Genomic DNA, 57,671 nt, shown 5'->3' on the forward strand with positions numbered 1-57,671 from the left:
AATCCGATGCCAGAGATCTGGCATCGGATTTTCTAGGAAGCCCGGCGTGGACTCAAATGCTTAAGTGAACAGCATTAGGCCATGTGCCGGGTTTGTTGTTTATGGGGTTCATACAAAACCCTGTGGGAGCGAGCTTGCTCGCGATGAGGCCAGTACATTCGAGATTGATGCTGAATGTGATGCCGCTTTCGTCGGATCGCCGCCCGGAGCAAGCTCGCTCCCACAGTTGATCTTCGGCGTGCTGAATATCTCATTCAGGGTATCCTGACGCACCCCTAACGCGGACACGCTTTTCCATGCTGGTGATTTCCAACAATGTGCATCTGCCGGATGCCGAGATCGAATTGACCGCCATTCGCGCGCAAGGTGCGGGTGGGCAGAACGTCAACAAGGTCTCCAGCGCGGTGCACCTGCGCTTCGACATTCCGGCGTCATCCTTGCCGGAGTTCTACAAGGAGCGCTTGCTGGCGCTGCGTGACAGTCGGATCACCAGTGACGGCGTGATCATCATCAAGGCTCAGCAATACCGTACGCAGGAAGCCAATCGCGCCGATGCGCTGGCGCGTCTGACCGAGTTGATCCTCAGCGCCACCAAGGTTGAAAAGAAGCGTCGTCCGACCAAGCCGACTCTGGGGTCGAAGAAGCGTCGGCTGGAGTCAAAAACCAAGCGCGGCTCGATCAAGGCCGGGCGCGGTAAAGTCGACTTCTAGCGGGCTTCGCGTTCTGCGCGGTATTTTTCGTTCAGGTGCAGTGGCGACTGGCGGTACAGGTAGAAACTGAGCATCAAACCGCTCAAGGCAGCGAGGGCGGCGAACAGGAAGATCGAGACAAAGCCGAATCCGGCTGCGATAGCGCCTGCCAACGGGCCGGTGATTCCCAGCGACAAATCGATAAACAACGAGTAAGCCCCGACCGCCGCGCCACGGCTGGACGCCGGCACCAGATTCACCGCTTCCACGCCCAGCGCCGGGAATACCAGCGAGAAACCGAACCCGCTCAACGCCGCGCCCGCCAGTGCCCAATGGGCGTCCGGGGCCAGCCACAACAGCAACAAGCCGAGGGTTTCGACCGACAGGCAGGCCATCGCCACGCGAAAGCCGCCGAGGCGATTGATCAGGTTGCCAAACAGCAGGCGCGCGCCAATGAAACAGCTGCCGAACAGGCTCAGGCAAAGCACGGCGTTGTCCCAGTGTCGGGTGGCGTAATACAGGGTGATGAAGGTGGCGATGGTGCCAAATCCGATCGAGCCCAGCGCCAGACCGCAGCCGTGGGGCAGCACCCGTCCCAGGACATGCATGAACGGCAGACGCTCACCGACAACAATTGGCGCCGCAGTTTTTGGCCAGGCCAGCAGCAGCCCCAACACCGCCAGCAACAGAATGCTCACGCCCATGCTCCACAGCCCAAAGTAATGCACCAGCAGCACGCCGAGCGGTGCGCCGACGGCCAGCGCGCCGTAACTGGCGATGCCGTTCCAGGAAATGACCTTGGCAGTATTCGCTGCACCGACCCGGCCGATGCCCCAGCCAATCGAACCTGAGCCCACCAGGCTCTCGGCGCTGCCCAGCACCAGTCGACCGATCAACAGGCTGATCAGGCTCAAGGTCGGCAGGCTTTGCGTCCAGGCTGACAGCAGCATGAACACCCCGCTCAAACCGCAGCCGGCCAGGCCATACATCACTGCGCGTTTGCTGCCCTGGTTGTCGATGATCCGGCCCGCGTACGGGCGGCTGAGCAGGGTGGCGAGGTATTGCACGCTGATCACCAGGCCTGCGATGACTGCGCCAAAACCCAGGTCGCTGTGCACATAGCCGGGCAACACGGCCAAGGGGATGCCGATGTTCAGATAGCCGATGAAGGTAAACAGGACGATGGAAACGACTTGCAGCGTGACCGCCAAGGGGCGCTGAGGATCTGGCATGGGAAAGGTCCACGGGACAGCAGGATAGATAGGCTGCTTATGATACCGGTGGTTGGATGCGCAGAGGCGGAGAAGTTGAAGCGAGGTGTCGGCCGTTGTGTTGCCTGACAGGCATCAGGATTTGGCGGGTGCGACCAATTGCGTGGTGACCAGTGCGGCGAGGGCGTTTTCCTGGCTGCCGAAGCGGGCCAGTAGCAGGGCTTGTTTCTCGGGTGTCAGGCGGTTCCAGACATCGATCATCTTTTCAGCGGTGCCGATCAGTACGCTGGCCTGGCTTTCGGTGAAGGTGTCGGTCATGTGCGGGTCCTTGGGTTCAGGCTGTGTGGAAAGCGCATGTGTTAGCGCTTTCCACACGGTCTGGGTAGTGCTTTTTCAGTCTTCGCTGTCGGCCTTGCGGCTGCCAGTGGCTTCTTTCGGCTCGGGCTGTTGGGCGCCGGCTTGTTGCGGGGTTGTCTGCGCAGTTTCGTGCAGGCTTGGGAAGGGGAGATTAGGAATCTCGTGCATGGTGATTGCTCCTCGCAAAGTCTGTTTTTAAATCGCTGTGTAGATCCGCGCTTTTAAAAAGCCTCGGCAGGATACAGCAGGGGAGATGACAAAAAGACTTTTATCTCCCTTTGTTGCGACGGATGGCCGAAGGAGGCGGTGCGAATTAACAGCAAAAGATCGCAGCCTCCGGCAGCTCCTACATTGGATCGACGTACATCCTGTAGGAGCTGCCGAAGGCTGCGATCTTTTTAAGGACGGCAGACGTCAGCGATGGCTTGCGCCAGCAAATCCAGGCGTGTGGCATCAATCCCGGCGACGTTGGCACGCCCTGAGTTGACCATGTACACGCTGTGCTTGTCCCGCAGGTTTTTCACCTGAGTTGGCGTCAAACCGGTGTAGGAAAACATCCCGCGTTGCACGCCGATATGGGCGAAGCGTTCGCCCAAACCGTGTGGCTCCAGCGCCTCCACCAAACCTGAACGCAGCTGCGCAATGCGCAAGCGCATGGCTTCCACTTCGTCGGCCCACAGCTGTTTCAGCTCCGGGTCGCCGAGGATGGTCGCCACCACGGCGGCGCCGTGATCCGGTGGTGTCGACCACAAGTTGCGGGCGATGTTAGCCAATTGGCTGCGGATATCCACCAGCTTCTCGGCATCCTTCGCGCAGACGATCAGCGCACCGGTGCGGTCGCGGTACAGGCCAAAGTTTTTCGAGCAGGAACTGGTGATCAGCAGCTCGGGCAGTTCAGCGGCAAACAACCGCACGGCCCAGGCATCCTGCTCCAGACCATCGCCAAAACCCTGATAAGCGAAGTCGATCAGCGGTAGCAGTTCGCGGCTGCGAACCACCTCCAGCACGCGGCGCCAGTCATCGTGAGACAAGTCGAAACCGGTCGGGTTGTGGCAGCAGGCGTGCAGCAGCACCACATCGCCCTTGGGAATCAGGTTCAGGGTCGCCAGCATCGCTTCGACGTCGAGGCGATTGTCGCTGCCCACGTACGGGTAGTGGCTGACCTTGAGGCCGGCGGTGGCGTAGATGGTTTCGTGAATCGGCCACGTCGGGTTGCTCAGCCAGATGCCACGCCCCGGCAGGCATTGCGCAATGAAGTCGGCACTCAAGCGCAAGGCGCCGGTGCCGCCCGGGGTCTGGGTCGCGCCGACACGCTGCTCGGTGATCAGCGCGGAATCAGCGCCGAGCACCAGCTCGTTGATCACTTTGCCGAACGCCGCGTCACCGTGACCACCGATGTAGGTCTTGGTGGTCTGGCGATCGACCAGGCGCAGTTCGGCGAGTTTCACCGACTGCGGAATCGGGGTCAGGCCCTGGGCGTCCTTGTAGACGCCCACGCCAAGGTCGAACTTGCACGGATTGTTGTCCTGCGCATAGGCCTCCATCAGGCCGAGAATCGGGTCGCCGGGTACTCGGCCGATGGCGTCGAAATGCATTATTTACGGCCCTCGGCGTCTTTCGCTACTTCATCAGTGCGCGCGGCCATGATGAAGTCGTTGCGGTGCAGGCCTTTGATCGAGTGGCTCCACCAGGTCACGGTGACTTTGCCCCACTCGGTGAGCAGGCCAGGGTGGTGACCTTCGGCCTCGGAGATTTCACCCACGGCGTTGGTAAAGGCCAGGGCGAATTTGAAATTCTTGAACAGGAAGACTTTTTCCAGCTGCATCACGCTGTCGCGAACTTCGATGTTCCAGTCAGGGATCTGCTTGATCAGTACCGGCAGTTCTTCGTCGCTGACTTGTGGGGCATCGGCACGGCAGGCTTCGCAATGGGCTTGGTTCAGAGTGTTCATGGTTTATTCCTATTCAATTCTTGTTAGACGTTGTTACTTTTTACGAGCATTTGCAAGGTTGCCGCGACTGCGGCGCACTCAGGCCGCCTTGGGTTTTGGTGGAAATTTCGGTGCGTGCAGACCCAGCTGCATACCTTTGTGGACCATGCCCATGATGTCTTCGTGAGCCAGATCGAACAGGCGCTTGAGGTCGGGCAGGACAAAGTACAGCGGTTGCAGGATGTCGATGCGATACGGCGTGCGCATCGCTTCCAGCGGATCAAAGGCTTGATGCTCTGGCTCGTCGGACAGGCTGTACACGGTTTCTTTCGGCGAGGAGAGGATGCCGCCGCCGTAGATGCGTTGGCCTTCCGGGGTGTTCACCAGGCCGAACTCGATGGTCATCCAGTACAGACGCGCCAGATAGACGCGTTCTTCCTTGGAAGCCTGTAGGCCGAGTTTGCCGTAAGTGTGGGTGAATTCCGCAAACCAGGGGTTGGTCAGCAGCGGGCAGTGGCCAAAAATCTCGTGAAAAATGTCTGGCTCTTGCAGGTAATCCAGTTCTTCGCGGGTACGAATAAAGGTCGCGACCGGAAACTGCTTGTTGGCCAGCAATTGAAAGAAGGTCTGGAATGGAATCAGCGCCGGTACCCGGGCGACTTGCCAGCCCGTGGTCTCGCCGAGAACCTTGTTGATTTCGTCGAGTTGCGGAATGCGGTCATGGGGCAGACCGAGCTTTTCGATGCCGTCCATGTATTCCTGACATGCACGACCCTCGAGCACTTTCAGCTGGCGAGTGATCAGCGTGTTCCACACCGCGTGTTCTTCAGCGGTGTAGTGGATAAAACCTTGCGCATCGGGCTCGCGGGCCACGTATTGCGTCTGCTTCATGCTGCTCTCCTGCAAAGGGATACGTTCTTGTTATGTCTTGCTTATGGACCTAGAGATACGCCGAAGTGTGCGACCTTGCAGCAGGGTTTGAGCGTTGCGCGTAGGAAAATTCTCGGTTTTTCGTAAAGTATTCGTTACGGATTGACGGCTGTGGCGCAGGTATTGAGATTTCCCGGTTTGAAAAGGCCCAAAGCTGTCACATAATCTTGACGACTAACTTTGCGTCTCGGCAGAAAAATCCTCGCCACGCGCTCCATTCACCACCGTTCGGGCCTTTATATGCGTATCAAAGTCCATTGCCAGAACCGCATCGGCATCCTGCGCGACATTCTCAACCTGTTGGTGGAGTACGGGATCAACGTCGCTCGCGGTGAGGTCGGCGGCGAGCATGGCAATGCGATCTACCTGCATTGCCCGAACCTGATCAACCTTCAGTTCCAGGCGCTGCGTCCGAAGTTCGAGGCGATTGCCGGTGTATTCGGCGTCAAGCGCGTAGGGCTGATGCCCAGCGAGCGTCGGCACATGGAGTTGAATGCCTTGCTCGGCGCGCTGGAGTTTCCGGTGCTGTCGATCGACATGGGCGGCTCGATCGTTGCGGCCAACCGTGCGGCTGCGCAGTTGCTCGGTGTTCGGGTGGACGAGGTGCCGGGTATTCCTTTGTCGCGTTATGCCGAGGATTTCGATCTGCCGGAGCTGGTGCGTGCCAACAAGTCGCGGATCAACGGCTTGCGGGTCAAGGTCAAGGGCGACGTGTTCCTGGCCGATATCGCGCCGTTGCAATCGGAGCATGACGACAGTGAGGCGATGGCCGGCGCCGTGTTGACGCTGCATCGCGCCGACCGGGTCGGTGAGCGCATCTATAACGTGCGCAAGCAGGAGTTGCGCGGCTTCGACAGCATATTCCAGAGTTCCCGGGTCATGGCGGCGGTGGTTCGCGAGGCGCGACGCATGGCGCCACTGGATGCGCCGCTGCTGATCGAAGGCGAGACCGGCACCGGTAAAGAACTGTTGGCGCGCGCCTGCCATCTGGCCAGCCCACGCGGGCAGTCGCCGTTGATGGCGCTCAATTGCGCCGGGCTGCCGGAGTCGATGGCCGAGACCGAGCTGTTCGGTTACGGCCCAGGTGCATTCGAGGGGGCACGGGCCGAAGGCAAGCTCGGGCTGCTGGAACTGACGGCGGGCGGTACGTTGTTTCTCGATGGTGTCGGGGAAATGAGTCCGCGCTTGCAGGTGAAACTGCTGCGGTTCTTGCAGGACGGTTGCTTCCGCCGGGTCGGCAGCGATGAAGAGGTTTATCTGGATGTGCGAGTGATCTGCGCAACGCAGGTCGATTTGTCCGAGCTGTGTGCGAGTGGGGAGTTCCGTCAGGATCTTTACCATCGCTTGAACGTGCTTTCGCTGCACATTCCACCATTGCGTGAATGCCTCGACGGGCTGACGCCGCTGGTGGAGCACTTTCTTGATCAGGCCAGCCGGCAGATTGGTTGTCCGTTGCCGAAACTGGCGCCAGCGGCGATGGATCGGCTCAGTCATTACCACTGGCCGGGCAACGTCCGGCAGTTGGAGAACGTGTTGTTTCAGGCGGTGTCGTTGTGTGACGGCGGCACGGTCAAGGCTGAACATATTCGCCTGCCGGATTACGGTGTGCGCCAACCCTTGGGGGATTTCTCGCTGGAAGGCGGGCTGGATGAGATTGTCGGGCGTTTCGAAAAGGCTGTGCTGGAGCGGCTGTATTCCGAATACCCGAGCAGTCGCCTGCTGGGCAAGCGCCTTGGCGTATCCCACACCACCATCGCCAACAAGCTGCGTGAATATGAAGTCGGCAAGACCGAGTCATAGCGGGTACCCGCTGTGTTTATGCTGGTGTCATCGTCGGATCGCCGCCCGGAGCCGGCTCGCTCCCACATGAGTCTTCAGTGGCCGCATAATTTGTGAGCATTCCATAACCCTGTGGGAGCGAGCTTGCTCGCGATGGCGGTAGTGGCCGCTGCCCAAGGTCAAGCGTTGCCGCCAAACGGCATAACCGCGCCGGTTTTTCGTCTTTGACACAATTGCCCATTTTCCTCTGATTCCTCTCAAGTCCTTTGTTTAGAGGGCTGCGAAGCCCTGTGTGGGAGTTGGTCTGCAAATTGCTTGAGGCTCAGCAGTACAGCGGTGGGCGGCAAACGTCCGACATGCAGAGGAAAGACTGTGGACAAGTACCTTTATGTGGCAATGACCGGCGCCAGCCAGAACGCACTGGCGCAAAAGGCTCATGCCAACAACCTGGCGAACATCTCCACCAACGGTTTTCAAAAGGACCTGGAGCAGGCGCGGTCGATGCCGGTGTTTGGTGACAGCTTTCCGGCGCGAGCGTTTGCCTTGACCGAACGTCCGGCCACCGACTTCTCTCCTGGCGCGATGATTGAAACCGGTCGCGACCTCGATGTGGCCGTCACTGGCAACGGTTGGATTGCCGTGCAGAATCCCAATGGCGGCGAAAGCTATGTGCGCACTGGCAGCCTGAATGTCGACGCCCTGGGCGTGTTGCGCGCCGGCAACGGCATGCCAGTCATGGGTAACGCGGGTCCGATTGCGGTGCCACCAGAACAGAAAATCGAAGTGGGTCAGGACGGCACGATCAGTATTCGAGCGATGGGCGAAGGTCCGCGCGTCATGGCCGAGGTCGACCGCATCAAGCTGGTCAACCCGGACATCAAGAACATGACCAAGGGGCTGGACGGCACGATCCAGACCGCGGATGGCAAGCCGGCACCGGCCGACGCCAACGTGCAACTGGTGTCGGGTTTCCTTCAGTCGAGCAACGTCAACGCCGTTGAAGAGATGACCTCGGTGTTGGCCTTGTCCAAGCAATTCGAGCTGCACATCAAGATGATGAACACCGCCAAAGACGACGACCAGGCCATGGCTCGGGTCTTGCAGATCAGCTAATTATCAGAACGTCGCGCCGTAAAACAGGCGCACGAGGAGAATCGAATGCTTCCGGCTTTATGGGTTGCCAAAACAGGTCTGTCCGCCCAGGACACCAACCTGACGACTATTTCCAACAACCTGGCGAACGTGTCGACCACGGGTTTCAAGCGTGACCGTGCCGAGTTCCAGGACTTGTTGTACCAGATCAAGCGTCAACCAGGCGCCCAGTCGACTCAGGACAGCGCACTGCCGTCGGGTCTGCAATTGGGTACCGGTGTGCGTATTGTCGGCACTCAGAAAAACTTCACCGCCGGTAGCCTGCAAACCACCGACCAACCGCTGGACATGGCGGTCGATGGTCGCGGTTTCTTCCAGATTCTGCAGCCCGATGGCACTACCGCCTACACCCGTGACGGTACGTTTCACCTGAACGCCAACGGCCAGATCGTCAATGCCAGCGGCTTCGCCCTGGAACCGGCCATCGTCATTCCGAACAATGCGCAGACCTTCACGGTCGGTCGTGACGGTACGGTGTCGGTGACCATTCCGGGCAACGCCGCCGCGCAGGTGATCGGCAATCTGCAAACCGCCGACTTCATCAACCCGGCGGGCCTGCAGTCCATGGGTAACAACCTGTTCCAGGAAACCGCTGCCAGTGGTGCGCCGCAAGTCGGCACCCCGGGCCTGAACGGTCTCGGCACCACGCTGCAGAACACCCTGGAAACCTCCAACGTCAGCACCGTTGAAGAGATGGTCAACATGATCACCACTCAGCGCGCCTACGAGATGAACTCCAAGGTGATCTCCACCGCCGACCAGATGCTCTCGTTCGTCGCGCAAAATCTGTAATCAAGTCTGTGGGGCGGCATGAGGTCGCCTGCAACACCGTGAGGTAGGGTCATGAATCGCTTTGTATCTGTTCTCGCACTGAGTGGGTTCGCCGTGCTCGCGGGCTGCGTCGGCCCGACGCCGAAGCCCAATGACCCGTACTACGCGCCCGTGTTGCCTCGTACTCCATTGCCGGCGGCGGCGAACAATGGCTCGATCTATCAGGCCGGTTTCGAGCAGAACCTGTACAGCGACCGCAAGGCTTTCCGGGTCGGTGACATCATCACCATCACCCTGAACGAGAAGACCCAGGCCAGTAAAAACGCCAACTCCCAGGTGGACAAGACCAGCAAGACCGGACTCGGTCTCACCTCGTTGTTCGGTGGTACCCCGGCCACCAACAGTCCTCTGAGTCTGAGTGCCAATTACAGCGGTGACCGCGCAACCAAGGGTGACAGCAAGGCCGGGCAGGGCAACAGCCTGACCGGCTCGATCACCGTCACCGTTGCCGACGTGTTGCCCAACGGCATCATTGCCGTGCGTGGCGAGAAGTGGATGACCCTCAATACCGGCGATGAACTGGTGCGTATTGCCGGTCTGGTCCGGGCGGATGATATCGCTACCGATAACACGGTGCCGTCGACTCGTATCGCTGATGCGCGCATCACCTATTCGGGTACCGGTTCGTTTGCCGATGCGAGTCAGCCAGGCTGGTTCGACCGTTTCTTCTTAAGCCCGTTGTTCCCTTTCTAGGTGATGAAACGACTCATGTTTAATTTCAAGCACCTGATGGCGGCCATGTTGTTGCTGTCCACCTCCTTCGGCGTTCAGGCCGAGCGGTTGAAGGACATCGCCAGTATTTCGGGCGTGCGTTCCAACCAATTGATCGGCTACGGCCTGGTCGTCGGGCTTAACGGCACGGGTGACCAGACCACGCAAACCCCGTTCACCCTGCAGACCTTCAACAACATGCTCTCGCAGTTTGGCATCAAGGTGCCGGCGGGTTCGGGCAACGTGCAGTTGAAGAACGTCGCGGCGGTGTCGATCAGTGCCGACTTGCCGGCGTTCGCCAAGCCGGGTCAGCAGGTCGACATCACCGTGTCCTCGATCGGTAACTCCAAGAGTCTGCGCGGCGGCACCTTGCTGCTGACGCCGCTCAAAGGTATCGACGGCAACGTTTATGCGGTCGCTCAGGGCAACCTGGTGGTTGGCGGTTTTGATGCTGAGGGTCGTGACGGTTCGAAGATCACCGTCAACGTTCCGTCGGCTGGTCGCATTCCGGGCGGTGCTTCGGTCGAGCGTTCGGTGCCGAGCGGTTTCAACCAGGGCAACAGCCTGACCCTGAACCTCAACCGCTCCGACTTCACCACCGCCAAGCGCGTCGTCGACAAGATCAACAACATGCTCGGCCCTGGCGTGGCGCAGGCCATCGACGGCGGCTCGATCCGCGTCACCGCGCCGCTCGATCCGAGCCAGCGTGTCGACTACCTGTCGATGCTCGAAAACCTCGAAGTCGATCCGGGGCAGGCGGTGGCCAAGGTCATCATCAACTCGCGGACCGGCACCATCGTGATCGGTCAGAACGTCAAGGTTTCACCGGCCGCCGTCACTCACGGCAGCCTGACCGTGACCATCACCGAAGACCCGATTGTCAGTCAGCCAGGGCCTTTGTCCAATGGTCAGACGGCAGTCGTGCCACGTTCCCGGGTCAATGCTCAGCAAGAAGCCAAACCGATGTTCAAGTTCGGTCCTGGCACCACGCTGGACGAGATTGTCCGTGCGGTGAATCAGGTCGGCGCGGCGCCAGGTGACTTGATGGCGATCCTCGAAGCGTTGAAGCAGGCTGGCGCACTGCAAGCCGATCTGATCGTGATTTGATATGGCGAACATGGATCTTCACAAGAGCGGGTTGGTCAGCAGCGGCGATTCGGGTTCGTACTCGGACCTGAACCGGCTTAACCAGCTCAAGGTCGGTGACAAGAACAGTGATGCGAACATGCGCAAAGTGGCGCAGGAGTTCGAATCGCTGTTCCTCAGCGAGATGTTCAAGTCCATGCGCTCGGCCACCGAAACGCTGGGCAAGGACAATCCGCTGAACACGCCGGCAGCCAAGCAGTACCAGGAAATGTACGACCAGCAGCTGGCGGTTTCCATGTCCCGTCAGGGTCATGGTATCGGTCTGGCCGACGTGCTGATGCGTCAGATGTCGAAGAACAAACCGCTGGCTCCGGGCGAGGCGGCGGCGATGTCCGCCGCCAAGCAGGAAGCGGCGAAAGCGGCAGTGTCGACGCCAGTGGCTGCCGGCACGGTGGGCACCAATGGGTCGTTGTCGCGACTGAATGGCGAGCGTCCGTTGTGGGCGTCGCGGTCGGTCAAGGCGCCGCTGTCAACGGCTGATCACAGTCATGACGTGGCGCTGCTCAACCAGCGGCGTCTGGCACTGCCGCCGAAACTCACGGACCGCTTGCTTGCCGGTCTGGTGCCGTCGGCGTCGACGACCGTTGCGACCACTGCGACGGCGCTCGACAAAGTCCAATTGCCTCAGGACACCAGGACCGCTTCCGGCCCCCTGTACAACGGCGATTGGCTGGCCTCGCAAACGGATTCGGCATCGAGCGGGGGCATGCAGATTTATGGCCGTGCCATGGCTCAAATACCACTGGCGCCGGCGAAGAAAGCCTTCAGCTCTGCCGACGAATTCGTCAACACCATGATGCCGCTGGCCAAAGAAGCCGCCGACCGCATTGGCGTCGATCCGCGTTATCTGGTGGCCCAGGCGGCCCTGGAAACCGGCTACGGCAAATCGGTCATGCGCGCCCAGGATGGCAGCAGCAGTCACAACCTGTTCGGCATCAAGGCCGGCAGCAGTTGGCAGGGCGATTCGGCGCGGGCAATCACCAGCGAATTCAGGAATGGCGCGATGGTCAAGGAGACGGCCGAGTTCCGCTCCTATGACTCTTACAAGGACAGCTTCCATGACCTGGTGACGTTGTTGCAAAGCAACAATCGCTATCAAGATGTTGTGAAGTCGGCCGATAACCCAGAACAGTTTGTACGCGAGTTGCAAAAGGCCGGGTATGCAACCGACCCGAACTACGCCAGCAAGATTTCGCAGATTGCCAAACAGATGAAGAGTTACCAGAACTACGCTGCGGCGGGCTCTTCCACGACGCCTTTATAGGCATAAGGTATAAGGTCTGAACCATGAGTTTGCTCAATATCGGGATGTCGGGGTTGAATGCGGCCTCATCGTCGTTGGCGGTGACCGGCAACAACATTGCCAACGTTGACACGGCCGGCTACTCGCGTCAGCAAACCGTACAGACCAGCAACTCCTCGATTCAGTACGGCAACAACATATTCATCGGCACGGGCACGACCCTGGCGGACGTACGCCGGGTGTATAGCGCCTACCTGGACACCCAGTTGCAGACCACCACCTCGCTTAACGGTCAGGCATCGTCCTACCTGGGGAAGGTCACGCCGACTGACACGCTGCTGTCCGACAGTGGCACCGGCCTCAGTAGCTCGCTGCAGAAGTTCTTTACGTCCCTGCAAGCGGTCGCGACCACGCCTTCCGATGATGCGTCCCGCCAGTCGGTGATCACCAATGCCAAGGCCCTGAGCGATCGCTTCAACTCGATTTCCAAGCAGTTGAGCGACCAGAACACCGGCATCAACTCCAACCTGTCGGACATGGCGTCTCAGGTGAATAAGCTGGCGAGCTCGATCGCCCAGTACAATCAGCAAATTTCTCAAGTGTCGAGCAACAACGCCAGCAACAGCAGTGGGCCGAGCGACCTGCTCGACAAGCGCAACGAGGCGGTTCGTCAGCTGTCCGATCTGGTGGGTGCTCAGGTTGTCGAGCGCGGCACCAACTACGACGTCTACATCGGCAGCGGCCAGCCGCTGGTGATGGGCAGTACCACCAACACCCTGGAAACCGTACCGAGCAAGACTGACCCGAGTCAGTCGGCGCTCCAGCTGAACCGTGGCTCGAGCGTCATCGATATTACGTCGGTGGTGACGACCGGGCAGATCGGTGGCTTGCTGAGTTATCGCAGCGACGTGCTCAACCCGGCAACGAATGAGCTGGGACGCGTGGCGCTGGCCACCGCCGATCAGATGAACCAGCAGCAGGCCCAGGGCATCGACCGGAACGGCGCCTTCGGTTCGGCGATCTTCAGCAATATCAACAGTGCCACGCTGATCTCTCAGCGCAGCATTGCCCAGGCAGGTAACAGCGCCGGTTCCGGTAACCTCAACGTCACCATCAGCGACACGGGCAAGCTGACCACCAACGATTACCAGGTGACTTTCAGCAGCGCCACGAACTACAGCGTCACGCGCTCCGATGGCACCGCCATGGGTGCCTTCAGCACCACCACGACACCGGCACCGGTGATCGACGGCTTCAGCATGGCACTCAATGGCGGCGGCGCGATGAGCGCCGGCGACACCTTCAAGGTGACGCCGACCCGCAGCGGTGCCAGTGACATCCAGACGGTGATCACTGACCCGAAGACGCTTGCCGCGGCAGCACCTCTGAGCGGTGTTGCCAGCGCCAACAACAAAGGCACCTACACCCAGCCAACGTTGACCAGCACCCTGGACATCTACAACCCGGCGGCCAATGCCGACCTGCAAACCGGGCTCCAGTATTCGACACCGGTCAAAGTGGTGTTCGATCCTGCGGCTGCCGGGACCCAGGGTTATAAGCTTTACGATGCCAAGGGCGTCAGCATGGGGGCGGGCACGATCGTTCCTGGCCAAAGCAATACCCTGAACCTGCAAGTGAATATGGTCGATGGCACGGGTGCCCCGATCCTGGATGGCGCGGGCGTACAGAAGACGTTCTCGATTCAAACCACCGTCAGTGGCTCGCCTGCTTCGGGTGAAAGCTTCAGTATTTCGTTGACCGGTGCCAACTCTTCGGACAACCGCAACGGGACAGCGCTGGTCGGCTTGCAGACCAAGCAGACGGTGGAAACCGGCTCGGTGAGCAAAGGCGTCAGCATTTCGGATGCCTACGGCAAACTGGTTTCCAACGTCGGTGCCCAGGCGGCTCAGGCCAAGTCTGACAGCAGTGCCGCCACGGTGATTCTGACTGGCGCCAAGAGTGCTCGCGATGCCCTGTCGGGTGTCAACCTCGATGAAGAATCCGCCAATTTGGTGAAATACCAGCAGTACTACACAGCCTCATCGCAGATCATCAAGGCTGCGCAGGAAACCTTCAGCACGCTGATCAACAGTCTTTAAGGAGTCGTAATTCATGCGCATTTCTACCGCCCAGTATTACGAAACGACCGCTGCCAACTATCAGCGTAACTACAGCAACGCACTGCAGACCAGCGCCGAAGCGAGCAGTCTGACCAAGGTCAACACCGCAGCCGATGATCCGATTGGTGCTGCGCGCTTGATTCAGCTCGGGCAACAGAGTTCGATGCTGGATCAGTACGCTGGCAACATCAGCAACCTCAAGGGCTCGTACAGCCAGGCCGAAACCGCCTTGAGCGCCATTGGTACCGCCTTGCAGAGGGCCAAGGAGCTGACGTTGAGTGCCAGCAACGGCACGCAAACCGATGCCGATCGTGGGGCCGCGGCCCAGGAATTGGGGCAGATCCAGGACCAGGTGCTGGGCCTCATGAACAGTCAGGATGCCAACGGCAACTACCTGTTCGGCGGCTCCAAAACCAGCACGCCTCCGTACACGGCAAACTCCGATGGCAGCTACAGCTACAACGGTGATCAGTCCGAAGTGAACCTGGCCATCGGCGACTCCATGTCGGTTGCCAGCAACATCACCGGTTGGGATGCCTTTCAGAAGGCGGCCAATACCACTCGCTCACTGACCACCATGACTGCACCCGCGGTGGATGACGGTCGCGTGACGCTGTCCAATGGTCAGATCAGCAATAGCGCAACGTTCGACTCCAAGTTCGCCGCAGGTCAGCCTTACACCGTGAATTTTGTCAGCAGCACGCAGCTGCAGATCACCGATGCGTCGGGTACCGATGTCACCGCCGAGGCCAGCCAGAACGGTGTGATCAGCAATAAAGACGCGTCTAACCAGACGGTCAGTTTCCGCGGCGTGGACCTGACGCTGAACATCAATCTGAAGTCTGGCGATACCGTTCCGGACACAGTGATTGCCGGCCACAGCTTCCAGTTGACGGTCCAGCCGGACACCATCAACACGTCGCGTAGCCCGGGCAACCCGTCCACGGCAGTGATCTCCGGCGCGACCCAGACCAACGCGACTGCCTATGACAGCACCTTCCCGACGGGCGGGGCGATCCTCAAGTTCACCAGTGCCACCGCTTACGATCTGTATGCATCGCCGATCACGGCTAACAGCAAGCCGGTGTCCTCGGGCACCATGGCGGGCTCTACGGCGACAGCGGCAGGGGTCACTTTCACGCTCGGCGGTACTCCGGCAGCGGGCGATCAGTTTGTTGTCCAGCCCAATGACCACCAGACCCAGAACGTTCTGGACACCCTGAGCCAGTTGCGTACGGCGTTGACTACCCCGGCAGATAACAACGCTGTGGCCTTGCAAAAAATGCAGGCCGCCGTCGCGTCGGGCATTGGCAACCTGGACACTGCGCAGGCGCAGGTGGGGTCGGCAGTCACTGCCGTGGGTGTGCGCGGTCAGGCGCTGGATGATCAGACGGCAACCAACCAGAGCCTGGGCCTTGCCAATACGGCCAGCCAGTCGGCCATTCGCGACTCTGACCCGGCGGCGGTCATGACCCGTCTGACATTGCAGCAAACCATGTTGCAGGCCGCGCAACTGGCGTTCAGCAAAATCAGTCAGCTGGGTCTGTTCAACAAGATTTAAGGGGGCCTGGCGCGACAGCGCCCGGCCGTAAATCGCCGAATACCAATCGCCTTTTTTCAGCGGTTTCAGGGGCTCACCCGACCGGGTGAGCGTCCGCCGCTTGAGAGCCCCGCCGTGAATCCAGTCCCGTTAGTCAGCCTCGTCATTCCCGCCTTCAATCCACGCTTCTTCGCCCAAGCCCTGCGCAGTGCCCTGATCCAGCAATACGCCAACCTCGAAATCATTGTGTGCGACGACAGTCGCGGCGATGAGATCCAGCAGGTTGTCGAGTCGCTGACGGGCGATGCAGCAGAGCGCGTGCGGTATGTACGAAACCCACAGACACTGGGGTTTGTCGGCAATCTGCTGACGTGTCTGGATGAGGCAAAGGGCGAGTACATCAAGTTCCTCTGCGATGACGATCAGCTATCTCCTGCGTGTATCGAGCGCCAGGCGCAGGTCCTGAGCGAGCAGGCGGATATCAATCTGGTGCTGGCCCAGCGGGTGTTCTGGGATGCTGACGATCACCCCTTGCCGTCGCGCCTGGAGAACAGCACGCTGTCGCCGGTGTGCGGGATATTCAAGGGCGATGACCTGCTGGCGATTTTCGAGAGCTTCCCGGTCAACTTCATCGGTGGTTTCAGCAGTGCGCTGTTCCGCCGCAAGGATGTGCAGGAGCTGATGCCTGCCTTGACGCAGCCTGGCCATTGCTTTGTCGCGTCGCTCGATCTGGCCTTGTATATCTGCCTGATGCGTCGGGGCAACATGGCGCAGCTCAACTACGTGTTGAGTGTCGAGCGCTTGCATCCAGAGCGTTTGATTCGTCAGCAGCCGATGAAAGACGCGGCAGAGCTGGAAAAACACTGGCTGGTGCAGATGCTCAAGGTTCGAGGTGGCGAGGGCGCACCTGCCGCAGGTTGGGTTCGTTACCTGCCGTTGAGCCGGGCCGAGGAGTCGCCGCGAGTCTGGGATGAGTTGCCCCTGAGTCGAACGCTGGGCACTCGCCAGGCCAACCAGGAATATCGGATTGGCATCGCCAGTGAGAGTTTTCCCCAGCTTTACGCGCAATGGCTGGCGTGTCGCACGCTCAGCGAGACTCAGCGACGTCTGTTGCCGGAAACCCTGGCCGGTTGGCCGCGACAGCCGAAAATCGTCCCGATCATCATTGATGACCAGTCCAGTCGTGCCAGTCTGGATCTCACCCTTAAAAGCCTTGCCGGGCAGCTCTATGCGCCAGAACTGATCCTGGTGTTGTCCAGTGCGTGTACCGAAGCGCAGCTCGATGAGCGGGTGTTCAACTTGCCGTTGCAGGATGATCTGTATGAGCAGCTCAACGCCTTGCTCGCGCAACTCGATGGGGTTGACTGGTTCTACGTGCTGCGTGCCGGCGATCGTCTGGTGGAGCCGACGCTGTTGTTGCTGGCCGAGCGCATCAGTGCGTCACCGAGTGCGTTGTGTGTGTATGGCGATGAAGGCGGGTTGCGCGACGGTGAGTCGGCAGACCCGGTCTTCAAGCCGGATTTCAACCTGGACCTGATGCGCAGTTATCCCTACGTCGGGCGATCCCTGGCGTTTCAGCGTGAGCGCTTTTTGGCGCTGGGCGGCTTCAATTCCTCCTTCGGCGAGCTGGCGCCTCACGATATGCTGTGGCGCATGGTCGAGGATGACGGCATCAAGGTCGTCGAACATATTGCCGAAGTGATGCTGGAGTCGACGCTTGGCCTCTCGCAGTGGCTGGCACTGCCCGAAGTCATTGAGCTCAACCCGCAGGTGCTGGAGGCGCATCTTCAGCGTTTGGGCGTTGCCCATGAGATTCGTCAGGGCAGTTTTACCTTGCTCAATCGTGTCGATTACCGGCACGCGGAGCGGCCATTGGTGTCGATCATCATTGTCTGCAAAGACCAGTTGGCCGTGCTGCAGCGGTGTGCCGAAAGCCTGTTGGAGAAAACCGCTTATAGCGAGTACGAGTTGCTGTTGGTCGACAACGGCAGTGAGTCTGCGCAGACGCTTGAGTGGCTGAGCGCCATGGCGCAGTTGGGCAGTGACCGGTTACGGGTACTGACGTATCCGCAGCAGGGTAATGTCGCGGCGACGCGCAACTTCGCGGCGCAACAGGCCCGTGGTGAATACCTGCTGATGCTCGACCCGTATGTGGTGGTCACCCGTGCGGACTGGCTGGATGAGCTGCTCAACCATGCGCAGCGTCCAGAAGTCGGTGTTGTGGGAGCCAAGCTGTTCAATCCCGACGGTTGCGTGCTGCATGCCGGGCTGATTCTCGGGCTGCAAGGGCCGGCCGGTTCGCCGTTTTTTGCTGACTCGCTGAACGCCGCCGGTTACATGCATCGTTTGCAGGTGGTTCAGGATTTGAGCGCTGTGGGTGCCGATTGCCTGATGGTGCGCAAGGCAGTGTTCGAGCGTGTCGGTGGGCTTCAGGCAGAGGATTTTGCCTTGACCCTCAACGATGTGGACCTGTGTTTGCGGGTCCGTCAAAACGGCTACCTGGTGGTGTGGACGCCGTACGCCCAGTTGGCCCTCGGGACACAGCCTGCGGCGGTACCGGGCAAGGCCGAGCTGGCGCAGCGCACGCAGGAGCAGGAAACGTTCTACCGGCGCTGGCTGCCCATCATCGCCCGCGACCCGGCATACAACCCGAACCTGATGCTGAATACGCTGGGCGGTTCCAGTTACAGTCTGGAGCCAGGCTTGCGCACCGGCTGGAGCCCGTTTTCCGTTCGCCAGTTACCGAAGGTCATGGCGTTGCCGGTCAATTCCTCGGCGGTAGGTCACTATCGGGCGATCCAGCCGCTGGTCGAGTTGGAGAAGGCCGGCCGGGCGACCGGGCGAGTCTATTACGACCTGCCGTCGATCATCGAGATCGAGCGTGAGTCGCCGGACGTGATCATTTTGCAGGGGCGCTACAGTGAAGGGCCGATCAACGAGATCGCCGCCTTCAAGCCCTATACCAACGCCCGACTGATTTACGAACTGGATGACTATGTCATCAAGGCGCCGAAGAAGAACGCGCACATTCGCAATATGCCGGACAACGTCGAGATGGAGCGTCTGGTCCGTCGCGGCATCGGCCTGTGCGATCGGGTGGTGGTTTCGACTCAACCACTGGCCGATGCGTTGTCGTCGATGCATCACGACATTCGGGTCGTGCCGAACATGCTCGCGACTCATCTTTGGGATGGCCTGCGCAGTCAGCGCCGCACCTCGAAAAAACCACGGGTTGGCTGGGGCGGCGGTACCAGTCACTCGGGCGACCTGGCGATCATTGCCGACGTCGTTCGCGAACTGGCCAACGAGGTGGATTGGGTGTTCTTCGGCATGTGTCCCGAAGAGTTGCGCCCTTACATGCACGAGTTCCATGGCGTGATTGACCTCAGTGTCTACCCGGCAAAACTGGCCAGTCTGAACCTGGACCTGGCGCTGGCACCGTTGGAGTTTCATATCTTCAACGACTGCAAGAGCAACCTGCGTCTGCTGGAGTACGGCGCCTGCGGCTACCCGGTGGTGTGTACCGATACCGAGGCGTATCGGGGTTATCTGCCGTGCACTCGGGTTGTCAGCAACAGCACCGATGAGTGGTTGCAAGCCATCCGCATGCACCTGGCCGACCCGGATGCCAGCTACCGCATGGGCGATGAGCTGCGCGAAGCGGTGCTGCGCGACTACATGCTGCGCGGGGATAACGTGCGGTACTGGGAAAATGGCTGGTTGGCCGACTGACGTCCGCTTACCTTCGTAGGAGCTGCCGAAGGCTGCGATCTTTTGATTGTGTTATTGAAAAGATCGCAGCCTTCGGCAGCTCCTACGCCCGTTCCCGTGTCAGCGCCAGCTGGCGCGTTTCCTGCAAGTCCCCCTGAAAATCGCCATAAATCGAGCATGTGCGGTGCAGCCGGAAGGTGATGGGTGCAGCCTCATACGATTTATCCAGACGGTCGCAAAGCCTTGTAGGGCTTGGGCTGGCCCTGTGACGAACAAGAGGGGACAAGATGAAGGCAGTTATTCTGGCGGGTGGCCTGGGCACGCGGATCAGCGAAGAGTCGCACCTCAAGCCCAAGCCGATGATCGAGATCGGCGGCAAGCCAATTCTCTGGCACATCATGAAGCAGTATTCCGCACACGGAATTCACGACTTCGTGATCTGCCTGGGCTACAAGGGCTACGCGATCAAGGACTTCTTCGCCAACTACTTCCTGCATACCTCTGACGTCACGTTCGACATGTCCAACAACCGCATGGACGTTCACCAGAACTACAGCGAGCCTTGGCGTGTCACGTTGATCGACACCGGCGAAGAGACCATGACCGGCGGCCGTTTGCGTCGCGCCAGCCGCTACCTGGAAGACCAGGAAGCGTTCTGCTTTACCTATGGCGATGGCGTTTCGGACCTGAATATTGGCGCACTGGTGGATTTCCACTTGAGCAGCGGCAAGCTGGCCACCGTCACGGCGGTGCAGCCGCCCGGACGTTACGGCGCACTGGAACGCGACGGTCATCTGGTGCGTGGCTTTACCGAAAAGCCACGCGGTGATGGTGGCTGGATCAACGGTGGCTTCTTTGTCCTGTCACCCAAAGTGCTGTCGCTGATCAAAGCCGACGAGACGGTCTGGGAGTCCGAGCCGTTGATGACCCTGGCGGCCGAGGGGCAACTGAACGCCTTCCAGCACGATGGTTTCTGGCACCCGATGGACACCCTGCGTGACAAGAACCATCTGGAGCACCTGTGGCAGAGCGGGGAGGCCCCATGGAAGCAGTGGGACTGAGTTCGCAATTCTGGCGCGGCAAGCGGGTACTGGTCACCGGTCACACCGGTTTCAAAGGCAGTTGGTTGACACTGTGGTTGCAAAGCCTGGGCGCTGAGGTCAGCGGATTCGCGCTGGACCCGTCCACCGAACCGAGTTTGTTCGATCTGGCGCGCGTTGCTGAAGGCATCAACGATCAGCGCGGTGACTTGCGTGACTTGGGGGCGTTGCTGGAACTGATCGCCGAGGTTCAGCCAGAAATCGTCCTGCATCTGGCGGCGCAACCGCTGGTGCGCGAAGGCTACCGTGACCCGCTCGGGACTTACTCGAGCAACGTCATGGGCACGCTCAATCTGCTGGAAGCCATTCGCCAGGTTGGCGGGGTGCGCGCCTGCGTGCTGGTGACCACCGACAAGGTCTACGCCAATCAGGAATGGCTGTGGCCCTATCGCGAGAACGAAGCCCTTGGCGGCCATGATCCTTACAGCAGCAGCAAAGCGTGCTGCGAGTTGTTGGCGCAGTCGTACGCGGCCTCGTTTTTCCCTGCCGAGCGGCATGCCGAGCATGGTCTGGCATTGGCCACGGCGCGGGCCGGGAATGTGCTCGGTGGCGGTGATTTCGCCCCGGAACGGCTGATTCCCGATGTGCTCAGGGCGTGGTCGGCGAATGAACCGGTGACCCTGCGTTATCCACAAGCCGTACGCCCTTGGCAGCACGCGCTGGAGCCCCTGGCCGGTTACCTGCAACTGGCGGCGGGCCTGTATGAGCACGGCCCGCAGTTCGCCGGCGCGTGGAACTTCGGACCGAGTGAAGGCGACATGTGCAGCGTCGGGGAAGTGGTTGAACTGCTCTCCAAACGCTGGCCGCACGCGCGAGGTTTGCGCGTCGAACCGAGTGAGTTGCATGAGGCCGGCCTGTTGCGCCTGGACAGCAGTCGCGCCCGTCAGTTGTTGGCATGGCAACCGCGCTGGTCGTTGCAAGACTGTTTGACGCACACCCTGGATTGGCACCTGGCCTGGGAAAATGGCGACGACATGCGTGCCATCACCTTGAACCAACTGAACCTGTATCGGGGGCTGCGGTGAGCGAATTCTGCATCAGTGCATTGCCACTCCAGGGCCTGTTCAGTGTTCAGCACAAACGCCATGAAGATCAGCGCGGGCACTTCGCCCGACTGTTCTGCGAGGGCAGCCTGAACGCCTTTGGCGAGCCGTTCCATATCCGTCAGATCAACCAGTCCTGCACCCGTGAGCGCGGCAGCGTGCGCGGTTTGCATTATCAGAATGCCCAGGCACCGGAAGCCAAACTGATCACCTGCCTGCGCGGTGAAGTCTGGGACATCGCGGTCGATCTGCGACCGGACTCGGCGACCTTTTTGCAGTGGCACGCCGAGCACCTGTGCGCCGGTAACGGTCGCAGCCTGTTGATTCCCGCAGGCTTCGCCCACGGCTTTCAGACCCTGAGCGACGATGCCGAGCTGCTTTATTTGCACAGCGCCGATTACGCCCCGGATCACGAAGGCGGCCTGTCGGTGCTCGATCCGCGCCTGGCGATTGCCTGGCCCGAGCCTGTCAAAAATCTGTCGACCCGGGATGCCGCCCATCCCTGGCTTGATGACCATTTCCCTGGAGTGCGTCTATGAACTGCCGAGGTTGCGGCACCCCGTTGGTGTTGCCGTTGATCGATCTGGGCACCTCGCCGCCGTCCAACGCGTACCTGCGGGCCGAGCAGTTGGAGCAGGCCGAGCAATGGGTCCCGTTGAAAGTCGCGGTCTGCCAGGAATGCTGGCTGGTGCAGACCGAGGACTACACCAGCGCTGACAGCCTGTTCGATGCTGACTATGCGTACTTCAGTTCCTTTTCCAGCACCTGGCTGGCCCATGCCGAGCGGTATGTGGCCGAGATGGTCGAGCGTTTCGGGCTGACCGCCGACAGTCGTGTGGTGGAAATTGCCGCCAACGATGGCTACTTGCTGCAGTACGTGGCGCAGCGCGGTATCCGTTGCCTCGGCGTCGAGCCGACCCGCAGTACCGCTCAGGCCGCGCGGGAAAAAGGCCTGGACATACGCGAGCTGTTCTTCGGTCGCGACACGGCCTCGCAATTGCTGAGCGAGGGCTGGGGCGCAGACCTGATGGCCGCCAACAATGTGCTGGCGCATGTGCCGGACATCAATGATTTCCTCAGCGGTTTCGCGACGCTGCTCAAGCCCGCGGGCGTGGCGACGTTCGAGTTTCCGCAGCTACTGACGCTGATGGCCGGACAGCAGTTCGACACCCTTTACCACGAACACTATTCCTATCTGTCGCTGACCGCCGTACAGCGTTTGTGCGAGCGCAATGGCCTGGAAGTTTTCGATGTCAGCGAGCTGCCGACCCATGGCGGCTCACTGCGGGTGTTCGTGCAGCGTGCCGAGGGTGTGCGTCGTGAAGTGACGCCTGCGGTGCAACAACAGTTGCAGGTCGAGCAGGCGGCCGGTGTGAAAACCCCTGCCTACTACGCGACCCTGGCCCCGGCCGCGGAGCAGATCAAACACGGACTGTTGCGTTTCCTCTTGCAGGCCAAGGCCGAAGGCAAACGCGTGGTCGGTTATGGCGCCGCCGCCAAAGGCAACACCTTGCTCAACTATGCCGGCGTCAAGCCAGACCTGCTGGCCTGGGTGGCGGATGCCAACCCGCACAAGCAAGGCAAGTTCTTGCCGGGCAGTCGTATTCCGGTGGTCGCTCCCGAGCGGATTGAAATCGAGAAACCGGACTACGTTCTGGTGCTGCCATGGAACCTGCTGGACGAGATCACCCAGCAATACGCGGTTGTCCGCAGTTGGGGCGCGCGTTTTGTCGTCGCCATTCCGGAGTTGAGCTTCAGATGAGCCGAATTCACTACACCAAGCCCAGTGTGGGCGAGCTGGAAGCCAAGTACGTGCTGGATGCTGTGCAGCATGGCTGGGGCGAGCGTTGCTACGAATACATCACACGTTTCGAGAAATCCTTCGCGCAGCACATGGGCGTGCCCTATGCCATCGCGACCTCCAGCTGTACCGGCGCCTTGCACATGGGCATGGCCGCACTGGGGATCGGCCCGGGCGATGAAGTGATTCTGGCCAACACCAACTGGATCGCCTCGGCGGCCCCCATTGATTACCTGGGCGCGACGCCGGTTTTTGTCGACGTGTTGCCCGACAGCTGGTGTCTGGACCCGGAGCAGGTCCGGCGAGCCATTACGCCACGGACCAAAGCCATCGTGGCGGTGCATTTGTATGGCAACCTGTGCGATCTGGACACGTTGCTGGAGATCGGCCGCGAGCACGGGATTGCGGTCATCGAAGACGCCGCCGAAGCCATCGGCTCGCAATGGCGTGGTAAAGCCGCGGGTTCGTTGGGGGCCTTCGGCGCCTTTTCCTTTCATGGCACCAAGACCATGACCACCGGGGAAGGCGGGATTTTCGTGACCTCGGACAAGGCGCTGTACGAGCGGGTACTTACACTCTCCAACCACGGTCGGGTCAGTGGCAGCACGCGTCAGTTCTGGCCGGATTTCATCGGCTTCAAATACAAGATGAGCAACCTGCAGGCCGCCATCGGTTGTGCCCAGATCGAACGTGTCGATGAGCTGATCGCCCGAAAACGCGCGATCTTCGATCGGTATGCCCAGGGACTGCTGGATATCCCGTTGCTGTCCATGAACCCGCAACCGGAGCATTCGAGGAACGGTTACTGGATGCCCACCGTGGTGTTCCATGAAAGCAGCGGGATTACCCGAGAGCTGTTGATCGAAGCCTTTCAAGCGGCGGATATCGATGCCCGGGTGTTTTTCTGGCCATTGTCGGCGCTGCCGATGTTTGCCGATAAGCCGGTGCACACGCCGATGGCGTTCTCGCTGTCGGAACGGGCGATCAATCTGCCGAGTTACCACGACATGACCGACGCTGATCAACAGCGGGTGATTGAGGTGATTCGCACGGTCTGCCAGCAAAGGAATGTGCTGTGAAGGTCTACCTGTTGGGCGCGGCTAACCCTGAAGCCGTGCGCATGATCGGCTCCGTCAAACGGGCCAGTCCTGCCGCGGAGTTTGCCTTTCTCGACAACGATGCAGCCAAGCACGGCACGTTGTTTCATGGCGTGCCGGTGATCGGTGGGGTCGAGCGTGTGGCCGACTTGAAAGGCCCGGACACGCACTTCGTGAACCTGATCACCCGCGACACCAAAACCCGTTACGAGACGACACGGCAGATCATCGAGGCCGGCGGAACGCTGGGCAATTTCCTGCACCCCGGCATTGATCTGAGCATGACGCGCATGGGCACCGGCAACTATCTCCAGGAAGGCGTGATCATTCAGGCCGAAGTGTCCCTGGGCGATAACAGCAGCATCAGCTACGGCAGCCTGATCGGGCACGAAGGCCGAATCGGGCATAGCGTGTTCATGGCGCCCGGCGTTGCCATCGCCGGCTGTGTCGAAGTGGCTGACGGGGCTTTCATCGGCACCAATGCCACCATCCTGCCGCGTTTGCGGATTGGCCGCTGGGCGACGGTCGGCGCCGGCGCCGTGGTCACCCGGGACGTTCCCGACTATGCCGTCGTCGTTGGCAATCCCGCACGAATTATCAAGACCCAGGCTGTCCCTTATCAGGACGGTCGGGTTTTCAACTAACAACACCCCGTATCGGAGCGTTTGCATGAATCCTCATGAGCAGTTTCGCGAAGAAGTAAGCCAGAACATCGAAGGCTTGCAGCAGGATAAAAAACTTCAGTCCGAGTCGCTGGACTGGGTCGGTGTCACGGCCAAACACAAATACACCTACAACTTCAGCTGGATGGGCCGGCCGATTATTCAGTTTCCTCAGGATATGGTCGCCATGCAGGAAATCATCTGGGACCTGCGCCCGGATGTGATCGTCGAAACGGGTATCGCCCATGGCGGCTCCCTGGTGTTTTACGCCTCGATGCTGGAACTGATCGGTCACGGCGAAGTGCTGGGTGTGGACATCGACATTCGTCAACACAACCGCGAAGCCATTGAAGCCCACCCGATGGCGCGCCGGATCAGCATGATCCAGGGTTCGAGTATCGACCAGGCCATCGTTGATGAAGTGCGTGCACGGGTTGCCGGCAAGAAAGTGCTGGTCGTTCTGGACTCCAACCACACCCACGAACATGTGCTTGAAGAGTTGCGCCTGTATGCGCCGCTGGTTTCGGTCGGCAGCTACTGCGTGGTGATGGACACCGTGGTTGAAGACATGCCGGAAGACGCCTTCCCGGATCGTCCGTGGGGCAAGGGCGATAACCCGAAAACTGCTGTCTGGGCCTACCTGGAAGAAAACCGCGACTTTGAAATCGATGCGCGGATTCACAGCAAGCTGCTGATCACCGTGGCGCCGGACGGCTATCTGCGTCGGGTTCGTTAAGCAACGACATCATTGTTGAGTTCATCGGGCGATACGCCGGTTGTGGGGAAAGACTATGCAAGGCAAGTACGGTTCTGAAAGCGGATTACCATTGAACGAGTTGTTGACGGTGGTACTCATCACCCACAACCGCCCGGCCTTTGCGCGCCGGGCGGTGAAGTTTTACAGCGCCTTGCCTTGCAGGATTCTGGTGCTGGACTCTTCGACCCAGGTCACCGATGGCATCGACGGCGTGTACCCCTCGGTCGACTATCAGCACCTGCCGCAGTACGGTTATTGGGGCATTCGGGCCAAGCTCGACTACGGCGTGCAGCAAGTCACCACGCCCTACATGGTGTTTGCCGCCGACGATGACTTCATCGTGCATGAGGCCCTCGACGCTTCGGTGTCGTTCCTGGAAGCGAATCCGGATTACGGCATGTGCCATGGCTATTGCCTGATGTACCTGACCCTGGCCAACAGCGTGAGCTACTACCGTCGGGACAAGAAGGTCTGTGAGGACTATTCATCCGAGCGCGCGCAGGACCGTGTCATCGACTTCATGCATCAGTACATCCCGCCGTTCTATGCCGTTCACCGCACTGAGCTGTTGCGTGACTGGTACGCGGTCATGCCGGAGAACACCATCTTCGAATGGCAGGAAATCGGCCATGCGTACTACATGCTGGCAATGGCTAAGGCGCGAATTCTGCCGATCCCGTATGTGGTGCGCGAGGTCAATTACCTGGAGTCGGAGCACAACACCGAGATCTACAGCACCCTGACCCTCGCCGATGCCAAGTCGGTAGCGGATCGTGAAGCATTCGCCCAATTGCTGGCGACGTTGCCGAGCACCCGTACCGGTCTTGAGACGGAGCAGGCCAGGCAATTGGCACTGGACAGTTTCGAGGCGATGGCCGACAGCCTGCGCAACCGTCGGGCGTTGACTGCCGAGCCGATTTTCGAGTCGCGCTGGAACAATGTACAGAAGGGGCCAGACCGCCGATTCGGGCTTTTGCAATACGTCGAAATGCCTTTCTACAATCAAAAGTTCTTCGACCTGTTGAGCCAGTTTGAGTTTCTGCTGCACGCCATGCCGGCCGGCCGCGTTCAGCTTCAGGGGCTCGAAGGTATCTGGACCCAGCAGGCAGACATGATGCGGCCCCGCAACAACGACACCCCTGAAAGCGTCGTCGAGCGGCTGGGGCACGCGTACGGCAGCAACCCGTTCAACCGTCAGGTGGTCAAGCGCCTGGCGCAGCAGTTGGAACTTCTGGGCGAAGCCGACGACGCGCGGGACATGTTCGCCTGGGCCGAGCGTCTGGATGCAGTATCGACTCAAGGCAATGACGAGGTGTTCGGCGCCATGCGCTCCGGTCGCCTGCTCAAGTGGCTGGCAGCGCGTACCCCGGACGCTGACGAAGTCGCTGCGACCTCGCGTTATCTGACCGCCCACAACGGTGGTCCACAGTTTGGCATTCTGGTGCTGGACCTCGACAACGACGCGGCCAAGCTACAGATCACCCTCGACAGTTTGCTGGAAGGTCACAACCACGCCTTCAAGATCGTGGTGTTCACCACGGGCGAGCCGCTGACGGCAACGACGGTGCACAACACGCTGCACTTTGTTTGCGTGACCCAGGCCAACTATGTCGACAAGCTCAATCAGATCGCCCGTCAATCGCCGTGCGACTGGTTGTTGCTGACCGAGGCGGGGGACGAGTTCACCGCTGGCGGTCTGTTGCGCGCCGGCCTGGAATTGCACGCCGCGCCCGACTGTCGAGCGGTGGCAGCGGACGAGATTCAGCGTGACGCCAATGGCGCGCTGATCGATGTGTTCCGCCCGGGCTTCAACCTCGACCTGCTGCAAAGCCTGCCGGCGCTGATGGCGCGGCACTGGCTGATCCGCAAGGATGTGCTCTTGGAGGCGGGCGGTTACCAGGCCGACTTCAGCAAGGCGCTGGAGTTCGACCTGCTGCTGCGCATCATCGAGCAGGGCGGCCTGGCCTGGCTGGCGCATCTGGACGAACCGCTGCTGATTGCTCGGGCGCCGGTGCTGGAAGACAATGCACACGAGCGTCAGGCGTTGATCCGTCACCTTGCGACCCGTGGCTACAAGGCACAAATCAGCTCTGCCGAGCCGGGTACTTATCAAATCGACTACCGTCACACTGAACGTCCGTTGGTGTCGATCATCGTGGCGAGCCAGGACAATCTGGCGCAGCTGCAACGTTGTCTGACCGGCATTGTGCAGCGAACCCGCTATACCCGTTACGAAGTACTGATCGCCGACAACGCGAGCCAGTCTCCGGACATCCTGCAATGGCTGGACGGCCTCGGGCGGCCGGGCGACAAGGTCCGTGTTCTGCGGGCACACGAGCGAATCAGCCTCTCGGCGTTGTACAACGAGGCCAGTCAGCAGGCTCAGGGTGAATACCTGGTGCTGCTGGCGGCGGACAGTGAAGTGGTCAACCCGAATTGGCTCGATTCCCTGCTCAATCAGGCCCAGCGCCCGGAAGTTGGTGTGGTCGGCGCCAAGCTGCTTGATCGCGACGCCAAGGTGACTCAGGCTGGGCTGATTCTGGGCATGAACGACGGCGTCGGTTCGGCGTTCGTTGGCGAGTCCAAGGATGCCAAGGGCTACTTGAATCGTCTGGTGCTGGAGCAGAATTATTCGGCCGTCTCGGCGGTGTGCCTGATGATCCGCAAAGCGTTGTTCGATGAGGTTGGCGGGCTGGACGAACACGCGTTCGCCGACGCCTACGGCGATGTCGATCTGTGCCTGAAAGCCGGTCAGGCCGGCTATTTGGTGGTGTGGACGCCGCAGGTGCAGGTCATTCACCCAGGCACCTTGCCCGAGGCACCGCAGGCGCTTGCGGTCTTGCGTGAAAAATGGGCCGGGCCGTTCCAGCACGATCTGGCTTACAACAAGAACCTCGCCCTGACCGGCAAGGGTTTCACCCTTGGCAACGCAACCAGTGTGGATTGGGCGCGGTTGCTGGTTTAAGTCTGGCGCACAGGTAAAAGGATTCACGGTATGTTCAACGGCAAATCGATTTTCATCTCGGGCGGTACCGGGTCGTTTGGACGCATGTTCATCCGGCGTTTGCTCGAGCAGTACCAACCCAAGCGGGTGGTGGTGTTCTCGCGCGACGAACTCAAGCAGTACGAGATGCAGCAAACCTTTAATGCCCCGTGCATGCGTTACTTTCTGGGCGATGTGCGCGATGCCGAGCGTTTGCGTCAGGCGATGCGCGGGGTCGATTACGTGGTGCATGCCGCGGCCCTGAAACAGGTGCCCGCGGCGGAATACAACCCCACTGAATGCATTCGTACCAACGTCAACGGCGCGGAAAATATCATCGCCGCCGCCATTGATAACGGTGTGAAGAAAGTCGTTGCGCTGTCCACCGACAAGGCGGCCAGCCCGATCAACCTGTACGGTGCGACCAAGCTGCTCTCGGACAAACTGTTCGTCGCGGCGAACAATATCGCCGGTGATCAGCAAACCCGGTTTGCGGTGGTGCGTTACGGCAATGTCGCCGGGTCACGTGGCTCGGTGGTGCCGTTCTTCAGCAAGCTGATAGCCGAGGGTGCGAAAGAACTGCCGATTACCGACGAGCGCATGACCCGCTTCTGGATCACCCTCGATCACGGTGTGCAGTTCGTGCTCGACAGCTTCGCGCGCATGCAGGGTGGAGAGGTTTTCGTGCCGAAGATCCCGTCGATCCGCATCGTCGATCTGGCACGGGGCATGGCTGAGCCTTTGCCGCACAAGATCGTCGGAATTCGTCCGGGTGAAAAACTCCATGAATTGATGGTACCGCTCGATGACGCACGGATGACCCTGGAGTTTGAGGACCACTACACCATCGAGCCGTCGATTCGTTTTACTCACGTCGACATTGATTTTGCGCTGGACGGCTTGGGTGAGCAGGGCCGGCGCGTGAGCGAGGACTTCGAGTACCGTTCCGACACCAATGCGCATTTCCTCTCGGTCGACCAGATCGCCGAGTTGCACGCCGAGTTGTCGGCATGATTCCTTACGGTCGGCAAAGCCTGGATCAGGCGGATATCGACGCAGTGGTCGCGGTGTTGCAGTCCGACTGGTTGACCCAAGGGCCGACCATCGAACGTTTTGAACAGGCGATGGCCCAGCGCTGCCAGGCGGATCACGCGGTGGCGGTGTGCAATGCCACTGCAGCGTTGCACATCGCGTGCCTGGCAGCGGGCCTCGGGCCGGGCGACCGCTTGTGGACCACGCCGAATACCTTTTTGGCCTCGGCCAATTGCGGTCGCTATTGCGGCGCCGAGGTGGACTTTGTCGATATCGATCCGCTGACCTGGAACCTCGATGCCTACGCCCTGAAAGCGAAGCTGGAAACGGCGGAGGACAACGGCACGCTGCCTAAAGTGCTGGTAGCGGTGGCGTTCTCCGGGCAGAGCTGCGACCTGCGCATGATCGCCGAACTGGCCGAGCGCTATGGTTTCACAGTGATCGAGGATGCGTCCCACGCGGTGGGTGCGTCTTATGCCGGGCGCCCGGTGGGGTGTGGTGAGTTCGCGGCGATGACGGTGTTCAGCTTTCACCCGGTGAAGATCATCACAAGCGCCGAAGGCGGCATGGTCCTGACCAATCGCCGGGACCTGGCCGAGCGCCTGCAACGCCTGCGCAGCCACGGCATGACCCGCGACCCCGAGCAAATGACCGAACCCAGTCACGGCCCCTGGTACTACCAGCAGGTGGAACTGGGCTTCAACTACCGCATCACCGACCTGCAAGCTGCGCTCGGGCTGTCGCAGTTGAACAAGCTGGATGACTTCATCGAGCGCCGGCGTGAGTTGGCGGCGCGTTATGACCGTTTGCTGGCGTACCTGCCGCTGACCTTGCCCAGCGCTCAGCCCGAGGCCAAGTCGGCGTGGCATCTGTATGTGGTGCGTCTGCAACTCGATCGTATAAACCTCAGTCATCGACAGGTGATTGAAGGTTTGCGAGCGGCTGGGGTCGGGGTGAATCTGCACTATATTCCGGTGCATTTGCAGCCGTACTATCGGGACCTGGGCTTCGCCGAAGGTGATTTCCCGCAGGCCGAGCGTTACTACGCCGAGGCCATCAGCCTGCCGCTGTTTCCGTTACTCAGCGACGAACAACAGGACTATGTGGTCGAGCAACTGCGCCGGCTGACTGAATAAATATCTTGGAAGGTTGCGGCGTAGCCCTGTAGGAGCAGCCTTCGGCAGCTCCTACGGGGATAGCACCAGGCCATAGTAATGAGCGGATGGGAATGTGTGATGCGCGAACTCAGTGAGCAGGAAAAATTCTGGCAAGGCGACTTCGGTAACCAGTACGTCGACCGCAACGTCGGCCAGCCTTTGGTGGCGGCCAACCTGGCCTTGTTTGCCAAGGCGTTGACGCGGGCCGGGCGAATTGAAAGCCTGGTGGAGTTGGGCACCAATGCCGGCAACAATCTGCGGGCGCTGCGTCAGTTGTTGCCGCAGTGCGAACTGTTCGGCGTAGAGATCAATGCCAGCGCGTTTGCCCAGGCGCAGGCGCTGGGGATTGCGCAGATCTGGCACGGTTCGTTGTTCGATTTCCCCCGCGAACGCACCTTTGACCTGACCCTGAGCAAAGGCGTGCTGATTCACTTGGCGCCGCAGCTGCTGCCAGCGGCCTATGCGCAGCTGTATGAACTGAGCCGGCGCTATATCCTGATCGGCGAGTACTACAACCCGTCGCCTGTCGAGGTGTCGTATCGCGGTAACAGCGGTAAATTGTTCAAGCGCGATTTCGCCGGTGAAATGCTTGATCGCTATGATGACTTGCAACTGGTGGATTACGGGTTTGGCTACCACCGCGACTCGCAATTCCCGGTGGATGACATCACCTGGTTTCTTCTGGAAAAACGCCGTTGAGCAACGTCGCCATCATCCCGGCCCGCGGTGGCAGCAAACGCATACCGCGCAAGAACCTCAAGCCGTTTGACGGCGTGCCGATGATTGCCCGTTCAATTCAAGCGGCCCTCGATTCGGGGTTGTTCGCCCAGGTGGTGGTCAGCACCGACGATGACGAAATCGCCGAGCTGGCCCGAGTCAGTGGTGCGCAGGTGCCGTTCGTGCGTCCGGCAACCCTGGCTGATGATTTCACCGGTACGGCGGCGGTGATTGTCCATGCACTGGAAGAACTGCATCGACAGGGCAGCGACTTTGATTACGCCTGCTGCATTTACGCCACCGCGCCGCTGCTGCAAACGCGGTTTCTGCAACAGGGTCTGGAGCGGCTGGAACAGCATCCGGACAAGTCGTTCGCGTTCTCGGTGTGCGACTTTGGTTTTCCAGTGCAGCGTGCCCTGACTCTTGACGATCAGGGCGCCTTGAGCGCGTTGTACCCGGAATTTCGTAACACTCGCTCCCAGGATTTACCGCCGGCCTATCAGGACGCCGGGCAGTTCTATTGGGGCCGCAGCAGTGCCTGGTTGCGCGGTGATGTGTTGTATTCGCCGCAGAGCCTGCCGGTGATCCTGCCGCGCCATCTGGTGCAAGACATCGACACTCTCGAAGACTGGAAACGCGCCGAGTACCTGTACGCCGCACTGAAGGCTGGCGGTGAATTGCAATGAGAGTGCTGATCCGTGCCGACGCCTCGCCGACCATTGGCAGCGGCCACATCGCCCGTTGCCTGACCTTGGCCAGAGCCTTGCGCCAGATGGGCGCGCACGTCGCGTTTGCCTGTCGCCTGTTGCCGGGGCATCGGCTCGACAGTCTCGCCGCTGAAGGCTTTGAAACCTTCGCGCTGCCGGATCGCTATCCCGATGAAGACCCGCAACAGGCCATCGAAGCCATACTGCCGTGGCAGGCGGACATCGCTGCGTTGGGGCAAGCGCTGGAACAGCACGCGGTGTTCGACTGGATCATTGCCGACCATTACGGCCTCGATCACCACTGGCAGACCGCCGCCCGTCGCTGGGCACCACGGATCGGCGCAGTGGATGATCTGGCAACTCGCACCTACAGTGTCGATCTGCTGCTCAACCAGAATCTTTCTGGCACGCCAGAGGCCTATGCTTCGCTGCTTGCCCCGGGATGTCAGACCTTGTTTGGTCCGCATTTCGCCATGCTGCGAGACGAGTTCTGCTGCCCGGCGATTGTCATCAAGCCCTGGGCCAAACGCGTATTGGTGAACTTCGGCGGCTTCGATGCGGCGAGGCAGACTCACCATGCGATGCTCGCGTTGACCGATTTCCATGAACTGGAAGTCGACTTCGTCGCCGGTGCCGACAACCCGGCGTGGGAGCAGATGCAGGCGCTGGCGGCCAGTCGCCCGAACTGGCGTTTACAGCGTTTTGTCAGCGACTTTTACCGGCTGATGACCGAAGCCGACCTGTTTATCGGCGCCGGTGGTGGCACCAGTTGGGAGCGGGCGGCCATGGGGCTGCCGACGATTTGTATTGCAGTGTCGAACAATCAGCAGGCCAATGGCGAGGTCATGGCGACGTCGGGCGCCCATGTGTTCCTGGGCGCTCGGGAGCAGGTCAGCGTTGAGCAACTGCGCCAGGCCATCGGTTTTGTCGCAGGCAATCAGGGCTTGCGCCAGAGTCTGGCCAAGCGCTCTCGGCAATTGGTCGATGGTCGTGGGGCGCAGCGGGTCGCGGCAGCGCTGGCCGGTGCTGTGCTGCCGGTGCGCAAGGCGACGCTGGACGATGCGCGTCTGTTGTTTGATGGACGTAATGCCGAGGCGGTACGGCGCTGGTCGCTGGACAACCGCAGCATCGACTGGCAAGCGCACCAGGCCTGGCTGGCCGCGAGTTTGAGCAGTCAGCAGCGTTTGCTGTTGATTGCCGAGGCCGGTGATGGCCCGGTTGGCGTTCTGCGCTACGACCTTCATGGGGTGAGCGCCGAAGTCTCGATTTATTTGTTCGAAGGCCGTTTCGGTCTGGGATGGGGCAGGGCGCTGCTGGCTCGTGGCGAAGCCTTTGTGACGGCCCATTGGCCGCAAGTGCGCACCATCACCGCGCGGGTGTTGCCTGCCAATCGGCCGTCGTTGAGCCTGTTTCGCGAAGCCGGTTTTACCCAGAGCGCTTGCGCGTTCACGCGCGTATTGAAGGAGTACAGACATGACTAGCTTCAAGATTGGCGACCGCATGATCGGTGTCGATGCGCCACCATTCATCATCGCCGAGATGAGCGGCAACCATAATCAGTCCCTGGAGGTCGCGTTGCAGATCGTCGAGGCTGCGGCCAGGGCCGGCGCGCATGCCTTGAAGCTGCAAACCTACACCGCCGACACCATGACCCTGGATCTGGATCACGGCGAGTTCTTCATTCAGGATCCCGACAGTCTATGGGCCGGCTCTTCGCTGTATGCGCTGTATGAGAAGGCGCATACGCCGTGGGAATGGCATGCGCCGATCTTTGCCCGGGCCAGGGAGCTGGGCATGCTGGCGTTCTCGACGCCGTTCGATGAGACGGCCGTGGATTTTCTCGAAAGTCTCGACGTGCCGGCCTACAAGATCGCCAGTTTTGAAAACACCGACTTGCCGTTGATTCGCCGGGTGGCGGCCACCGGTAAGCCGCTGATCATTTCCACCGGTATGGCCAGCATCGCCGAGCTGGATGAAACCGTGCGTGCGGCGCGTGCGGCCGGCTGCAAGGATCTGGTGCTGCTCAAATGCACCAGCACCTACCCGGCCACGCCGGCCAACAGCAACGTGCGAACCATCCCGCACCTGCGCGAACTGTTTGGTTGCGAAGTGGGATTGTCCGATCACTCCATGGGCGTCGGGGTCTCGGTGGCGGCGGTGGCTCTTGGGGCGACGGTGGTGGAAAAACACTTCACCCTGGATCGGGCTGCCGGCGGTGTCGACGCGAGTTTCTCGCTGGAACCGGCCGAACTGGCCAGCCTGGTGGTCGAGACCGAGCGCGCCTGGCAAGCCATGGGGCAGGTGCGTTATGGCGCCACCGAGGCCGAACAGAAGTCGCTGGTGTACCGTCGCTCGCTGTACGTCGCCCAGGACATGGCCGTCGGTGAGGTGTTCACACCCGACAACCTGCGGGCCATTCGTCCGGGTCTGGGTCTGGCCCCCAAACACGCTGAAAGCATTATCGGACGACGTGCCCGCGAGCCTCTAAAGCGCGGCACACCGCTGGCCTGGTCGCTTATCGAATGAGCACTTCTGTGGCTGATTGCGCAAAATAGCGTGACCTGCGAGTCATAACGCGCATCTTCACTGTATTGTATTGATCGGGAAGATGGCGCCTGGCCGGTTATCGGCTCAGTGATAGCCCTTTAGGCTTTCCGTGGTTGCCCATTGCGGGCAACGCAAACTCTATGTGTCGGCGCCCCTCGATTCGTGCGAATGGGGGTATTCAGCTGTTAATTATTGGGAAGCCGTAATGATTGGCATAAAAAGCATTGCGAGCTACGTTCCTGTAGCCGGCGTGGACAATTACGCACAAGGTGCAAAATTCGAAAAGGATGAGGAATTCATCCTGGGCAAGATCGGTTCCGCTTTCCTGCCGCGTAAAGACGTCGGGCAGGAAACCTCGGACCTGTGTGTCGAAGCGGTCAATACGCTGTTCGCCAACAATCCTGAGCTCAAGCGCGAATCGATCGATGTGCTGATCGTCGTCACCCAGAACGGCGACGAAGAGGGTCTGCCGCACACCTCCGCGATCGTTCAGGACAAGCTCGGTCTGCCGACCACCGTTGCCGCCTTCGATATCTCCCTGGGCTGCTCTGGCTACGTTTACGGCATCTACGCGATCAAGGGCTTCATGGAAGCCGCGGGCCTGAAGAACGGCCTGTTGGTGACCGCCGACCCTTACTCGAAAATCGTCGACCCTGAAGACCGCAACACCACCATGCTGTTCGGTGATGCCGCCACCGCGACCTGGATGGGCGAAGACGCCCCGTGGCAGTTGGGCAAGGCCAAATTCGGCACTGACGGCTCCGGTGCACCGCACTTGAAAGTCACTGACGGGGTGTTCTTCATGAACGGTCGTCAGGTGTTCAATTTTGCGTTGCTGAAAGTCCCGGCGCATTTGCACGAGTTGCTCGACGAGTCCGGCCTGCACGCCGACGATATCGATGCGTTCTGCATTCACCAGGGCAGTGCGGCGATTGTTGACGCTGTGGCGCGGCGCTTCGAAGGCGATCCGGAGAAATTCATCAAGGACATGGTCGAGACCGGTAATACCGTGTCTTCGAGCATTCCGTTGCTGCTGGAAAAACACGTACTCGACACCAAATGGAAGCGCGTTGCGCTGAGCGGTTTTGGTGTAGGGCTCTCGTGGGGTTCGGCGATCATTTATCGCCCTTGAGCTAAATCCTGTGGCATAAAAATAGCGTTCAAGGTGTAACCTTGAACGCTATTTTTTTGCCTGAATGACAGTCGAGGCAGTATGAGCGACAGCGCTGAACACAATTTCCAGGTGATAGAGAGTCGCTGGCCGGCGTTGCATGTACGGTTGATGACGGAAGACAGCGCGGCGGTTCAGGCGGAGCTGGTGGAAGGTTTGGGTTCGACCCTGAGCATTGCGGGCATCCAGCTCACCAGTCGCCATGACCGCACGCGTGAAGCGCGGTTGCAAGCGGCCAGCCTGCCGCCGGAGAGCCCCGTGGTGCATGTCTACGGCACCGGGCTGGGTGACTTGCCGTGCGTGCTGCTTGAAAACGCCGAGCTTCAGCGTTTGTACGTGCATATCCTCAATGGCGCGATTTTCTCGTTGACGCTGCAGTTGCTCGATCAGCGGCAGTGGCTCAGTGATCCGAGGGTCGAGTTGATCTATGCCGGCGACTTGTCGGATATCCACCTGCCGTTTTTTGCGTTGCCGTCCGAGATGCTGCTGGCAGATGATTTCAATGCCAAGATTCGAGATCGGCTGATCAGCGAAGTGCACCTTACCTTCAATAATCGTGAGTTCGATCCGCAGTCTCCGGCGATCATTGAGCGGCTGGAGGAGAGTCGTGAACTCGTTAGTCGTGATCGCGATGTGGCCGAGTTGTTTGCGACGTGTACCGGTCGGGAAGTCTATGTGATCGGCACGGGCCCCAGTCTTGAACTGCATTTCGACCAGCTTCTGGCGATACGCGAGCGCGAACAGCGTCCCTTGTTCATCAGCGTCGATACCGCCTATCGACCGTTGCTCGAGCATGGCATCAGGCCGGATCTGGTGGTCAGTATCGACCGGCAAATCAGCTTCAGGCACTTGCCGCCCGAGGACTCCGACAACATCCCGCTGGTGTACCTGCCCATGAGCGATCCGCAGGTGCTGAAGGCCTGGAAAGGTACGCGTTACGTCGGGTATTCCGCCAGCCCGGTCTATGCCGCTATCCGCCAACAGATCAGCAGGGCTGAACTGTATGTCGGTGGCAGCGTGATTCATCCTGCAGTGGATCTGGCGGTGAAGATGGGCGCGGACCGGATTACCTTGTTCGGCGCCGACTTTGCGTTCCCGATGAACAAAACCCATACCGGCTGGAATGATGGCGATCTGGGACAGGGGGTGAATCTGGCCAGACACTGGGTGCTCGATGGGCATGGGTTGCGGGTTCGAACGCAGCTGAACTTCCGCAGTTACCTGTGTGAGCTGGAGCGCTACATTGCCGGGCATCCACAAGTGCGCTTCTTTAACAGCAGCCGGGCGGGGGCGATGATTGTGGGGACGACGTTCAATCAGGAGTTCGTGCAATGAGCGGGCTTGCACACTGTGTCATCGATTGCCGGCAGTGCGCCGAGCTGTTTCGTCTCGGGCGTGATGTCGAGGCCGCGCTGACCATGGTCGATGTATTCGATAAGGTGCAAGACCAGCTGTGTCAGGCCTCAGCAGATGTTCAGCAGCAGTGGGCGCAATTGCTCATGTCGATGCTGGCTGCTCAGGAGGCGCAGGACTGGCTGGGGTTGGCCGACACCATGGAGTATGAATTGATCGACTTGCTGGAGGCGAGTCACGCTCACCTCTGAACAGTTCTCTGCCGGCCAAAGCGATCCTCTCGCCTCTCTGTTGTCGGCAATTTCCTGACGTCATTTTTCTCTCGTGGGTCTCGTGCAAGCCTTTGTTTTCGGGGGGGTGGCAGTGTGATGGCAATTTTTTTCAAAAAAGCCCTCAAGCAACCTGCAATCGCGACGATAACTACTACGAAGGTTCTCTAGGCCACACCCGGCGGTTGCCAGGGCCGGAAGCCGCAGTACCCAACCAACGAGGAACTCACCATGTCTTTAGGCGTAAACACTAACGTCGCTTCTCTGTCTGTTCAGAAAAACCTGAACAATGCCGCTAACGCTTTGGCGACCTCCATGACTCGCCTGTCTTCCGGCCTGAAAATCAACAGCGCCAAAGACGACGCTGCCGGCCTGCAGATCGCTACCCGTATGAGCAGCCAGATCCGCGGTCAGACTGTAGCTATCAAAAACGCCAACGACGGCATCTCGATGGCTCAGACTGCTGAAGGCGCTCTGCAAGAGACCACCAACATTCTGCAACGTATGCGTGAACTGGCTGTCCAGGCACGTAACGGCACCAACGGCACTGCTGACCAGACCGCGACCAACGCGGAATTCACTCAGATGTCCGACGAACTGACTCGTATCTCCCAGAGCACCAACCTGAACGGCAAAAACCTGCTGGACGGTTCCGCTGGTAGCATGACCCTGCAAGTGGGTTCCAACACCGGTACTGCCAACCAGATCACTCTGACCCTGAGCACCAAGTTCGACGCCGTCAGCCTGTCGGTAGGTAGCGGTACTACTGTTCTGACCGGTGCTACCAGCGCTGCTGCTGGTTCCGCCATCGACGGCGCCATCACTGCAATCGACGCTGCAATCGCCTCCGTAGGTGCCACTCGTGCAAACCTCGGTGCTGCGCAGAACCGTTTGACCAGCACCATCTCCAACCTGCAGAACGTCAACGAAAACGCCACCGCTGCACTGGGTCGCGTACAAGATACCGACTTCGCTGCGGAAACTGCTCAACTGACCAAGCAGCAAACCCTGCAATCGGCTTCCACCGCTGTTCTGGCGCAAGCCAACCAGCTGCCAAACGCCGTACTGAAACTGCTTCAGTAATTTTGCAATGAGTTTTGGCGGGGGAGTGCGCTGGTCGTGCTCTTCCGCTTTTTGCTTATAAAAAGGTGATGGACATGGACATGAGCGTGAAGCTGAACTTGTCTTATCCGGCTGTTAAGTCGGTGAGCAGCACTACCGATAAACCGGCCGAGGCGCCTCAGGCCGACAGCGTACAGGCTGTGGCCGGTAGTAAAGACTCTGATGCGGATAAGTTGAAAGCCGCCGTGCAGGAAATCGAAAAGTTCGTGCAGTCGGTCAAGCGCAATCTGGAGTTTTCGATTGATGAAGCGTCCGGCAAGGTCGTTGTAAAAGTGATTGCCACTGCAACGGGTGAAGTGGTGCGGCAAATCCCTTCCGAAGAAGCCTTGAAGCTGGCGGACAGTTTGAATTCGGCGAGCAACGTGCTGTTCGACGCAAAAGCCTGACAACTGGCATGAATAGTGTCTGTATGCTGATTTGACGGCGAGAGCGGTCAAAAGACCGGCGACAGACAGAAAGGGGGATGTACATGGCAAGTCCAATTTCAACGAGTACAGGTCTGGGTTCCGGCCTGGATATCAGTTCGATCGTTACGGCGTTGGTCAGCAGCGACAAAGCGGCCAAGCAGTCCCAAATCACCACTCAGACCACGCTCAACACCTCGAAGATTTCCGGTGTGGGCTCGCTCAAAAGTGCTTTGGCTGCTTATCAGGCTGCCATGGACAAACTCAATAGCTCGACAAGCCCTGCGTTTGCGGGTTTTGCGGCAACCTCGTCGACTCCGGCGACCTTGACCGTGACCTCTGATAACACCGCCGTCAACGGTTCTTACAGCGTTACAGTGAACAATCTGGCTACCGGCTCCAAAGTTGCCAGTGCTACATTTGCAGGCGGTGCTACCAGTGCCATTCCGAGTGGTACTTTGAATATCAGTCAAAATGGCACTGGCTACAACGTCACTATCCCGTCTGGTGCGACGCTGCAGTCCACGCGCGATGCGATCAACACCACGCTGAGCACCCAGGGCATCACGGCCAACATCGTCACTGACAGCAACGGTTCGCGTCTGGTGATCGGCTCGACCACGACGGGCAAGGGTTCGGACCTTACGGTCAGTGGTATTGCCGGTCTGGCAATCGACGGCACCCAGGTGATGGGCGCTAACCCTGGTCCGACCAGTTCCGGTACGATCGGCGCGCTGGCCGCAGATGCGAGCCTGACGGTTGATGGCCTGGCAGTCACCAGCAAAACCAACACCATCAGTCAGGCGGTGGGTGGCTTGAGCATGACGCTGGTTGCAGCGGGTACCTCGACGGTGACCGTGGCGACCAATACCACCGGTTTGCAGACGTCGATACAGTCATTTGTCGACGCCTATAACACGCTGGTGAAGACGGTGACTTCGCTGACTCAGGCCACGGCCGATAGTAGTGGCAAGCTGACGGTCTCTGCTGCGCTGACCGGTGACTCGGTGCCTCGTTCGCTGCTTGCCGATATTCGTAATCAGCTGGTGACTCCCGGGCCTGGGGGGCAATTGGCGGTGCTATCGCAATTGGGTATCACGACCGATCAGAAACTCGGTACGCTGAACTTTGACTCTACCAAGTTCACTGCCGCGATGACCAACAAGGCGCTGGGGGGGCAGGTTCAAACGCTGTTCACGGGGACCACTAGTACCAATGGTCTGCTGGCTCGGATGGGGGCGGCGATCAAGCCTTACTTGCAGACCGGAGGCATACTTGATCAGCGCACCACCAGCCTGAACAAGCAGAAAAGCGATCTGACCAATCAGCAGGCGGCGTTGGACTTGCGCGTTACCAGTATGACCGCGACGCTGACGGCCAAGTACAATGCCATGGACTTGCTGGTCGGGCAGATGAAGGCGACGTCGACCAGTATCAGCTCGTTCTTCAGCGCCTTGAACGCACAGAAGTCCAGCGGCTAATCAGGAGTCAGCGCCAAAAACCCGGCTGCGTTTTTAACGCGCCGGGTTTTTGCCTGTTGATTTTAAAGTTTTTTGACTCGTAGACGATACATTGGTTATACGAGCCCTTGAGTTGTGATGAGGTAGAGCATGAATCCGATGTTAGCCCTTCGGCAATATCAGAAAATTGGAGCGCAAGCGCAAACTTCCGAAGCCAGTCCGCACCGTTTGGTGCAGATGCTGATGGAGGGCGGGCTGGATCGTATTGCTCAGGCCAAAGGCGCCATGGAGCGCAAGGATATTCCGGGTAAAGGTGTATTGATCAGCAAGGCCATCGACATCATTGGCGGCTTGCGTGAAGGCCTGGACCTTGAGAACAAGGCTGATGAGGTGGGGGAGCTGGATAATCTCTACGTCTACATGATGAAGCGTCTGGCAGAGGCCAATATCAAGAGCGATCCGAAGATCCTCGACGAAGTCGCCGAGTTGCTGGGTACGGTCAAAGAAGGCTGGGATGCCATCGCAGCGCCGGGTCCGCAGTTTTAAGGAGATCACATGAGTCTTGTACTGCAGCGTATCGAACAAACCCGTGAAGCGCTGGTCGATGCATTGGCCGCGCGTAACTGGGAAGCTATCGGTCAATTAGACCTGGATTGCCGTTCCTGCATGGAAGACGTTTTGAGTGAGGCTTCGCTGGATGAAGTGGCATTGCGTGATAACCTCGAGGAGTTGCTCGGGGTTTATCGGCAGTTGTTGGAAGCGGCGACGGGGGAGCGTCAGGCAATATTCGATGAGATGTCGCAGATCCATCAAGCACAAAACGCGGCAAAGGTTTACCATCTGTTCGGTTAATCCTCAGTTAATCCGAACGTAGTGCGCCATAAATTTGACTGTGCACGGTTTTTTGACTTAACTAGTGGCTGTTTGAAGATTTCAGGCGTCTACCAGGCTTAGCGTGCCTGCAAGCGTCTAGCTTGCCCACTCATTTCGGGCATTGAGTTGACTAGGGAAGTTGCTATTGCATGTGGCGTGAAACCAAAATTCTGCTGATTGATGACGATAGCGTCCGCCGCCGCGATTTGGCGGTGATTTTAAATTTTCTTGGCGAAGAAAATTTACCCTGTGGCAGCCATGACTGGCAGCAGGCTGTCGGCTCTTTGTCATCAAGTCGTGAAGTAATCTGCGTCCTTATTGGGACCGTAAATGCTCCTGGCGCTCTTCCGGGTCTGTTAAAGACACTGGCTACCTGGGATGAGTTCCTTCCGGTTTTGTTAATGGGCGATAATTCTTCCGTTGACCTGCCGGAAGACCAGCGTCGCCGGGTGCTTTCCACTCTGGAAATGCCGCCCAGCTACAGCAAATTGCTGGACTCCCTGCACCGCGCCCAGGTTTATCGCGAGATGTACGACCAGGCCCGTGAGCGCGGTCGTCACCGTGAACCCAATCTATTCCGTAGTCTTGTCGGCACCAGTCGGGCGATTCAACACGTCCGTCAGATGATGCAGCAAGTGGCCGATACCGATGCCAGCGTGCTGATCCTCGGTGAGTCCGGGACGGGCAAGGAAGTGGTCGCGCGCAACCTGCACTATCACTCCAAGCGGCGCGACGCGCCGTTCGTTCCGGTCAACTGCGGTGCGATCCCGGCCGAGTTGCTGGAAAGCGAACTGTTCGGTCATGAGAAGGGCGCCTTTACCGGGGCCATCACCAGCCGTGCCGGGCGCTTTGAACTGGCCAATGGCGGTACGCTGTTCCTCGATGAGATCGGCGACATGCCGTTGCCAATGCAGGTCAAGCTGCTGCGGGTATTGCAAGAGCGCACCTTCGAGCGCGTGGGGAGCAACAAGACCCAGAGCGTCGATGTGCGAATCATTGCTGCAACCCACAAGAACCTCGAAAGCATGATCGAAGTCGGCAGCTTCCGTGAGGATCTGTATTACCGCCTCAACGTCTTCCCGATCGAGATGGCGCCGCTGCGTGAGCGTGTCGAAGATATTCCGTTGCTGATGAACGAGTTGATCTCGCGCATGGAGCATGAGAAGCGCGGTTCCATTCGATTCAACTCGGCGGCGATCATGTCGCTGTGCCGTCATGGCTGGCCGGGCAACGTTCGTGAGCTGGCCAACCTGGTGGAGCGCATGGCGATCATGCATCCGTACGGGGTGATCGGCGTGGTCGAATTGCCGAAGAAATTCCGTTATGTCGATGACGAAGACGAGCAACTGGTTGATAGCTTGCGCAGCGATCTTGAAGAGCGGGTAGCCATCAATGGCCATACTCCGGACTTCACCGCAAACGCCATGCTGCCGCCAGAAGGTCTGGACCTCAAAGACTACCTGGGTGGTCTGGAGCAGGGCCTGATTCAGCAGGCGCTGGATGATGCCAATGGCATCGTGGCGCGTGCCGCCGAGCGCCTGCGCATTCGCCGCACCACCCTGGTGGAGAAAATGCGCAAGTACGGCATGAGCCGTCGCGAGGGTGATGAACAGGCGGAGGATTGACGCCTGTTTTTCAATCCGCTGAATAATGAGCGGTTTTTTTCGGCACGGGTATTGCTACGTCCCTCGCAACGTTCCGTTTAACTGACGGTCAGCCAAGCGAGAGAGCACGATGCCCCACGCCGCCCAAATGTCTCCTGTCTCCGACACGCCCTCTGTAGAGCAGGCAAGTCGGCTTGGCCTTGAGCAGGCGTTCGCGCTGTTCAATCAGATGTCGAGCCAACTTACCGACTCCTACAGCATGCTTGAAGCTCGGGTCACTGAGCTCAAGGGCGAACTGGCAGTGGTCAGTGCTCAACGCATGCAAGAGCTGGCGGAAAAAGAGCGTCTCGCCAACCGGCTGCAAAACCTTCTCGACTTGTTGCCCGGCGGCGTCATCGTCATTGATGCCCAAGGTATCGTGCGTGAAGCCAATCCGACAGCCAGCGAGCTACTGGGTCTGCCGCTTGAGGGCGAGTTGTGGCGTCATGTCATTGCACGCTGCTTTGCACCGCGCGAAGACGATGGTCATGAAATTTCCCTGAAGGATGGTCGGCGTCTGTCGATTGCCACGCGCTCGCTGGATGCCGAGCCGGGTCAGTTGGTGCTGCTCAACGACCTGACCGAAACCCGACACTTGCAGGATCAGCTGGCTCGCCATGAGCGCTTGTCGTCCCTCGGGCGGATGGTCGCTTCCCTGGCGCATCAGATTCGTACGCCGCTGTCCGCGGCATTGTTGTACGCCAGTCATTTGACTGAGCAGGAGCTGCCGGTCGCCACCCAGCAACGGTTTGCCGGGCGTTTGAAAGAGCGCCTGCATGAGCTCGAGCATCAGGTGCGGGACATGCTGGTGTTTGCTCGCGGAGAACTGCCGTTGACTGATCGCGTGACGCCCAGGGCGCTTCTGCAATCGCTGCAAGCGGCGGCATTGACGCATGTTCAGGATTATCCGGTGCGTTGGCAGTGCGACAGTCATGCCGGGGAGTTGCTGTGCAATCGCGACACATTGGTCGGTGCGCTGCTGAACCTGATTGAAAATGCGATTCAGGCCAGTGCCGGCGATGTCCGTCTGAAAGTTCATCTCTACACCCGTGGAAACACCCTTCGACTGTGCGTCAGCGATAACGGCGACGGTATCGACGCGACGGTGCTGGCGCGCCTGGGTGAGCCGTTTTTCACCACCAAAACCACCGGCACCGGTCTTGGCCTGACCGTGGTCAAGGCGGTGGCCCGTGCTCATCAGGGAGAATTGCAGCTGCGCTCGCGGCCGGGCCGCGGCACCTGTGCGGTGGTGATTTTGCCGCTTTTTTCTGGTGGGCAGCCCAGCGCTCAAGGCGTGGAGTGAGGTTGATGGCAATCAAGGTTTTACTGGTCGAAGATGACCGTGCACTGCGCGAGGCATTAACGGATACGCTGCTGCTGGCCGGCCATGATTACACCGCGGTGGGCTCGGCCGAAGATGCACTGGAGGCCGTGGCGAGCGAGCCATTCAATCTGGTGGTCAGTGACGTCAACATGCCGGGTATGGATGGTCATCAGTTGTTGGGTTTGTTGCGTATTCGTCATCCGCAATTACCGGTGTTGCTGATGACCGCGCATGGCGCGGTTGAGCGCGCAGTCGACGCAATGCGTCAGGGGGCGGCGGACTATCTGGTCAAGCCATTCGAGCCCAAGGCGTTGCTGGATCTGGTGGCGCGACATGCCCTGGGTTGTCTCGGCGCCGCGGAAGGTGAAGGCCCGGTAGCGTTCGAGCCGGCCAGTGCGCAGTTGCTTGAGCTGGCAGCCCGTGTGGCGCGCAGTGATTCGACGGTGTTGATCTCTGGCGAGTCAGGCACCGGCAAAGAAGTGCTGGCACGTTACATTCACCAGCACTCGCACCGCGCCCGTCAGCCGTTCATTGCGATCAATTGTGCGGCGATCCCGGACAACATGCTCGAGGCAACTTTGTTCGGTCATGAGAAGGGCTCGTTCACTGGCGCCATTGCGGCCCAGGCCGGCAAGTTCGAGCAGGCTGATGGCGGGACCATTCTGCTCGACGAAATTTCCGAAATGCCCTTGGGGCTTCAAGCCAAGCTGCTGCGCGTTTTGCAAGAGCGTGAAGTCGAGCGCGTGGGGGCGCGCAAGCCGATTGCGCTGGATATCCGCGTGGTTGCGACCACTAACCGTGATCTGGCGGGCGAAGTGGCGGCGGGGCGCTTTCGGGAAGACCTTTACTATCGCCTGTCGGTATTTCCGCTGGCCTGGCGTCCGTTGCGTGAGCGCACTGCCGACATCTTGCCGCTGGCCGAGCGTCTGTTGGTCAAGCACGTCAATAAAATGAAGCATGCCGCTGCCAGGCTATCGCCAGAGGCCCAGGCTTGCCTGATCGGTTATCCGTGGCCGGGCAACGTGCGCGAGCTGGATAACGCCATTCAGCGGGCGCTGATTTTGCAGCAGGGTGGCTTGATTCAGCCGCAGGACTTCTGTCTCGCAGGGCCGGTCGCTTGCGCGCCATTGCCGGTACTGGCGCCTGTTCCGATGTCGGCGCGAGTGCTTGAAGTCGAGGCGCCGCAAGGCGATTCAGCGGGCGCACTGGGTGATGACCTGCGGCGTCGCGAGTTCCAGATGATCATCGATACGTTGCGTTCCGAGCGTGGGCGGCGTAAGGAAGCGGCCGAGCGTCTGGGTATCAGCCCGCGGACCTTGCGCTACAAATTGGCGCAAATGCGTGATGCCGGAATGGATGTCGAGGCCTATTTGTTTGCTACGTGAGGGCTCGCTACCTGAGTCGTCTGTCTACAAAGCCTGGGTGGGCTTTTCTTAAATGTCGCCATGGAGCTGGCACCCTTGTTGCTAACACCACTCTATCCGCCGAGTGAGTGTCAAAAAATTGCGGGTCGTCAGAGAGAGTAGACCATGAGCCAGGGAATTGAATTTAATCGGTTGATGTTGGACATGCGGTCCATGCAAATGGACGCCATGGCTCAGCCGAAAGCGGCGGTCGCGGTGCCGGAAATGGGCGGCAGCAGCTTTTCCGACATGCTCGGTCAGGCCGTCAACAAGGTCAACGATACCCAGCAGGCTTCGACCCAACTGGCCAATGCTTTCGAAATTGGCAAAAGCGGCGTCGACCTGACCGATGTGATGATTTCCTCGCAGAAGGCCAGCGTGTCTTTTCAGGCGTTGACCCAAGTGCGTAACAAGCTGGTTCAGGCCTATCAAGACATCATGCAGATGCCGGTCTAAGGAAGTATTGAGTCATGGCAGAAGCAGTCGCCGATAACGTTCCGGCCAAGGTCAAACCTGCAGACGGCAAACCGCCGCTGTTTGGTCTGTCCTTCCTGGAAAACCTCTCCGAGATGACCATGCTGCGTCAGGTGGGCCTGTTGGTTGGCCTGGCTGCGAGCGTGGCGATTGGATTTGCCGTGGTGCTGTGGTCGCAGCAACCCGACTATCGGCCGCTGTACGGCAGCCTTGCCGGTATGGACGCCAAGCAGGTCATGGAAACCCTGGCCGCCGCCGACATTCCTTATACCGTTGAGCCCAACTCCGGTGCCTTGCTGGTCAAGGCCGATGATGTGGCGCGTGCGCGACTCAAGCTTGCCGCTGCAGGTGTCACTCCCAAAGACGGCAACATCGGTTTTGAAATCCTCGACAAGGACCAGGGGTTGGGAACCAGTCAGTTCATGGAAGCGACCCGTTATCGTCGCGGCCTTGAGGGTGAGCTGGCGCGGACCATTTCCAGTCTGAACAACGTCAAGGGTGCCCGGGTGCACCTGGCCATTCCGAAAAGTTCGGTATTCGTGCGTGACGAACGCAAGCCAAGCGCATCGGTACTGGTTGAGCTTTATTCCGGTCGGTCACTGGAGCCGGGTCAGGTTCTGGCCATCATCAATCTGGTGGCGACCAGTGTTCCAGAGTTGAGCAAGTCGCAGATCACCGTGGTGGACCAGAAGGGCACCTTGCTCTCCGATCAGGCGGAAAACTCCGAACTGTCCATGGCCGGCAAGCAATTCGATTACAGCCGCCGCATGGAAAGCATGCTCACTCAGCGCGTGCACAATATTCTGCAACCGGTGTTGGGCAACGATCGCTACAAGGCTGAAGTTTCCGCCGACGTGGACTTCAGTGCGGTCGAGTCGACCTCGGAGCAATTCAACCCGGATCAGCCGGCGCTGCGCAGCGAACAGTCGACGTCCGAACAGCGCACCGCCAGCAACGGCCCGCAGGGCGTTCCCGGTGCTCTGAGCAATCAGCCGCCTGCGCCTGCCTCCGCGCCGCAAACCACGGGCGGCGCGACGGCTTCCGCCGGCATGGTGCAGCCAGGTCAGCCGTTGCTTGATGCCAACGGCCAACAAATCATGGACCCGGCAACCGGTCAGCCGATGCTGGCGCCGTACCCGGCCGACAAGCGTCTGCAATCCACAAAAAACTTCGAACTCGACCGTTCCATCAGCCACACCAAGCAGCAGCAGGGCCGATTGAGTCGGCTGTCGGTTGCAGTGGTTGTGGATGATCAGGTCAAGGTCAACGCGGCCAACGGTGAAACCACTCGTACGCCTTGGAGCGTCGATGATTTGGCGCGCTTCACGCGTCTGGTGCAGGGCGCCGTCGGTTTTGACGCCAGTCGTGGCGACAGCGTCAGCGTGGTCAACGTGCCGTTCTCGGCCGAGCGTGGCGAAGTCATCGCCGACATTCCGTTCTACTCGCAGCCCTGGTTCTGGGATGTGGTGAAACAGGTTCTCGGCGTGTTGTTCATTCTGGTGCTGGTGTTCGGCGTGCTGCGTCCGGTGCTCAACAACATCACCGGCGGCGGCAAAGGCAAGCATCTGGCCGGTCTCGGCAGCGATGTCGAACTCGGTGGCATGGGCGGTCTGGACGGCGAACTGGCCAACGACCGCGTCAGCCTTGGCGGCCCGCAAAGTATTCTGCTGCCTAGCCCGAGCGAAGGCTATGACGCACAGTTGAACGCAATCAAGAGCCTGGTGGCCGAAGATCCGGGTCGTGTGGCTCAGGTCGTGAAAGAGTGGATTAACGCAGATGAGTGATAACCGAGCCGCTATCGCCAAACTCAGCCGGGTCGACAAAGCCGCGATTCTGCTGCTGTCCCTGGGTTCAACCGATGCTGCGCAAGTGCTGCGCCACATGGGGCCCAAAGAGGTTCAGCGTGTGGGTGTAGCCATGGCGCAAATGGGCAACGTGCACCGTGAGCAGGTCGAGCAGGTGATGAGCGAGTTCGTCGACATCGTTGGCGATCAGACCAGCCTCGGCGTCGGCTCCGATGACTATGTGCGCAAGATGCTCACCCAGGCGCTGGGCGAAGACAAGGCCAACGGCCTGATCGACCGGATCCTGCTGGGCGGCAATACCAGTGGTCTCGACAGCCTCAAGTGGATGGAACCGCGTGCGGTGGCGGATGTGATCCGTTACGAGCACCCGCAGATCCAGGCCATCGTTGTGGCTTATCTGGACCCGGATCAGGCAGGCGAAGTACTCGGCAACTTCGACCACAAGGTGCGGCTGGACATCATTTTGCGGGTTTCGTCGCTCAATACCGTGCAGCCGGCGGCCCTGAAGGAACTGAACCAGATTCTCGAGAAGCAATTCTCCGGCAACTCCAACGCCGCGCGTACCAACCTGGGCGGTATCAAGCGTGCGGCCGACATCATGAACTTCCTCGACAGCTCGATCGAAGGTCAGCTGATGGATTCGATCCGCGAAGTCGACGAAGACCTGTCCGGTCAGATCGAAGACCTCATGTTCGTGTTCAACAACCTGTCCGATGTCGACGACCGTGGGATTCAGGCACTGTTGCGCGAAGTTTCCTCGGACGTGCTGGTGCTGGCCCTCAAGGGCTCGGACGAAGGCGTCAAGGAAAAGATCTTCAAGAACATGTCCAAGCGTGCGGCCGAATTGCTGCGCGACGACCTCGAGGCCAAGGGCCCGGTACGCGTCAGCGACGTGGAAACCGCACAGAAAGAAATCCTCACCATTGCCCGCCGTATGGCCGAAGCCGGAGAAATCGTTCTCGGCGGGAAGGGCGGCGAGGAAATGATTTAACGCCATGGCATCCAAGAGTGATGAGTCGCCCACCGATCTGATCCGTGCGCGCGATGTCGGTGGTTTTGATCTCTGGTCGTTGCCCAGTTTCGACCCGTACGTCCCGGAGCCTGAGCCAGAACGGGTAGAAGAACCGCCAGAGATGGAGGAAGTGCCGCTGGACGAAGTCCAGCCACTGACCCTCGAAGAACTCGAAAGCATTCGTCAGGAAGCCTACAACGAAGGCTTCGCCACGGGCGAGAGAGAAGGTTTCCACAGCGCCACGCTCAAGGTTCGTCAGGAGGCTGACGTGGCCCTGAGCGCGAAGCTCGCCAGCGTTGAATTGCTGATGGGCAATCTGTTCGAGCCGATTGCCGAGCAAGATACGCAGATTGAAAAATCCCTGGTCGGTCTGGTTCAGCACATCGCCAAACAAGTGATTCAGCGCGAACTGGTCATCGACTCGACGCAAATCGAACACGTCATGCGCGAAGCCCTGAAATTGCTGCCGCTGGGTGTCGGCAATGTGCGTCTGTACATCAATCCGCAGGACTTCGAGCAGGTCAAGGCATTGCGCGAGCGCCATGAAGAGACCTGGCGCATTGTTGAAGACGAAGCCATGTTGCCGGGCGGATGTCGGGTCGAAACCGAGCACAGCCGCATCGACGCGACAGTCGAAACCCGTATCACGCAAATCATGGCCAAGCTGTTCGATCAGTTGCACGACCAGGCGCTGCATCCGGCCGAGGCGGATATGACGCTGGAACTTCCCGTCAGCGAAAAACCGTCTGCCGCAGCGCTTGATCCAGAGCCGGAAATTGCTGATGCGCCTTGATCGCACCAGCTTCGGCAAGCGCCTGAGCACTTATGCGCACGCTACCGAGTTGCCCGGTCAGCCGATCCTCGAAGGGCGCTTGCTGCGCATGGTGGGTCTGACGCTTGAAGCCGAGGGCTTGCGCGCTGCCATGGGCAGCCGCTGTATGGTGATCAACGACGACAGTTATCACCCGGTACAGGTCGAAGCCGAAGTCATGGGTTTCTCCGGCAACAAGGTATTTCTGATGCCGGTCGGCAGTGTCGCCGGCATTGCCCCAGGCGCCAGGGTTGTACCCTTGGCCGACGCCGGCCGCTTGCCGATGGGCATGAGCATGCTCGGGCGCGTACTCGATGGCGCCGGCCGTGCACTGGACGGCAAGGGCGGAATGAAAGCCGAAGACTGGGTGCCGATGGATGGTCCGACCATCAACCCGCTCAAGCGTGACCCCATCAGCCAGCCGCTTGACGTGGGTATTCGCTCCATCAATGGATTGTTGACAGTCGGTCGTGGTCAGCGCCTCGGTCTCTTCGCCGGTACCGGCGTCGGCAAGAGTGTGCTGCTGGGCATGATGACTCGCTTCACTGAGGCCGACATCATCGTGGTCGGGCTGATCGGCGAGCGGGGTCGTGAGGTCAAGGAGTTCATTGAGCACATCCTCGGTGAAGAGGGGCTCAAGCGCTCCGTGGTGGTGGCGTCTCCGGCGGACGATGCGCCCCTGATGCGTTTGCGCGCAGCCATGTATTGCACGCGAATCGCCGAGTATTTTCGCGACAAGGGCAAGAACGTCCTGTTGCTGATGGATTCCCTGACCCGTTTTGCTCAGGCGCAGCGGGAAATCGCCCTGGCCATCGGCGAGCCACCCGCGACCAAGGGGTATCCGCCGTCGGTATTCGCCAAGCTGCCGAAACTGGTAGAGCGCGCCGGTAATGCCGAGGCGGGTGGCGGTTCGATCACCGCGTTTTATACGGTACTGTCTGAAGGCGACGATCAGCAGGACCCGATTGCCGATGCCGCGCGAGGCGTGCTCGACGGGCATATCGTCTTGTCGCGCCGCCTGGCGGAAGAGGGGCACTACCCGGCGATCGACATCGAGGCGTCCATCAGTCGGGTCATGCCGTCGGTCGTCAGTCCAGACCACATGACTCGTGCGCAGTACTTCAAGCAGCTCTGGTCGCGTTATCAGCAAAGTCGCGACCTGATCAGCGTCGGCGCCTATGTGGCGGGCGGCGATCGGGAAACCGATCTGGCGATCTCGTTGCAGCCACAATTGGCCAAGTACCTGCGCCAGGGTCTGAACGACAGCATCAGCCTGGGTGAGAGCGAGGCGTATCTGGCCTCGATCTTCGCCCCGGCGGCTGGCGGCTAACCCCTCATGGCCCAGAGCCGGTCAGCACGCCTGGCACCCGTGGTCGATATGGCTGAAAAGGCCGAAAAGACTGCCGCCCAGCGCCTCGGGCACTTCCAGGGCCAGGTGCGGTTGGCCGAAAGCAAGCTCGCCGACCTCGAAAACTTCCGCCTCGAGTACCAGCAACAATGGATCGAGCGCGGCAGCCATGGCGTCTCGGGGCAATGGTTGTTGGGGTATCAGGGCTTTCTCGCGCAACTGGGCACCGCGATCGATCAGCAGCGCCAAAGCCTGGCCTGGCACCAGAACAACCTGAACAAGGCGCGTGAAGCCTGGCAGCAGGCTTTTGCCCGGGTTGAAGGGCTGCGCAAGCTGGTGCAGCGTTACGTTGACGAAGCCCGTCAGCTCGACGACCGGCGCGAGCAAAAGCTGCTCGATGAGTTTTCCCAGCGTTTGCCGCGCCACGACCCGTATTGATGAGTCAGGGGCGCGAAAAAGATCTTGGTCCATCGGGCTGTCATGCCTTGCTCAAGCCCTGCGCAAGTGCTAAACCTTCTACACGTTGCCAATGACAGGGAAGCCTCAGCATGTCAGTCGTTACAGAAGTATCACCGGATGGGCAAAAGCTCACGATTTCGGTCAAGGGGCGGTTCGATTTCGCCAAGCATCAGGAGTTTCGTGACTCCTACGAGCGCCCCGACGGGCAGATGCCAAGCTCGGTGGTGGTCGATTTGAAAGAAGCGACCTATCTCGACAGCTCGGCGTTGGGCATGTTGCTGTTGCTGCGCGACCACGCAGGCGGAGAAAACTCCGATATTCGCGTGGTCAACAGCAGTTCCGATGTGAAGAAAATCCTCGCCATCTCCAATTTCGACAAGTTGTTCGACATCAGTTGATCGCCATGTCGACGCTACCCGAACCGCTGACCGTGCTGATCGCTGAAGACAGCGCGGCGGACCGCCTGTTGCTATCGAGTATTGTCCGTCGCCAGGGGCATGAGGTGTTGACGGCGGCCAACGGCGCCGAGGCGGTCGAGCTGTATCAACAGCAGCGTCCGCAATTGGTGTTGATGGACGCGATGATGCCGGTGATGGACGGTTTCGAAGCGGCGCGGCAGATCAAGCTGCTGGCTGGCGAAACCCTGGTACCGATCATCTTCCTGACCTCGCTGACGGAAAGCGAGGCCTTGGCGCGTTGTCTGGAGGCGGGTGGCGACGACTTTTTGGCAAAACCCTATAACCGGGTGATTCTGGGCGCCAAGATCAAGGCGATGGACCGCTTGCGGCGGTTGCAGGCGACGGTCCTGGAGCAGCGCGATCTGATCGCCAGGCACCATGATTACCTGCTCAATGAGCAGCGGGTGGCCAAGGCGGTGTTCGACAAGGTCGCTCACTCCGGTTGCCTGAGTGCCCCCAATATCCGTTACTCACAATCCCCTTATGCGTTGTTCAACGGTGATCTGTTGCTCGCGGCATTCACTCCGGCCGGTGACATGCATGTGCTGCTGGGGGATTTTACCGGGCATGGCTTGCCGGCGGCGGTCGGCGCCATGCCGCTGGCAGAAGTGTTCTACGGCATGACCGCCAAGGGTTACGGTCTCGCGGAAATGCTGCGCGAGATGAACGCCAAGCTCAAACGTATCCTGCCGGTGGATATGTTCTGTTGCGCGACCCTGTTGTGCCTGAGTTTTCAGCGCCGTTCGGTGGAAGTCTGGAACGGCGGTATGCCGGATGGCTACCTGCATGACAACGCCAGCGGAAAACGTACCGCGTTGCTGGCGCGCCATCTGCCGCTGGGTGTGTTGAGTCCGCAAGCCTTTGATGATTGCACCGAGGTGTTCCCGATGGCCCTCGGCGACCGGGTGTTCCTGTTGTCGGACGGCGTGATCGATACCTGTGATGCCAACGAGCAGCTGTTTGGTGTCGAGCGATTAGAACGAGTGTTTACCGACAACCGCCTGCCAGAACGGTTGTTCGAGGAGATTGAACAGGCGCTGCGGGATTTCCGTGGCGAAGCGCGTGATGATGTCAGCATGGTTGAGGTCAGTCTTCTCGAAGCCGCGCAACTCAATCTTCCGGCCATAGTGTATTCCGACAGTGGCCTGTCCTGCCCGCTGGACTGGTCGGTGAGTTTCGAGTTTCGTGCAGACACGCTCAAGCGGTTCAATCCGTTGCCTTATCTGTTGCAGTTGTTGCTTGAAGTGCATGGGCTGCGGGCGCAAAGCGGGGCGCTTTACAGTGTGCTGGCTGAACTCTATTCCAATGCGCTGGAGCACGGTGTGTTGGGGCTGGATTCGAGCCTCAAGCGCGATGCATCCGGGTTCGCGCGCTACTATGAGCAGCGCAATGCGCGCCTGGATGCGCTTGAGGATGGTTATCTGCGGGTGCATATGCAGGTGTCGCCACAAGGTGCGGGTGGCTGCCTGGTGGTTGAAGTTGAAGACAGCGGTGCGGGATTCGATGTGCAGCGGGTAATGGCTCGACCTGTTGATGGCGGCCGCTTGTCAGGTCGCGGTGTGAGTCTGGTCCGTCAGTTGAGCCACAACGCCAGTTGGTCGGATAACGGCCGGCGTGCCCGCGTGGAGTTTTCCTGGGAGGCTCAGGCATAATCCGCACATTCTTGATCAAGGAGCGAACAAGTGACTGACATTCATCTGGATCACGACGTACTGAGTGCGCTGCAAGAAGTCATGGAGGATGAGTACCCGATACTTCTGGATACTTTCCTTCAGGATTCCGAAACACGTTTGACCCAACTTCGCGAAACTCAGGACCCTGAGCAGCTGCTCAGTACCGCCCACAGCTTCAAGGGCAGCAGCAGCAACATGGGGGCTACGCGCCTGGCTGAACTGTGCAATGAGCTGGAGCAGCGAGCCAAACAAAAAAGCCTTGCGGGAATTGAAGAGCTGGTCGGCGAAATCGACGGCGAATTTGCCATCGTCCGACGCTTGTACCGTGAAGAGCGCCAGCGTTTTCATTGTTGAAAGCGCCATCGTTGCAGGTTTTTCCAGCGCCTGAGCAAACCTGGCTCGACCCTTGCAGCTTAGTTTCTCAACTGTACCTACGATCCCAGTGCAGCGGAGACCGTTATGCCCCTCGCCCCGAATTCGCTTCTTCAGGCCGCCTCGCAGGCCAAGACTCAGGCTGCGTCTGCCGCCGTGCCTGTCAATGCGCCGGCAACGCCTGTAGAGCCTAGGGATAAGGCCGCAAGTTTTTCTCAGGTCTACGCCAAACAGTCACAAGCGACTCCTGCGGCAAGCACTGTCGGGACCGGCAAAAACGTGCGTGACAACGTGACGGACAGCACCGGCAAAAAGGTGGCGCCTGACGACAAGTCTGCCGCCCCTCAGTCGACGGTTGCCGATAGCGGCAAATCCTTGCCCGCCGACAAACCGGCGGATACCGGCGACAAGGCCGCAAGCGCCGACGCCAAGGTCACGGATGCTCCAGTGGCTGATAGCGCTCCGGTCGACCCTGCTCTTGATCCGGCGTTGGCGCAGGCGGTGCAACCGGCCCCGACGCCAGTGCCGGTACCAGATCCACAAACACCTCCCGTAGTCGCTCAGGTTCAGGCTCAGCCTCAGGTCGATGCGGCTCTTGTCGCTACCGTGACGCCTGCGTCGGCTCAGCCTGCGGCCACGACTGATCCCTCGTTCGATCCTGCATCCGATCCTTTGGATGCGATGCCGGCCTTGCGTCTGGCACTGGAGCAAAGTGGGCACGTGTCGGCCTCCAGCCAGTCCCCGACAAAAGCGGCACCGGATCAGGCCGATAGTGAGTCAACCGCAGCGCAGAATTTTGCCAATGGCATGGCCAGCATGCTTGACGTGCAAGCCGGCAAGGACAGCACCAGCCAGGGTGGGGAAAAGTCCTTCAGCGGTTTGATCGATGATGGACTCAAGGATCTGAAGTCGGCGACCAGCGACACGCGTGTTGATGATTTTGCCAACCGTCTGGCAGCGCTGACCCAGGCCGCCACACCGAAGACCGCGAATGCGCTGCCGGTGAATCAACCGATCGCCATGCATCAGAGTGGCTGGACCGAGGAAGTGGTCAATCGGGTCATGTACCTGTCGAGCGCCAACCTCAAGGCTGCCGATATTCAGCTTCAGCCGGCGGAATTGGGTCGCCTGGATATTCGGGTGAACATGGTTCCCGATCAGCAGACTCAAGTGACTTTCATGAGCGCTCACGTTGGCGTGCGTGAGGCGCTGGACGGTCAGATGCATCGTCTGCGCGACATGTTTGCCCAGCAAGGCATGGGGCAGGTCGACGTCAATGTGTCCGACCAGTCCCGCGGCTGGCAAGGGCAGGGACAGCAGCAGGCTCAGCAGGGGCAGAGCGGGTCCACCAGTGCCAGCGGTGGTCGCTTGGGCTCGGCGGATGAAGAGTCGCCAATGAGCGTGGCTGAAGCGGCCGCCAGCACGACTAGTGTGATCGGCTCCAGCGCAGTCGACTACTACGCCTGACAAGTTGCAGCGACCCGAAAAGATCGCAGCCTTCGGCAGCTCCTACGGATTTGCGTACGCCACGCTTTCGTAGGAGCTGCCGAAGGCTGCGATCTTTTGATTTTGGCATTTGCCGATCATCCTCCATTTCCCCTCTCACACTTCTGGCATAACACTTGCTCTTGCCTTGCCGTGCAACTGTGAAAACTCGAATAGTGACGGATTATTGGCATGGCGAAGAGCGAAGCAGCAGTGAAAGACCCCGCCGGGAAAGGCAAACTCAAGCTTATTCTCGTGATTGTGCTGGCCGTGCTGCTGGCGATCGGCCTGTCCGTGGGCGCGACCTGGTACTTCATGCACAGCGCTCAGAGCAAGCCTGCGCCAGCGGCCGAAGCCGCCAGTAACGTCAAGCCAGCGGCGATTTATGAGCCAATGCCCCCGGCCTTTGTGGCCAACTACAACCAGAATGGCCGTCAACGCTACATGCAGGTGAGCATTACCCTGCAGGCGCGTAATCAGGCGGACCTGGATGCGCTGAAAGTGCATATGCCGGTGATTCGCAACAACCTGGTCATGCTCTTCTCCGGGCAGAGTTTCGATACCCTGGCGACCCCGGTCGGACAGGAAATGCTGCGCCAGAAAGCCACTGCCAGTGTGCAGGAAGTGGCGCAGAAGGAAGTCGGCAAAGTCGTTATCGACCAGTTGCTCTTTACCAATTTCGTACTGCAGTAGGAACACGACATGGCCGTGCAGGACCTGCTGTCCCAGGATGAGATCGATGCGCTGTTGCATGGTGTCGATGATGGTCTGGTACAGACCGACAACGCTGCTGAACCGGGCAGTGTCAAAAGCTATGACCTGACCAGTCAGGATCGCATCGTCCGTGGACGCATGCCGACCCTGGAAATGATCAATGAGCGGTTTGCCCGTTACACGCGCATCAGCATGTTCAACATGCTGCGGCGTTCGGCGGACGTCGCTGTCGGTGGCGTGCAGGTGATGAAGTTCGGCGAATACGTGCACTCGCTGTACGTGCCGACCAGCCTCAACCTGGTCAAGATCAAGCCGTTGCGCGGTACCGCGCTGTTCATCCTTGACGCCAAGCTGGTCTTCAAGCTGGTGGACAACTTCTTCGGCGGTGACGGTCGTCACGCCAAGATCGAAGGTCGTGAATTTACCCCGACCGAATTGCGCGTCGTGCGCATGGTGCTGGAGCAGGCCTTCGTCGATTTGAAAGAAGCCTGGCAAGCGATCATGGAAGTCAATTTCGAGTACATCAACTCGGAAGTGAACCCGGCCATGGCCAACATCGTGGGGCCGAGCGAAGCGGTGGTGGTCTCGACCTTCCACATCGAACTCGACGGTGGCGGCGGCGATCTGCACGTGACCATGCCGTACTCGATGATCGAGCCGGTCCGCGAAATGCTCGACGCCGGCTTCCAGTCGGACCTCGACGATCAGGATGAGCGCTGGGTCAACGCCCTGCGTCATGACGTGCTGGACGTCGACGTACCGATCGGTGCCACGGTTGCCCGTCGCCAGTTGCGCCTGCGGGACATCCTGCACATGCAGCCAGGAGATGTGATCCCGGTCGAGATGCCGGAAGAAATGATCATGCGCGCCAACGGCGTGCCGGCCTTCAAGGTCAAAATGGGCTCCCACAAGGGCAACCTGGCGTTGCAAGTGATCGAGCCGATCGAACGCCGCTGATCGGCGCTCGTACACCTTCGCTTTTAAATGACGGCTTCTAATTGAATGGTTGCCCGCCGAGGACAAATGATGGCTAACGATATGAATACCCAGGACGACCAGGCGCTGGCCGATGAATGGGCTGCGGC

At 59.8% G+C, this 57,671-nt stretch carries 54 protein-coding genes (1 of these 54 running past the window's edge); 48 read left to right on the forward strand and 6 right to left on the reverse strand.

What is annotated here, in order from left to right; all coding sequences use genetic code 11:
• Nucleotides 1–296: 296 nt before the first annotated feature.
• Nucleotides 297–710 (forward strand): alternative ribosome rescue aminoacyl-tRNA hydrolase ArfB, encoded by a 414-nt coding sequence (arfB, locus tag AC1RPZ_RS25330; RefSeq protein WP_019692415.1) that lies wholly within the window; start codon nt 297–299, stop codon nt 708–710.
• Here the strand turns inward: arfB and AC1RPZ_RS25335 are convergent.
• From AC1RPZ_RS25335 to phhA, 6 genes are all read right to left on the reverse strand, one after another.
• Nucleotides 707–1,921 (reverse strand): MFS transporter, encoded by a 1,215-nt coding sequence (locus tag AC1RPZ_RS25335; protein ID WP_493140367.1) that lies wholly within the window; start codon nt 1,919–1,921, stop codon nt 707–709. The two genes, arfB and AC1RPZ_RS25335, sit on opposite strands and share 4 nt — an antisense overlap.
• 114 nt (nt 1,922–2,035) lie before the next feature.
• Nucleotides 2,036–2,218 (reverse strand): hypothetical protein, encoded by a 183-nt coding sequence (locus AC1RPZ_RS25340; protein WP_071551321.1) that lies wholly within the window; start codon nt 2,216–2,218, stop codon nt 2,036–2,038.
• Between the two features lie 75 nt (nt 2,219–2,293).
• Nucleotides 2,294–2,425, reverse strand: coding sequence for a hypothetical protein (locus AC1RPZ_RS25345; protein ID WP_256676601.1), 132 nt, complete (start codon nt 2,423–2,425; stop codon nt 2,294–2,296).
• A 230-nt stretch (nt 2,426–2,655) separates the two neighbouring features.
• Nucleotides 2,656–3,852 carry an amino acid aminotransferase gene (locus AC1RPZ_RS25350; protein ID WP_493140369.1) on the reverse strand — a complete coding sequence of 399 codons (1,197 nt, stop codon included), beginning with the start codon at nt 3,850–3,852 and terminating at the stop codon, nt 2,656–2,658.
• The gene (locus tag AC1RPZ_RS25355; protein ID WP_493140371.1) at nt 3,852–4,208 is read right to left on the reverse strand and encodes a 4a-hydroxytetrahydrobiopterin dehydratase; all 357 of its coding nucleotides are present in this window, start codon (nt 4,206–4,208) and stop codon (nt 3,852–3,854) included. Before AC1RPZ_RS25355 ends, AC1RPZ_RS25350 begins: the two co-directional genes overlap by 1 nt.
• 78 nt (nt 4,209–4,286) lie before the next feature.
• Nucleotides 4,287–5,078, reverse strand: a complete 792-nt coding sequence (phhA, locus tag AC1RPZ_RS25360; protein ID WP_493140373.1) for a phenylalanine 4-monooxygenase — start codon at nt 5,076–5,078, stop codon at nt 4,287–4,289.
• A 279-nt stretch (nt 5,079–5,357) separates the two neighbouring features.
• On the opposite strand from phhA, the gene AC1RPZ_RS25365 reads away from it, so the two are divergent.
• The 47 genes from AC1RPZ_RS25365 to fliN form a co-directional block, all read left to right on the forward strand.
• Nucleotides 5,358–6,917, forward strand: a complete 1,560-nt coding sequence (locus AC1RPZ_RS25365) for a sigma-54-dependent transcriptional regulator (RefSeq protein ID WP_493140375.1) — start codon at nt 5,358–5,360, stop codon at nt 6,915–6,917.
• A 351-nt stretch (nt 6,918–7,268) separates the two neighbouring features.
• Nucleotides 7,269–8,009, forward strand: coding sequence for a flagellar basal body rod protein FlgF (locus tag AC1RPZ_RS25370; protein WP_493140377.1), 741 nt, complete (start codon nt 7,269–7,271; stop codon nt 8,007–8,009).
• 45 nt (nt 8,010–8,054) lie between these two features.
• Complete coding sequence (gene flgG, locus AC1RPZ_RS25375; RefSeq protein ID WP_493140379.1) at nt 8,055–8,840, forward strand: flagellar basal-body rod protein FlgG; 786 nt, start codon at nt 8,055–8,057, stop codon at nt 8,838–8,840.
• 51 nt (nt 8,841–8,891) lie between these two features.
• On the forward strand, nt 8,892–9,572 hold the full coding sequence (flgH, locus tag AC1RPZ_RS25380) for a flagellar basal body L-ring protein FlgH (protein ID WP_493140381.1): 681 nt from the start codon (nt 8,892–8,894) through the stop codon (nt 9,570–9,572).
• 15 nt (nt 9,573–9,587) lie between these two features.
• Nucleotides 9,588–10,697: a flagellar basal body P-ring protein FlgI gene (locus AC1RPZ_RS25385; RefSeq protein WP_493140382.1), complete on the forward strand. Its 1,110-nt coding sequence runs from the start codon at nt 9,588–9,590 to the stop codon at nt 10,695–10,697.
• A gap of 10 nt (nt 10,698–10,707) precedes the next feature.
• Nucleotides 10,708–12,000 (forward strand): flagellar assembly peptidoglycan hydrolase FlgJ, encoded by a 1,293-nt coding sequence (gene flgJ / locus AC1RPZ_RS25390; protein WP_493140384.1) that lies wholly within the window; start codon nt 10,708–10,710, stop codon nt 11,998–12,000.
• Nucleotides 12,001–12,023: 23 nt separating this feature from the next.
• Entirely contained in the window at nt 12,024–14,078 is a 2,055-nt protein-coding gene (gene flgK, locus AC1RPZ_RS25395; protein WP_493140386.1) for a flagellar hook-associated protein FlgK, read from the forward strand.
• A gap of 13 nt (nt 14,079–14,091) precedes the next feature.
• Nucleotides 14,092–15,660, forward strand: a complete 1,569-nt coding sequence (locus AC1RPZ_RS25400) for a flagellar hook-associated protein 3 (protein ID WP_493140388.1) — start codon at nt 14,092–14,094, stop codon at nt 15,658–15,660.
• Between the two features lie 114 nt (nt 15,661–15,774).
• Nucleotides 15,775–19,371 (forward strand): glycosyltransferase, encoded by a 3,597-nt coding sequence (locus AC1RPZ_RS25405; protein WP_493140390.1) that lies wholly within the window; start codon nt 15,775–15,777, stop codon nt 19,369–19,371.
• Nucleotides 19,372–19,637: 266 nt separating this feature from the next.
• Nucleotides 19,638–20,411: a glucose-1-phosphate cytidylyltransferase gene (rfbF, locus tag AC1RPZ_RS25410; protein WP_493140392.1), complete on the forward strand. Its 774-nt coding sequence runs from the start codon at nt 19,638–19,640 to the stop codon at nt 20,409–20,411.
• Complete coding sequence (gene rfbG / locus AC1RPZ_RS25415; RefSeq protein WP_493140394.1) at nt 20,393–21,475, forward strand: CDP-glucose 4,6-dehydratase; 1,083 nt, start codon at nt 20,393–20,395, stop codon at nt 21,473–21,475. The genes rfbF and rfbG overlap by 19 nt, the downstream gene beginning before the upstream one ends.
• The gene (locus AC1RPZ_RS25420) at nt 21,472–22,032 is read left to right on the forward strand and encodes a dTDP-4-dehydrorhamnose 3,5-epimerase family protein (protein WP_493140396.1); all 561 of its coding nucleotides are present in this window, start codon (nt 21,472–21,474) and stop codon (nt 22,030–22,032) included. Before rfbG ends, AC1RPZ_RS25420 begins: the two co-directional genes overlap by 4 nt.
• Nucleotides 22,029–23,255: a methyltransferase domain-containing protein gene (locus tag AC1RPZ_RS25425; RefSeq protein WP_493140397.1), complete on the forward strand. Its 1,227-nt coding sequence runs from the start codon at nt 22,029–22,031 to the stop codon at nt 23,253–23,255. The genes AC1RPZ_RS25420 and AC1RPZ_RS25425 overlap by 4 nt, the downstream gene beginning before the upstream one ends.
• A complete protein-coding gene (locus AC1RPZ_RS25430; protein ID WP_493140399.1) occupies nt 23,252–24,373 on the forward strand; it encodes a DegT/DnrJ/EryC1/StrS family aminotransferase in 1,122 nt (373 codons plus the stop codon). The genes AC1RPZ_RS25425 and AC1RPZ_RS25430 overlap by 4 nt, the downstream gene beginning before the upstream one ends.
• Complete coding sequence (locus tag AC1RPZ_RS25435; protein WP_493140400.1) at nt 24,370–25,035, forward strand: acetyltransferase; 666 nt, start codon at nt 24,370–24,372, stop codon at nt 25,033–25,035. The genes AC1RPZ_RS25430 and AC1RPZ_RS25435 overlap by 4 nt, the downstream gene beginning before the upstream one ends.
• A 25-nt stretch (nt 25,036–25,060) precedes the next feature.
• Nucleotides 25,061–25,789, forward strand: a complete 729-nt coding sequence (locus AC1RPZ_RS25440; protein ID WP_493140402.1) for a cephalosporin hydroxylase family protein — start codon at nt 25,061–25,063, stop codon at nt 25,787–25,789.
• A gap of 55 nt (nt 25,790–25,844) precedes the next feature.
• Complete coding sequence (locus AC1RPZ_RS25445; RefSeq protein ID WP_493140404.1) at nt 25,845–28,775, forward strand: TIGR00180 family glycosyltransferase; 2,931 nt, start codon at nt 25,845–25,847, stop codon at nt 28,773–28,775.
• A gap of 30 nt (nt 28,776–28,805) precedes the next feature.
• Complete coding sequence (gene pseB / locus AC1RPZ_RS25450; RefSeq protein WP_493140406.1) at nt 28,806–29,807, forward strand: UDP-N-acetylglucosamine 4,6-dehydratase (inverting); 1,002 nt, start codon at nt 28,806–28,808, stop codon at nt 29,805–29,807.
• Nucleotides 29,804–30,961: a UDP-4-amino-4,6-dideoxy-N-acetyl-beta-L-altrosamine transaminase gene (gene pseC, locus AC1RPZ_RS25455; protein WP_493140408.1), complete on the forward strand. Its 1,158-nt coding sequence runs from the start codon at nt 29,804–29,806 to the stop codon at nt 30,959–30,961. Before pseB ends, pseC begins: the two co-directional genes overlap by 4 nt.
• A gap of 99 nt (nt 30,962–31,060) precedes the next feature.
• Nucleotides 31,061–31,681, forward strand: coding sequence for a pseudaminic acid biosynthesis-associated methylase (locus tag AC1RPZ_RS25460; RefSeq protein WP_493140410.1), 621 nt, complete (start codon nt 31,061–31,063; stop codon nt 31,679–31,681).
• Nucleotides 31,678–32,385, forward strand: coding sequence for a pseudaminic acid cytidylyltransferase (gene pseF / locus AC1RPZ_RS25465; RefSeq protein WP_493140412.1), 708 nt, complete (start codon nt 31,678–31,680; stop codon nt 32,383–32,385). Before AC1RPZ_RS25460 ends, pseF begins: the two co-directional genes overlap by 4 nt.
• Nucleotides 32,382–33,887, forward strand: a complete 1,506-nt coding sequence (gene pseG / locus AC1RPZ_RS25470; protein WP_493140414.1) for a UDP-2,4-diacetamido-2,4,6-trideoxy-beta-L-altropyranose hydrolase — start codon at nt 32,382–32,384, stop codon at nt 33,885–33,887. Before pseF ends, pseG begins: the two co-directional genes overlap by 4 nt.
• Nucleotides 33,880–34,932 (forward strand): pseudaminic acid synthase, encoded by a 1,053-nt coding sequence (gene pseI, locus AC1RPZ_RS25475; protein ID WP_493140416.1) that lies wholly within the window; start codon nt 33,880–33,882, stop codon nt 34,930–34,932. Before pseG ends, pseI begins: the two co-directional genes overlap by 8 nt.
• Nucleotides 34,933–35,158: 226 nt before the next feature.
• Nucleotides 35,159–36,085 carry a ketoacyl-ACP synthase III gene (locus AC1RPZ_RS25480; RefSeq protein ID WP_493140418.1) on the forward strand — a complete coding sequence of 309 codons (927 nt, stop codon included), beginning with the start codon at nt 35,159–35,161 and terminating at the stop codon, nt 36,083–36,085.
• Between the two features lie 81 nt (nt 36,086–36,166).
• Nucleotides 36,167–37,459 (forward strand): motility associated factor glycosyltransferase family protein, encoded by a 1,293-nt coding sequence (locus AC1RPZ_RS25485; protein WP_493140420.1) that lies wholly within the window; start codon nt 36,167–36,169, stop codon nt 37,457–37,459.
• The gene (locus AC1RPZ_RS25490) at nt 37,456–37,728 is read left to right on the forward strand and encodes a hypothetical protein (protein ID WP_493140422.1); all 273 of its coding nucleotides are present in this window, start codon (nt 37,456–37,458) and stop codon (nt 37,726–37,728) included. The genes AC1RPZ_RS25485 and AC1RPZ_RS25490 overlap by 4 nt, the downstream gene beginning before the upstream one ends.
• Before the next feature lie 249 nt (nt 37,729–37,977).
• Nucleotides 37,978–38,829, forward strand: a complete 852-nt coding sequence (locus tag AC1RPZ_RS25495; RefSeq protein WP_493140424.1) for a flagellin domain-containing protein — start codon at nt 37,978–37,980, stop codon at nt 38,827–38,829.
• A 74-nt stretch (nt 38,830–38,903) separates the two neighbouring features.
• Complete coding sequence (locus AC1RPZ_RS25500; protein ID WP_493140426.1) at nt 38,904–39,254, forward strand: flagellar protein FlaG; 351 nt, start codon at nt 38,904–38,906, stop codon at nt 39,252–39,254.
• 83 nt (nt 39,255–39,337) lie between these two features.
• Nucleotides 39,338–40,753, forward strand: a complete 1,416-nt coding sequence (gene fliD / locus AC1RPZ_RS25505; RefSeq protein ID WP_493140428.1) for a flagellar filament capping protein FliD — start codon at nt 39,338–39,340, stop codon at nt 40,751–40,753.
• A 129-nt stretch (nt 40,754–40,882) separates the two neighbouring features.
• Complete coding sequence (fliS, locus tag AC1RPZ_RS25510) at nt 40,883–41,278, forward strand: flagellar export chaperone FliS (RefSeq protein WP_493140430.1); 396 nt, start codon at nt 40,883–40,885, stop codon at nt 41,276–41,278.
• A 9-nt stretch (nt 41,279–41,287) separates the two neighbouring features.
• Complete coding sequence (gene fliT, locus AC1RPZ_RS25515; protein WP_493140432.1) at nt 41,288–41,584, forward strand: flagellar protein FliT; 297 nt, start codon at nt 41,288–41,290, stop codon at nt 41,582–41,584.
• 170 nt (nt 41,585–41,754) lie between these two features.
• Nucleotides 41,755–43,230 carry a sigma-54 dependent transcriptional regulator gene (locus tag AC1RPZ_RS25520; RefSeq protein ID WP_493140434.1) on the forward strand — a complete coding sequence of 492 codons (1,476 nt, stop codon included), beginning with the start codon at nt 41,755–41,757 and terminating at the stop codon, nt 43,228–43,230.
• A gap of 109 nt (nt 43,231–43,339) precedes the next feature.
• A complete protein-coding gene (locus AC1RPZ_RS25525) occupies nt 43,340–44,551 on the forward strand; it encodes a sensor histidine kinase (RefSeq protein WP_493140436.1) in 1,212 nt (403 codons plus the stop codon).
• Between the two features lie 5 nt (nt 44,552–44,556).
• Nucleotides 44,557–45,957: a sigma-54-dependent response regulator transcription factor FleR gene (gene fleR, locus AC1RPZ_RS25530; protein WP_493140438.1), complete on the forward strand. Its 1,401-nt coding sequence runs from the start codon at nt 44,557–44,559 to the stop codon at nt 45,955–45,957.
• Between the two features lie 144 nt (nt 45,958–46,101).
• Nucleotides 46,102–46,431 carry a flagellar hook-basal body complex protein FliE gene (gene fliE, locus AC1RPZ_RS25535; protein WP_493140440.1) on the forward strand — a complete coding sequence of 110 codons (330 nt, stop codon included), beginning with the start codon at nt 46,102–46,104 and terminating at the stop codon, nt 46,429–46,431.
• A gap of 14 nt (nt 46,432–46,445) precedes the next feature.
• A complete protein-coding gene (gene fliF / locus AC1RPZ_RS25540; protein ID WP_493140443.1) occupies nt 46,446–48,233 on the forward strand; it encodes a flagellar basal-body MS-ring/collar protein FliF in 1,788 nt (595 codons plus the stop codon).
• On the forward strand, nt 48,226–49,245 hold the full coding sequence (gene fliG / locus AC1RPZ_RS25545; protein ID WP_401115468.1) for a flagellar motor switch protein FliG: 1,020 nt from the start codon (nt 48,226–48,228) through the stop codon (nt 49,243–49,245). Before fliF ends, fliG begins: the two co-directional genes overlap by 8 nt.
• 4 nt (nt 49,246–49,249) lie before the next feature.
• On the forward strand, nt 49,250–50,059 hold the full coding sequence (gene fliH, locus AC1RPZ_RS25550) for a flagellar assembly protein FliH (RefSeq protein WP_493140445.1): 810 nt from the start codon (nt 49,250–49,252) through the stop codon (nt 50,057–50,059).
• Entirely contained in the window at nt 50,049–51,407 is a 1,359-nt protein-coding gene (fliI, locus tag AC1RPZ_RS25555; RefSeq protein ID WP_493140447.1) for a flagellar protein export ATPase FliI, read from the forward strand. The genes fliH and fliI overlap by 11 nt, the downstream gene beginning before the upstream one ends.
• A gap of 6 nt (nt 51,408–51,413) precedes the next feature.
• Nucleotides 51,414–51,863, forward strand: coding sequence for a flagellar export protein FliJ (fliJ, locus tag AC1RPZ_RS25560; RefSeq protein ID WP_493140449.1), 450 nt, complete (start codon nt 51,414–51,416; stop codon nt 51,861–51,863).
• A 110-nt stretch (nt 51,864–51,973) separates the two neighbouring features.
• A complete protein-coding gene (locus AC1RPZ_RS25565) occupies nt 51,974–52,282 on the forward strand; it encodes an STAS domain-containing protein (protein ID WP_493140451.1) in 309 nt (102 codons plus the stop codon).
• A 5-nt stretch (nt 52,283–52,287) separates the two neighbouring features.
• A complete protein-coding gene (locus AC1RPZ_RS25570) occupies nt 52,288–53,994 on the forward strand; it encodes a SpoIIE family protein phosphatase (RefSeq protein ID WP_493140453.1) in 1,707 nt (568 codons plus the stop codon).
• A gap of 30 nt (nt 53,995–54,024) precedes the next feature.
• Nucleotides 54,025–54,369 carry an Hpt domain-containing protein gene (locus tag AC1RPZ_RS25575; protein ID WP_493140455.1) on the forward strand — a complete coding sequence of 115 codons (345 nt, stop codon included), beginning with the start codon at nt 54,025–54,027 and terminating at the stop codon, nt 54,367–54,369.
• Between the two features lie 105 nt (nt 54,370–54,474).
• Complete coding sequence (locus AC1RPZ_RS25580; protein ID WP_493140457.1) at nt 54,475–55,854, forward strand: flagellar hook-length control protein FliK; 1,380 nt, start codon at nt 54,475–54,477, stop codon at nt 55,852–55,854.
• A gap of 210 nt (nt 55,855–56,064) precedes the next feature.
• On the forward strand, nt 56,065–56,565 hold the full coding sequence (fliL, locus tag AC1RPZ_RS25585; RefSeq protein WP_493140459.1) for a flagellar basal body-associated protein FliL: 501 nt from the start codon (nt 56,065–56,067) through the stop codon (nt 56,563–56,565).
• Between the two features lie 9 nt (nt 56,566–56,574).
• A complete protein-coding gene (gene fliM / locus AC1RPZ_RS25590) occupies nt 56,575–57,543 on the forward strand; it encodes a flagellar motor switch protein FliM (protein ID WP_493140461.1) in 969 nt (322 codons plus the stop codon).
• Between the two features lie 69 nt (nt 57,544–57,612).
• A protein-coding gene (gene fliN, locus AC1RPZ_RS25595; protein WP_493140463.1) for a flagellar motor switch protein FliN crosses the window boundary here: on the forward strand, nt 57,613–57,671 show its start. The gene runs 403 nt beyond the window's last position; 59 of the gene's 462 nt are visible here — the first part of the coding sequence; it begins with the start codon at nt 57,613–57,615; its stop codon lies beyond the right edge, outside the window.

The organism is Pseudomonas sp. GW822-FHT02D10, assembly GCF_058802345.1.

Excerpts from the sequence above, each read along its gene's own strand:
- fliH (WP_493140445.1), top strand. The coding sequence starts at position 49,250 with ATGGCATCCAAGAGTGATGAGTCGCCCACCGATCTGATCCGTGCGCGC.
- AC1RPZ_RS25365 (WP_493140375.1), top strand. The coding sequence starts at position 5,358 with ATGCGTATCAAAGTCCATTGCCAGAACCGCATCGGCATCCTGCGCGAC.
- fliG (WP_401115468.1), top strand. The coding sequence starts at position 48,226 with ATGAGTGATAACCGAGCCGCTATCGCCAAACTCAGCCGGGTCGACAAA.
- pseB (WP_493140406.1), top strand. The coding sequence starts at position 28,806 with ATGTTCAACGGCAAATCGATTTTCATCTCGGGCGGTACCGGGTCGTTT.
- AC1RPZ_RS25565 (WP_493140451.1), top strand. The coding sequence starts at position 51,974 with ATGTCAGTCGTTACAGAAGTATCACCGGATGGGCAAAAGCTCACGATT.
- AC1RPZ_RS25400 (WP_493140388.1), top strand. The coding sequence starts at position 14,092 with ATGCGCATTTCTACCGCCCAGTATTACGAAACGACCGCTGCCAACTAT.
- fliI (WP_493140447.1), top strand. The coding sequence starts at position 50,049 with ATGCGCCTTGATCGCACCAGCTTCGGCAAGCGCCTGAGCACTTATGCG.
- fliE (WP_493140440.1), top strand. The coding sequence starts at position 46,102 with ATGAGCCAGGGAATTGAATTTAATCGGTTGATGTTGGACATGCGGTCC.
- fliJ (WP_493140449.1), top strand. The coding sequence starts at position 51,414 with ATGGCCCAGAGCCGGTCAGCACGCCTGGCACCCGTGGTCGATATGGCT.
- fliT (WP_493140432.1), top strand. The coding sequence starts at position 41,288 with ATGAGTCTTGTACTGCAGCGTATCGAACAAACCCGTGAAGCGCTGGTC.
- AC1RPZ_RS25355 (WP_493140371.1), bottom strand. The coding sequence starts at position 4,208 with ATGAACACTCTGAACCAAGCCCATTGCGAAGCCTGCCGTGCCGATGCC.
- AC1RPZ_RS25350 (WP_493140369.1), bottom strand. The coding sequence starts at position 3,852 with ATGCATTTCGACGCCATCGGCCGAGTACCCGGCGACCCGATTCTCGGC.
- fliS (WP_493140430.1), top strand. The coding sequence starts at position 40,883 with ATGAATCCGATGTTAGCCCTTCGGCAATATCAGAAAATTGGAGCGCAA.
- AC1RPZ_RS25385 (WP_493140382.1), top strand. The coding sequence starts at position 9,588 with ATGTTTAATTTCAAGCACCTGATGGCGGCCATGTTGTTGCTGTCCACC.
- rfbG (WP_493140394.1), top strand. The coding sequence starts at position 20,393 with ATGGAAGCAGTGGGACTGAGTTCGCAATTCTGGCGCGGCAAGCGGGTA.
- AC1RPZ_RS25570 (WP_493140453.1), top strand. The coding sequence starts at position 52,288 with ATGTCGACGCTACCCGAACCGCTGACCGTGCTGATCGCTGAAGACAGC.
- AC1RPZ_RS25335 (WP_493140367.1), bottom strand. The coding sequence starts at position 1,921 with ATGCCAGATCCTCAGCGCCCCTTGGCGGTCACGCTGCAAGTCGTTTCC.
- AC1RPZ_RS25480 (WP_493140418.1), top strand. The coding sequence starts at position 35,159 with ATGATTGGCATAAAAAGCATTGCGAGCTACGTTCCTGTAGCCGGCGTG.
- AC1RPZ_RS25485 (WP_493140420.1), top strand. The coding sequence starts at position 36,167 with ATGAGCGACAGCGCTGAACACAATTTCCAGGTGATAGAGAGTCGCTGG.
- fliF (WP_493140443.1), top strand. The coding sequence starts at position 46,446 with ATGGCAGAAGCAGTCGCCGATAACGTTCCGGCCAAGGTCAAACCTGCA.
- fliM (WP_493140461.1), top strand. The coding sequence starts at position 56,575 with ATGGCCGTGCAGGACCTGCTGTCCCAGGATGAGATCGATGCGCTGTTG.
- fliL (WP_493140459.1), top strand. The coding sequence starts at position 56,065 with ATGGCGAAGAGCGAAGCAGCAGTGAAAGACCCCGCCGGGAAAGGCAAA.
- AC1RPZ_RS25425 (WP_493140397.1), top strand. The coding sequence starts at position 22,029 with ATGAACTGCCGAGGTTGCGGCACCCCGTTGGTGTTGCCGTTGATCGAT.
- pseC (WP_493140408.1), top strand. The coding sequence starts at position 29,804 with ATGATTCCTTACGGTCGGCAAAGCCTGGATCAGGCGGATATCGACGCA.
- AC1RPZ_RS25490 (WP_493140422.1), top strand. The coding sequence starts at position 37,456 with ATGAGCGGGCTTGCACACTGTGTCATCGATTGCCGGCAGTGCGCCGAG.
- fliD (WP_493140428.1), top strand. The coding sequence starts at position 39,338 with ATGGCAAGTCCAATTTCAACGAGTACAGGTCTGGGTTCCGGCCTGGAT.
- pseG (WP_493140414.1), top strand. The coding sequence starts at position 32,382 with ATGAGAGTGCTGATCCGTGCCGACGCCTCGCCGACCATTGGCAGCGGC.
- AC1RPZ_RS25460 (WP_493140410.1), top strand. The coding sequence starts at position 31,061 with ATGCGCGAACTCAGTGAGCAGGAAAAATTCTGGCAAGGCGACTTCGGT.
- pseI (WP_493140416.1), top strand. The coding sequence starts at position 33,880 with ATGACTAGCTTCAAGATTGGCGACCGCATGATCGGTGTCGATGCGCCA.
- AC1RPZ_RS25345 (WP_256676601.1), bottom strand. The coding sequence starts at position 2,425 with ATGCACGAGATTCCTAATCTCCCCTTCCCAAGCCTGCACGAAACTGCG.
- fleR (WP_493140438.1), top strand. The coding sequence starts at position 44,557 with ATGGCAATCAAGGTTTTACTGGTCGAAGATGACCGTGCACTGCGCGAG.
- arfB (WP_019692415.1), top strand. The coding sequence starts at position 297 with ATGCTGGTGATTTCCAACAATGTGCATCTGCCGGATGCCGAGATCGAA.
- AC1RPZ_RS25520 (WP_493140434.1), top strand. The coding sequence starts at position 41,755 with ATGTGGCGTGAAACCAAAATTCTGCTGATTGATGACGATAGCGTCCGC.
- rfbF (WP_493140392.1), top strand. The coding sequence starts at position 19,638 with ATGAAGGCAGTTATTCTGGCGGGTGGCCTGGGCACGCGGATCAGCGAA.
- phhA (WP_493140373.1), bottom strand. The coding sequence starts at position 5,078 with ATGAAGCAGACGCAATACGTGGCCCGCGAGCCCGATGCGCAAGGTTTT.
- flgG (WP_493140379.1), top strand. The coding sequence starts at position 8,055 with ATGCTTCCGGCTTTATGGGTTGCCAAAACAGGTCTGTCCGCCCAGGAC.
- AC1RPZ_RS25430 (WP_493140399.1), top strand. The coding sequence starts at position 23,252 with ATGAGCCGAATTCACTACACCAAGCCCAGTGTGGGCGAGCTGGAAGCC.
- AC1RPZ_RS25445 (WP_493140404.1), top strand. The coding sequence starts at position 25,845 with ATGCAAGGCAAGTACGGTTCTGAAAGCGGATTACCATTGAACGAGTTG.
- AC1RPZ_RS25525 (WP_493140436.1), top strand. The coding sequence starts at position 43,340 with ATGCCCCACGCCGCCCAAATGTCTCCTGTCTCCGACACGCCCTCTGTA.
- flgK (WP_493140386.1), top strand. The coding sequence starts at position 12,024 with ATGAGTTTGCTCAATATCGGGATGTCGGGGTTGAATGCGGCCTCATCG.
- AC1RPZ_RS25440 (WP_493140402.1), top strand. The coding sequence starts at position 25,061 with ATGAATCCTCATGAGCAGTTTCGCGAAGAAGTAAGCCAGAACATCGAA.
- AC1RPZ_RS25580 (WP_493140457.1), top strand. The coding sequence starts at position 54,475 with ATGCCCCTCGCCCCGAATTCGCTTCTTCAGGCCGCCTCGCAGGCCAAG.
- flgH (WP_493140381.1), top strand. The coding sequence starts at position 8,892 with ATGAATCGCTTTGTATCTGTTCTCGCACTGAGTGGGTTCGCCGTGCTC.
- AC1RPZ_RS25340 (WP_071551321.1), bottom strand. The coding sequence starts at position 2,218 with ATGACCGACACCTTCACCGAAAGCCAGGCCAGCGTACTGATCGGCACC.
- AC1RPZ_RS25495 (WP_493140424.1), top strand. The coding sequence starts at position 37,978 with ATGTCTTTAGGCGTAAACACTAACGTCGCTTCTCTGTCTGTTCAGAAA.
- flgJ (WP_493140384.1), top strand. The coding sequence starts at position 10,708 with ATGGATCTTCACAAGAGCGGGTTGGTCAGCAGCGGCGATTCGGGTTCG.
- AC1RPZ_RS25500 (WP_493140426.1), top strand. The coding sequence starts at position 38,904 with ATGGACATGAGCGTGAAGCTGAACTTGTCTTATCCGGCTGTTAAGTCG.